Origin of the sequence: Chryseobacterium jejuense (genome assembly GCF_017877355.1) — a bacterium.
GTDB classification, from domain to species: Bacteria; Bacteroidota; Bacteroidia; order Flavobacteriales; family Weeksellaceae; genus Chryseobacterium; species Chryseobacterium jejuense_A.
In genome coordinates this window covers 57,672-115,342 of the sequence record NZ_JAGIPR010000008.1, presented here as the reverse complement: position 1 = coordinate 115,342, position 57,671 = coordinate 57,672, and the positions used below count along the sequence as shown (strand labels likewise).

50 protein-coding genes (2 of these 50 cut by a window edge) are annotated in these 57,671 nt (G+C 35.9%); 31 read left to right on the top strand and 19 right to left on the bottom strand.

Annotated features, from left to right (window positions below; all coding sequences use genetic code 11):
• Positions 1 to 88: the final stretch of a HesA/MoeB/ThiF family protein gene (locus J2772_RS16690; RefSeq protein WP_209918695.1), read on the top strand. The gene continues 623 nt to the left of window position 1, outside the view; the window shows 88 of its 711 coding nt (coding positions 624-711); the start codon falls outside the window, past its left edge; the stop codon is at positions 86 to 88.
• A gap of 172 nt (positions 89 to 260) precedes the next feature.
• Here J2772_RS16690 and J2772_RS16685 read toward each other — a convergent pair whose 3' ends face one another.
• Entirely contained in the window at positions 261 to 2,492 is a 2,232-nt protein-coding gene (locus J2772_RS16685; protein WP_209918694.1) for a TonB-dependent receptor domain-containing protein, read from the bottom strand.
• 299 nt (positions 2,493 to 2,791) lie between these two features.
• Between J2772_RS16685 and J2772_RS16680 the strand changes: the two genes are divergently transcribed.
• Both J2772_RS16680 and J2772_RS16675 read left to right on the top strand, forming a co-directional pair.
• Positions 2,792 to 3,070 (top strand): hypothetical protein, encoded by a 279-nt coding sequence (locus J2772_RS16680; protein WP_209918692.1) that lies wholly within the window; start codon positions 2,792 to 2,794, stop codon positions 3,068 to 3,070.
• Positions 3,071 to 3,127: 57 nt separating this feature from the next.
• Positions 3,128 to 3,598, top strand: a complete 471-nt coding sequence (locus J2772_RS16675; RefSeq protein WP_209918690.1) for an Hsp20/alpha crystallin family protein — start codon at positions 3,128 to 3,130, stop codon at positions 3,596 to 3,598.
• 231 nt (positions 3,599 to 3,829) lie between these two features.
• Here the strand turns inward: J2772_RS16675 and J2772_RS16670 are convergent, their stop codons facing one another.
• Positions 3,830 to 5,956, bottom strand: coding sequence for an outer membrane beta-barrel family protein (locus tag J2772_RS16670; RefSeq protein ID WP_209918689.1), 2,127 nt, complete (start codon positions 5,954 to 5,956; stop codon positions 3,830 to 3,832).
• Between the two features lie 439 nt (positions 5,957 to 6,395).
• On the opposite strand from J2772_RS16670, the gene J2772_RS16665 reads away from it, so the two are divergent.
• Both J2772_RS16665 and J2772_RS16660 read left to right on the top strand, forming a co-directional pair.
• Positions 6,396 to 7,133, top strand: coding sequence for a sensor histidine kinase (locus J2772_RS16665; protein ID WP_245365248.1), 738 nt, complete (start codon positions 6,396 to 6,398; stop codon positions 7,131 to 7,133).
• The gene (locus J2772_RS16660; RefSeq protein ID WP_209918685.1) at positions 7,126 to 7,800 is read left to right on the top strand and encodes a LytR/AlgR family response regulator transcription factor; all 675 of its coding nucleotides are present in this window, start codon (positions 7,126 to 7,128) and stop codon (positions 7,798 to 7,800) included. Before J2772_RS16665 ends, J2772_RS16660 begins: the two co-directional genes overlap by 8 nt.
• A 234-nt stretch (positions 7,801 to 8,034) precedes the next feature.
• On the opposite strand, the gene J2772_RS16655 is transcribed toward J2772_RS16660, so the two are convergent.
• A complete protein-coding gene (locus tag J2772_RS16655; RefSeq protein WP_209918682.1) occupies positions 8,035 to 10,302 on the bottom strand; it encodes an aconitate hydratase in 2,268 nt (755 codons plus the stop codon).
• 309 nt (positions 10,303 to 10,611) lie between these two features.
• Positions 10,612 to 13,395, bottom strand: coding sequence for a bifunctional aconitate hydratase 2/2-methylisocitrate dehydratase (locus J2772_RS16650; protein ID WP_209918680.1), 2,784 nt, complete (start codon positions 13,393 to 13,395; stop codon positions 10,612 to 10,614).
• Positions 13,396 to 13,685: 290 nt separating this feature from the next.
• Between J2772_RS16650 and J2772_RS16645 the strand changes: the two genes are divergently transcribed.
• From J2772_RS16645 to J2772_RS16610, 8 genes are all read left to right on the top strand, one after another.
• A complete protein-coding gene (locus J2772_RS16645) occupies positions 13,686 to 14,459 on the top strand; it encodes a WG repeat-containing protein (protein ID WP_245365247.1) in 774 nt (257 codons plus the stop codon).
• A gap of 444 nt (positions 14,460 to 14,903) precedes the next feature.
• Positions 14,904 to 17,021 (top strand): TonB-dependent receptor, encoded by a 2,118-nt coding sequence (locus tag J2772_RS16640; RefSeq protein WP_209918677.1) that lies wholly within the window; start codon positions 14,904 to 14,906, stop codon positions 17,019 to 17,021.
• Between the two features lie 180 nt (positions 17,022 to 17,201).
• Entirely contained in the window at positions 17,202 to 17,954 is a 753-nt protein-coding gene (locus J2772_RS16635; protein WP_209918668.1) for a hypothetical protein, read from the top strand.
• Positions 17,942 to 18,493, top strand: a complete 552-nt coding sequence (locus J2772_RS16630) for an acyl-CoA thioesterase (RefSeq protein ID WP_209918666.1) — start codon at positions 17,942 to 17,944, stop codon at positions 18,491 to 18,493. Before J2772_RS16635 ends, J2772_RS16630 begins: the two co-directional genes overlap by 13 nt.
• Positions 18,494 to 18,645: 152 nt before the next feature.
• The gene (locus tag J2772_RS16625) at positions 18,646 to 19,575 is read left to right on the top strand and encodes a 2-hydroxyacid dehydrogenase (RefSeq protein WP_209918664.1); all 930 of its coding nucleotides are present in this window, start codon (positions 18,646 to 18,648) and stop codon (positions 19,573 to 19,575) included.
• A 197-nt stretch (positions 19,576 to 19,772) separates the two neighbouring features.
• On the top strand, positions 19,773 to 21,035 hold the full coding sequence (locus J2772_RS16620) for a serine hydrolase domain-containing protein (RefSeq protein ID WP_209918662.1): 1,263 nt from the start codon (positions 19,773 to 19,775) through the stop codon (positions 21,033 to 21,035).
• 25 nt (positions 21,036 to 21,060) lie between these two features.
• Positions 21,061 to 22,839: an Ig-like domain-containing protein gene (locus tag J2772_RS16615; RefSeq protein WP_209918660.1), complete on the top strand. Its 1,779-nt coding sequence runs from the start codon at positions 21,061 to 21,063 to the stop codon at positions 22,837 to 22,839.
• Between the two features lie 4 nt (positions 22,840 to 22,843).
• Entirely contained in the window at positions 22,844 to 23,302 is a 459-nt protein-coding gene (locus J2772_RS16610) for a heme-binding domain-containing protein (protein ID WP_209918658.1), read from the top strand.
• Between the two features lie 196 nt (positions 23,303 to 23,498).
• On the opposite strand, the gene J2772_RS16605 is transcribed toward J2772_RS16610, so the two are convergent.
• The 5 genes from J2772_RS16605 to J2772_RS16585 all read right to left on the bottom strand — a co-directional run bounded on the left by J2772_RS16605 (position 23,499) and on the right by J2772_RS16585 (position 27,807).
• Positions 23,499 to 24,011, bottom strand: a complete 513-nt coding sequence (locus tag J2772_RS16605) for an NUDIX hydrolase (protein WP_209918656.1) — start codon at positions 24,009 to 24,011, stop codon at positions 23,499 to 23,501.
• Positions 24,012 to 24,052: 41 nt separating this feature from the next.
• Positions 24,053 to 24,967: a site-specific tyrosine recombinase XerD gene (xerD, locus tag J2772_RS16600; protein ID WP_209918655.1), complete on the bottom strand. Its 915-nt coding sequence runs from the start codon at positions 24,965 to 24,967 to the stop codon at positions 24,053 to 24,055.
• A gap of 6 nt (positions 24,968 to 24,973) precedes the next feature.
• Positions 24,974 to 25,396 carry a deoxycytidylate deaminase gene (locus J2772_RS16595; protein WP_089739109.1) on the bottom strand — a complete coding sequence of 141 codons (423 nt, stop codon included), beginning with the start codon at positions 25,394 to 25,396 and terminating at the stop codon, positions 24,974 to 24,976.
• A gap of 50 nt (positions 25,397 to 25,446) precedes the next feature.
• Positions 25,447 to 26,214: an enoyl-CoA hydratase/isomerase family protein gene (locus J2772_RS16590; RefSeq protein ID WP_209918652.1), complete on the bottom strand. Its 768-nt coding sequence runs from the start codon at positions 26,212 to 26,214 to the stop codon at positions 25,447 to 25,449.
• Between the two features lie 105 nt (positions 26,215 to 26,319).
• Positions 26,320 to 27,807 carry a catalase gene (locus J2772_RS16585; protein WP_209918650.1) on the bottom strand — a complete coding sequence of 496 codons (1,488 nt, stop codon included), beginning with the start codon at positions 27,805 to 27,807 and terminating at the stop codon, positions 26,320 to 26,322.
• Positions 27,808 to 27,940: 133 nt separating this feature from the next.
• Here J2772_RS16585 and J2772_RS16580 point away from each other — a divergent pair, with 133 nt between their 5' ends.
• The 8 genes from J2772_RS16580 (at position 27,941) to J2772_RS16545 (ending at position 35,882) form a co-directional block, all read left to right on the top strand.
• Positions 27,941 to 28,891 (top strand): LysR substrate-binding domain-containing protein, encoded by a 951-nt coding sequence (locus tag J2772_RS16580; RefSeq protein ID WP_209918648.1) that lies wholly within the window; start codon positions 27,941 to 27,943, stop codon positions 28,889 to 28,891.
• Positions 28,892 to 29,127: 236 nt separating this feature from the next.
• Complete coding sequence (gene metK / locus J2772_RS16575) at positions 29,128 to 30,408, top strand: methionine adenosyltransferase (protein ID WP_209918646.1); 1,281 nt, start codon at positions 29,128 to 29,130, stop codon at positions 30,406 to 30,408.
• 85 nt (positions 30,409 to 30,493) lie between these two features.
• The gene (locus J2772_RS16570) at positions 30,494 to 30,985 is read left to right on the top strand and encodes a hypothetical protein (protein WP_209918642.1); all 492 of its coding nucleotides are present in this window, start codon (positions 30,494 to 30,496) and stop codon (positions 30,983 to 30,985) included.
• A gap of 194 nt (positions 30,986 to 31,179) precedes the next feature.
• On the top strand, positions 31,180 to 31,770 hold the full coding sequence (locus tag J2772_RS16565; RefSeq protein WP_209918640.1) for an RNA polymerase sigma factor: 591 nt from the start codon (positions 31,180 to 31,182) through the stop codon (positions 31,768 to 31,770).
• Between the two features lie 203 nt (positions 31,771 to 31,973).
• Complete coding sequence (locus tag J2772_RS16560; protein WP_209918638.1) at positions 31,974 to 32,669, top strand: YjjG family noncanonical pyrimidine nucleotidase; 696 nt, start codon at positions 31,974 to 31,976, stop codon at positions 32,667 to 32,669.
• A 392-nt stretch (positions 32,670 to 33,061) separates the two neighbouring features.
• Entirely contained in the window at positions 33,062 to 33,511 is a 450-nt protein-coding gene (locus tag J2772_RS16555; RefSeq protein ID WP_209918636.1) for a PepSY-like domain-containing protein, read from the top strand.
• Positions 33,512 to 33,927: 416 nt separating this feature from the next.
• Complete coding sequence (locus tag J2772_RS16550; protein ID WP_209918635.1) at positions 33,928 to 34,599, top strand: response regulator transcription factor; 672 nt, start codon at positions 33,928 to 33,930, stop codon at positions 34,597 to 34,599.
• A complete protein-coding gene (locus J2772_RS16545; RefSeq protein WP_209918634.1) occupies positions 34,599 to 35,882 on the top strand; it encodes a sensor histidine kinase in 1,284 nt (427 codons plus the stop codon). Before J2772_RS16550 ends, J2772_RS16545 begins: the two co-directional genes overlap by 1 nt.
• A 75-nt stretch (positions 35,883 to 35,957) precedes the next feature.
• Here J2772_RS16545 and trpS read toward each other — a convergent pair whose 3' ends face one another.
• From trpS to ileS, 8 genes are all read right to left on the bottom strand, one after another.
• On the bottom strand, positions 35,958 to 36,926 hold the full coding sequence (gene trpS / locus J2772_RS16540; RefSeq protein WP_209918633.1) for a tryptophan--tRNA ligase: 969 nt from the start codon (positions 36,924 to 36,926) through the stop codon (positions 35,958 to 35,960).
• Positions 36,927 to 36,976: 50 nt separating this feature from the next.
• Positions 36,977 to 37,981, bottom strand: coding sequence for a hypothetical protein (locus J2772_RS16535; RefSeq protein WP_209918631.1), 1,005 nt, complete (start codon positions 37,979 to 37,981; stop codon positions 36,977 to 36,979).
• 10 nt (positions 37,982 to 37,991) lie between these two features.
• Entirely contained in the window at positions 37,992 to 38,636 is a 645-nt protein-coding gene (locus J2772_RS16530) for a vancomycin high temperature exclusion protein (RefSeq protein WP_209918630.1), read from the bottom strand.
• Positions 38,637 to 38,650: 14 nt separating this feature from the next.
• Entirely contained in the window at positions 38,651 to 39,292 is a 642-nt protein-coding gene (locus J2772_RS16525; protein ID WP_209918629.1) for a lipoprotein signal peptidase, read from the bottom strand.
• Positions 39,292 to 39,486 (bottom strand): DUF2683 family protein, encoded by a 195-nt coding sequence (locus J2772_RS16520; RefSeq protein WP_209918627.1) that lies wholly within the window; start codon positions 39,484 to 39,486, stop codon positions 39,292 to 39,294. The genes J2772_RS16525 and J2772_RS16520 overlap by 1 nt, the downstream gene beginning before the upstream one ends.
• A gap of 18 nt (positions 39,487 to 39,504) precedes the next feature.
• The gene (locus J2772_RS16515) at positions 39,505 to 39,750 is read right to left on the bottom strand and encodes a DUF6576 domain-containing protein (protein WP_123321102.1); all 246 of its coding nucleotides are present in this window, start codon (positions 39,748 to 39,750) and stop codon (positions 39,505 to 39,507) included.
• A 78-nt stretch (positions 39,751 to 39,828) separates the two neighbouring features.
• Entirely contained in the window at positions 39,829 to 40,209 is a 381-nt protein-coding gene (locus tag J2772_RS16510) for a TraR/DksA family transcriptional regulator (RefSeq protein WP_045501318.1), read from the bottom strand.
• 58 nt (positions 40,210 to 40,267) lie between these two features.
• Entirely contained in the window at positions 40,268 to 43,663 is a 3,396-nt protein-coding gene (ileS, locus tag J2772_RS16505) for an isoleucine--tRNA ligase (protein ID WP_209918626.1), read from the bottom strand.
• Positions 43,664 to 44,118: 455 nt separating this feature from the next.
• Between ileS and J2772_RS24355 the strand changes: the two genes are divergently transcribed.
• From J2772_RS24355 to J2772_RS16490, 3 genes are all read left to right on the top strand, one after another.
• Positions 44,119 to 45,807, top strand: coding sequence for a M23 family metallopeptidase (locus tag J2772_RS24355; protein ID WP_209918625.1), 1,689 nt, complete (start codon positions 44,119 to 44,121; stop codon positions 45,805 to 45,807).
• Between the two features lie 85 nt (positions 45,808 to 45,892).
• On the top strand, positions 45,893 to 47,185 hold the full coding sequence (locus J2772_RS16495; protein WP_209918624.1) for a phenylacetate--CoA ligase family protein: 1,293 nt from the start codon (positions 45,893 to 45,895) through the stop codon (positions 47,183 to 47,185).
• Positions 47,186 to 47,262: 77 nt separating this feature from the next.
• Positions 47,263 to 47,865, top strand: a complete 603-nt coding sequence (locus tag J2772_RS16490) for a hypothetical protein (RefSeq protein ID WP_209918622.1) — start codon at positions 47,263 to 47,265, stop codon at positions 47,863 to 47,865.
• A gap of 36 nt (positions 47,866 to 47,901) precedes the next feature.
• On the opposite strand, the gene J2772_RS16485 is transcribed toward J2772_RS16490, so the two are convergent.
• A complete protein-coding gene (locus J2772_RS16485; protein WP_209918620.1) occupies positions 47,902 to 49,152 on the bottom strand; it encodes an NAD(P)/FAD-dependent oxidoreductase in 1,251 nt (416 codons plus the stop codon).
• Between the two features lie 98 nt (positions 49,153 to 49,250).
• Between J2772_RS16485 and hutH the strand changes: the two genes are divergently transcribed.
• The 7 genes from hutH to J2772_RS16450 all read left to right on the top strand — a co-directional run bounded on the left by hutH (position 49,251) and on the right by J2772_RS16450 (position 57,560).
• Positions 49,251 to 50,771 (top strand): histidine ammonia-lyase, encoded by a 1,521-nt coding sequence (gene hutH, locus J2772_RS16480; protein ID WP_209918618.1) that lies wholly within the window; start codon positions 49,251 to 49,253, stop codon positions 50,769 to 50,771.
• Between the two features lie 78 nt (positions 50,772 to 50,849).
• Positions 50,850 to 51,581: a 3-oxoacyl-ACP reductase FabG gene (fabG, locus tag J2772_RS16475; protein ID WP_209918615.1), complete on the top strand. Its 732-nt coding sequence runs from the start codon at positions 50,850 to 50,852 to the stop codon at positions 51,579 to 51,581.
• 107 nt (positions 51,582 to 51,688) lie between these two features.
• On the top strand, positions 51,689 to 52,909 hold the full coding sequence (locus J2772_RS16470; RefSeq protein ID WP_209918613.1) for a beta-ketoacyl-[acyl-carrier-protein] synthase family protein: 1,221 nt from the start codon (positions 51,689 to 51,691) through the stop codon (positions 52,907 to 52,909).
• A gap of 4 nt (positions 52,910 to 52,913) precedes the next feature.
• Positions 52,914 to 53,168, top strand: coding sequence for an acyl carrier protein (locus J2772_RS16465; RefSeq protein ID WP_209918612.1), 255 nt, complete (start codon positions 52,914 to 52,916; stop codon positions 53,166 to 53,168).
• A 105-nt stretch (positions 53,169 to 53,273) separates the two neighbouring features.
• A complete protein-coding gene (locus J2772_RS16460) occupies positions 53,274 to 54,158 on the top strand; it encodes a lipid A biosynthesis acyltransferase (protein ID WP_209918610.1) in 885 nt (294 codons plus the stop codon).
• A 178-nt stretch (positions 54,159 to 54,336) separates the two neighbouring features.
• Entirely contained in the window at positions 54,337 to 55,854 is a 1,518-nt protein-coding gene (locus J2772_RS16455) for a phytoene desaturase family protein (protein ID WP_209918608.1), read from the top strand.
• Between the two features lie 11 nt (positions 55,855 to 55,865).
• Positions 55,866 to 57,560 carry a C45 family peptidase gene (locus tag J2772_RS16450; protein ID WP_209918606.1) on the top strand — a complete coding sequence of 565 codons (1,695 nt, stop codon included), beginning with the start codon at positions 55,866 to 55,868 and terminating at the stop codon, positions 57,558 to 57,560.
• 44 nt (positions 57,561 to 57,604) lie between these two features.
• On the opposite strand, the gene J2772_RS16445 is transcribed toward J2772_RS16450, so the two are convergent.
• Positions 57,605 to 57,671, bottom strand: the end of a protein-coding gene (locus J2772_RS16445; protein ID WP_209918604.1) for a DUF2062 domain-containing protein. It continues 1,106 nt past the right edge of the window; 67 of the gene's 1,173 nt are visible here — the last part of the coding sequence; its start codon lies off the right edge, out of view — the gene reads right to left on this strand; its stop codon occupies positions 57,605 to 57,607.

Below are 57,671 nucleotides of genomic sequence, written 5' to 3'. Positions count from 1 at the left end.
GAAAATAATTACGAATCTTCCTGTAAATCTCAATCAGTTAACATTGATTGATACGCTGAATTGGAGGTTTCAAACTTTAGATTTCTAAAATCTTTTAGATTTGTTTCTCGCAGATCGCAGATTTCACGGGAATGTTAGAAAAATCTGCGCTATCAGCTAAATCTGCGCGAAATATAACTACAGTATTATACAATCAATAGAAATAAAAATGAGGCAGTAATCCTATCACTGCCTCATTTTTGGTTATTAATCATTTAAATCTATTGCTGTCCTTGCTGCATAACGCCGCTGTTATCCTCTTTTTTGGTTTGATTCAGGATATTTGGATCCTCTTTTGCCAACTTGTTTCTAGTAGGAATTTTATAGTTGATAGAAATTCCGAAGTTTCTTGAATCGTATTTCGTTCTAAGCATTACACTTTCTCCTGATGGCGGATTGGAACGTACCTGCATTATCTGGCCATTGAAAATATCATTCGCAAAAACTGAGACTGTAAGGCGATTATTCATAAACTTTTTCGTCAGGGTAATATCTAAGTTATTGCTAAATGGTTTCTCTGCAGTGAAGTAAAAATACCCTGCTTTTGGCGTCAGATAGCTGTAATTCGCTGTCAGCTTAATATCTTTTGGAAGAATCAACTGGGTCATCAGGTTAAGAATCCAGAATCCTTTATTGTTGAGGTTATTGATTTCATGCTTTTGGTATCCTGCATAAATGTACATGAAATTCATTTTGTCAGGATTGAAGTTCGACTTCATAATCTCACCTATTGACTTGGTAAAAATTTGGAACGGAACCGGAAGCCCAATATTGAAATTATGAATTTTCATATTAGAGATATTAATCTGCTCATTATAAAGATTTTTACCATCTTTTTTAATGATCTGTGCCACCTGATTGCTGGCTGAGCTTACACTGTATCCGATGAATGCATAATCAAAAGCCGAAATTTTCAACTCGTAGTTATCAAAAATAGTAGGCTGAAGATTGGCATTACCTGTAATTTGAGTATTCGGACCTCCAAATGTGGTATTATTCGGGTTTAGGGCAGAAATACTTGGTAAGCTGATTTTTTTGTTGTAATTCGCAGCCACATATACCTGGTTCATCAGGTTGTACTGTATGCTGGCATTCGGAAAGAATTTAAACTTATCAAATGGAAGCAAATCATCCTGAACAAGCTTTCCATCTTTATCAAAATATCTGGTGATTCCTGAAATGTCATAATTTTCAAAACGTGATCCCAAAGTGAAATCGAACTTTTTCAATTTGGCCTGAAACTCCAGGTAAGTAGAGGCTGTCTGTCTTTGGTATTCAAGGTTTTTTAATCCTTTACTTTCCGTATCATAATCCTGTCTTTCATACAAACCTCCGGCACTCACTTTTCCTCCATCAAGAAGCTTGATGGGTTGAGAGTAATCAACCTTAAAGTTAGCAATTCTCATATCAGAATTATTACTTAACACATTTCCCAGAGCTGTTGTTGGAAGAGGTTCTTTAGGATTTTCAAAAGTCTTATCAAAGAATATATTATCCTGTCCAAATTTAGTGTAGGCCTTTGTATAACCAAACTGGAAATCTAATTTCTGAGATTTATCAGAGAACCGTTTCTGATAGGTTACCACGGCTTCCTGTCTTACTGTGTTGGTTCTGGCTACATCTGAAGATCCGAAAGTATAGTCTCTGATATAAACTTTATTAGGTGAGTTCTCATCGTAGGTTCTGTCACCTTTACCATTACTTAAAGTATAATTATCATTGTTATTGTGATAAATATCGTAATTCAGCAATAGTCTGTCCTGTCCAAGATCAAAAGTTACTCCCGCCTTAGCAAAATAAGTACGGGCAAATCGATCCGTATTACCGTTCAATAAGTCATCTTGCTGTGTATTCATCATACTTTCACGATAATTTTGTCCCACATTAAGCTGCCATCCGAAATATTTATTTCTGGCATTTAAATTCACAGAGTTTGTGGTTCTGCTTCTGTATTTATCGTAATTGGTGAAGGTATAATTTCCGGAATATGTGGCGCTTAAATATTTATTGGCGTTCTTATTAGTAATAATATTCATAATAGCACCTCCTGATGTAGCAGGAAATTCTGCTCCGGGCTGCGTAACGACTTCAATTCTCTCTACAGAATTAGCCGGCATGCTTTCAAGAAAAGAATTTAATTCATTGGAGGTAATGTTTAAAGGTCTTCCGTTAAGGTATACATCCAGCATTTTTCCCTGGTACATCATTCCGGCAATATCTGTGGCTACAAGCCCCGGAAGCTTTTTGATTCCTTCTAAAACGTTTCCGTTATTAAGCTGGGGTTGTTCAGAAAAATCAAAAATGGTACGGTCTGCTTTTTGTTCAACGGCTTTTTTAGTTTTAGTGATGACAATGCCGTCAATTTGTTTCTCTTTATTGCTGTTATTGGCTTTTTCCTGTGCAAATGCGAATACTGAGCTTACCAGCGATATCGCAAATAGAGTTTTTTTCATAATGTTTTTTACTACTATCCGGTTAGACGCTAAAAAAGAAATTTTGTTACAAAATGTTAAGATTTAGAACCTGTATTTTATTTGAAAAAAGGCTGCCAGCCATAGATTGACTAGTGAAAAATAATTCTTATAGATCTTTAACATAAAAAAAATGAAGTAAAACTAAACTTGTTTTCGTCTTGTATTATGTAAGCGGGTGAGAAGGTAAAGGACTGATGATAAAAAAGTAAATCCGGATCTTCTCCATCTTACAGTAATAAAGAAATTAATATTTAACAATGAACAAAATGAACAATAAAATGAAATTTATTCTGCCAAAATTATTAGGAGTAACGGTATTGGTAGGTATAGCAATGTTTATCTTATCAATGATTTTTAAATTATTATTTGCAGTATTGGTATTAGCCGGAATTGGAACCTTCGTAGCAAAGATGATAGGAAAAAAACGTGAAAGACAAATGGGATATGGTAACGGTAAAAGAGAATTTCTTCCTTACTATAATAACGTTCCGAAACCGCAAGAAGCAGTTTATTCACAAACTCGTAAAGAAAATTTAGCCATTATTCCGATTCAGTAATGAATAATAAAAGGAAATCCTTATTAATAAAAACAACACATATCAAATAATTAAATTATGTATACACAACACAATAATACACAAGAACCATTCGGAAAACGAAGTCAATGCGGCTCATTTGAAAGAAGTAGCTTCGGCAAAAAGTTCAAAGAGCATTTTATGGGAACTCACCATCCTCTAAAAGAAATGTTTGATAGAAAAATCTACAACTATAAACCTGTGAATATCACAGAAAATGAGGATAACTTTACCGTACAGCTCTATGCTGCAGGATTACAGAAAAACCTCTTTAAAGTGATAATTAAAGATCAGGTTCTTACTATATCTTACACTAATGAAGGAGAAAGTACAGATTCTAAGTTGATTTATCAGGAGTTTTATGCAGGCTCATTTGAGCGTCGATTTCAGCTGACTGACAAGGTTTTCGATGATCAGGTTTCTGCGCTCTATGAAAATGGTATTTTAACAGTTATATTGCCAAAGAATCCGGAAAAGAATAAGCCGGAACATAAGGTAGACATTCACTAATATTTTCTGTAAAATAAATATGGATTTAAATTGAAGCCTCGCAAATTTTGCGAGGCTTCACTGGTATTTATATTCCTCTGCAATATGAGTTTCTTTTAGAGCATCTTTTCATCTTGTAATGAAGAGAACTCTATAAAATCATACTCTACAGAAGAGATGAAAAGGGGTCTAACTTTTTGTTGCAAGTTCATATTTTATGGGTTTATTTTAATGTTTAACGAGAGAATTAAACTATTGGGCTCTGTTTTTCTCATCAAACTTTACATGGTGGTCTGTCTCTTTTACTTTTTTGTTTCCGAAGGTATACGTTACACTTAGATTAAGTCTTCGTGCATCCCAATAATGATCGATATAATGAGTAGAATTTGTATAATAAAGTGTTCCCTTGCCTTTGGACTGTCTGAATATATCGGCAACAGAGGCATTGATCAGAAGATTTTTGTCCATCAGATTAAGCTTAAATCCTGCAGTAAAATTCGCAATATAAGAGGAGCGTACATTGCTATAGTTTGAAGGCAAACTAAATAAATAATTCAGGAAAAACTGAACCGTCTTATCTTTGTTAAGGGAAAAATTATTCTGAATGTCGAAATCGGAGTTACTTCCTTTTCTGGAAGCCACATCCGTGGCAAAAACCTGTGTTTTCATATAAGCAAAATTGGCCGAATAATTGACTTCCCACAACCTGAAAAAAGTGTCGGAATAATTCAAAGAAACCCCTATGTTATTCTGGTTATACATATTCTGATAGGTACTTACACTGTTTTCCCCCTGCAGTGTTGTAAACTGTCTAAAAACATTTACTTCTCTCTGGAAATAAGCAGTAGCAGATAATTTGCCTTTATAAATGTAAGCCAGCTCGAAATTATGATTGAAAGAAGGGCTCATTAATGGATTTCCCGAAAAGTATGAATTTGCATTAGTATACCATCGGTACGGATTGATTGCTCTGAAGTCCGGCCTTTTGATCCTTTTCGAATAATTAAAACTGAACGTATTGTTTTCATTCTGCTTATAGGTGATGTACGCTGTGGGAAATAATTTTCCGTAAGAATTTTCCGTGTTCTGACCGGAAGAAACGGAATTTCCGTTCACTACAGAATATTCATAGCGGAGCCCTGCTTTTACAGACCATTTCTCTCCGAATTTTTTATCTAAACTTAGATAGGCCGCATAATTTTTTTCATTATATTCAAAAATATTACTCCTTGTAGGATCTGTCATATAATTACCATTGGTAAGATTCTGGTATTTTACATCCGAATTATTATCAAAATTGGTAAATTTTATACCTGTTTCAGTTTTTACAAACTCAAAAGGCAGGATAAGATCGGCCTGAGCGGAATATATTTTATAGTTGATCTCTGAAGGAGTTCTTACTATAGAATTGCTGCCCGAATTATCTGTGGTGGTAAAATCTATAGTATTTTTCGGAGCATCGGAAAAATAATTACCTGTAATACTGAATTTATTGTCTCGTTTTCCAAATTTAAGATCATAATAGGCGCTTATTGTCTGCTGTATACTCTCTGAACGATGTTCTGCATACGTTAAGAGGGTATTGGTGTAATTCCCATTCTGAAAATAATCAGTGGTACTATTAATGTTCATATTAGAATGTCCTGAGCCATAATCATAAATAAAACCGATAGTAGATTGTGAACTTAGACGATACTCCATACTCAGATTGGCTCCTAATCCATCACTGAAATCTTTTCGGACACTATTGCTTTTCGATCCGTCAGCTCCGGAAACCGTATAGTTTTCATAAGAGCGTTTAACAAGATTATATTGTCTTAGCTTCAGTGAAGAACTTAGTTTTTCGCTCTGATAGTTTATTGCAGTACTATTGGAAACTCCTGGATAAGTAGTCTGTCTTAAGCTTGTGGTAAGGCTTCCGCTCCAGCCGAGATTCTGATTTTTTTTCAAAACAATATTGATCAGTCCGCTGTTCCCCTGAGCCTCATATTTTGCTGGAGGAGTAGTAATAACCTCTATCTTTTCAATATTTTCGGACCGGAGGCTTTTCAGGTAATTCATAAGCTCACTTCCGGAAAGGTTCAGCATTCTTTCATTGACCATAATAGCTACCCCGCTTTTTCCTACAATGGAAATCCCTGAATTTTCATCCACCTTAATTAGTGGAGTACTGCTTAGAGCCTCAACCCCATCTACTCCTTGTGATGCTACGGAGCTGGATATATTGTAAATCAACCGGTCAACTTTTCGTTCTACAAGCAGTTTCTTTTTCCCTTCAACGGTTATGGTCTCTATCTTTTTTACTTTTAGGGTATCCTGCGCTTGGGCAAATGTAAATACATATGATAATAACGCAGTTGATATTACTATTTTTTTCATAGTGCTTTTTTTAGCGGTTCAAAGATATTTTCATTAAAAACCTTATAAAACAGCTATTTGGTAAAGCTCTTGATTCTATAGATTAAAATATTTTCATCGGATAAAATCTGGGGTTTATCGGAAACAGCTGTCTTACAGCTTATTAAATTCATATTTTTGTTGTATGAAAAGGAAAAGTCTAATTTATTTACATATCTTCTATTGGTTGATCTACTTTATCGGTTCAGTAGTTATTCCCGATTTTGTATATGAAAGTGCACCAAAATATCCAATTTTTAAGATCACCTTTTTTATCACAAGCTTCGTATGCTTTTATTTAAATTATTTATTTGTAGTCCCCAAATTTTTCGATATTCATAAGTTCTATAAATCGGTAATTGCATTTTTGCTTAGTGTAAGTTGTTTCGTAATCGTTAGATATTTTATAGAACAGTTATTTATGCCGACTTTCTTTGGATTTAGAAATTATGGTATGGGAACCAGCTTTGGGCTTTATTTTTTTGATAATATATTTCATAGCAGTACTACTATTTTTGTGAGTACTACTTTTTGGTTTTTTAACTATTTTGTAAATGCAGAAAAAGAAAACGCAGAACTGATTGAGACTAAAAAAAGCGCTGAGCTTCAGGCTTTAAAAACACAGATCAATCCTCATTTTATCTTTAACTCTTTAAATAATATTTACTCATTAGTATACCAAAAATCTGATAAGGCATTGCCTGCCATTGAGGAACTCGGGCAATTATTGAGGTACAGTACAAAAGACCTGGAAGAAGATTTTATTTCCTTGGATAAAGAGATTGGGTATATCGACAGTTTAGTTGAGCTGGAAAAACTGAGACTCAGAAATCCGGAATTGATTCTTGTTGAAAAAAATATTCAGCATCCTCATCTGAATATTTCACCGATGCTTTTGGTGCCATTTGTTGAAAATGCTTTTAAACATGGGGATCTTCGAGGTAAAGGATTTGAACTGCAAATTTCTGAGGAGAATAAGATATTGCATTTTTATCTTTTAAACTTTAAAAAAGATAAGATGAAAGATTTAGGTTCAGGAATTGGTATTCAGAATGTGAAAAAAAGACTGGAAATATTATATCCTAAACATGAGTTGAGTATAAAAGACTCCGAAACAGAATTTGTTGTAGATTTAAAAATTGATTTGAAGGATGAATAAAATCAAATGTATCATCGTTGATGACGAGCCTCTGGCCATTTCACTTCTTGAACAGTATGTACAGAAAATTCCTTTTCTTGAGCTTGTTTTTTCCACAGAAAACCCCATTGAGGCACTGGAGTATATTCAGAATAATGATTCAGACCTGATTTTTCTGGACATTCAGATGCCGGAGCTTACCGGAATCAATTTTATGAAAATTGTAGGCGCTAAGCAAAAGTATATTCTAACAACGGCTTATTCAGAATATGCATTGGAAGGATATGAACATAATATTGTTGATTATCTCCTGAAACCAGTATCCTTTGAAAGATTTCTGAAAAGTGCCATGAAGGCTCAGGAACGATTTTCTTTTCAGGAAGAAGATACTCATTTCTTCGTTAAGTCTTCAGGGCAGCAGCATCGCATCAACTTTAATGAGATCCTTTATATTGAAAGTATTAAAGATTATGTGAATATCCGAACTGCCGGAGAAGAATATATCGTTCTGGATACGCTTAAATCTATGGAAAATCAGCTTTCTGATAGGTTTGTAAGGATTCATAAGTCTTTTATCATTAATCTGGATAAAATCAAAAGTATTGGAGCTAAAAAGCTGATGTTATTAGAACAGGAAATTCCAATCGGAGATAGTTATAGATCTAATCTACTAGAGAGATTGAAATAGAATAGGATAGCTATTCAAACCTATAAGGTTTAGAACTAATTCTTCATCCACGATCTGTGTAATCAGCAAAATCAGCATGAGATTTTAAAAAGTTTATTCTCACGATTTTGGAGATTGAGCAGATTTTTTAGGTTTTGATTAAAGCCATTAGAATACAGATTAGGAATTATAAAACATAAAAGCCGGCTTCCATAGAAGCCGGCTTTTATAATTAATCGATCTAACAATTAATTCTTATTTCTCTTGTTGTTTAATCAGGTTCAATGCAGAACCAGCCTTAAACCAATCAATTTGTTGGTCGTTATAAGTATGGTTGGCCATGATGATGTCTTTAGTTCCGTCTTTGTGAACAAATTCTAAAGTCAATTGTTTTCCTGGAGCAAACTGGTCAAGGTCTAAGAAGTTAACCGTGTCATCTTCCAGGATTTTATCATAATCAGCCTCATTAGCGAAAGTAATTCCCAACATCCCTTGTTTTTTAAGGTTTGTTTCGTGAATTCTTGCGAATGATTTTACCAATACAGCTTTTACACCAAGGTGTCTAGGTTCCATGGCAGCGTGCTCTCTTGAAGAACCTTCACCATAGTTTTGGTCTCCTACAACAATGGTTGGAACACCTGCAGCCTTGTAAGCTCTTTGTACAGCAGGAACTTCTCCATATTCACCCGTTAATTCATTTTTAACGTGGTTGGTTTCCATGTTGTAAGCATTTACAGCACCAATCAGCATATTGTTTGAAATATTGTCTAAGTGACCTCTGTATTTCAACCATGGTCCAGCCATAGAAATGTGGTCAGTAGTACATTTTCCGAAGGCTTTGATTAATACTTTCGCTCCTGTAATATTTTTACCATCCCAAGCCGGGAATTCCTCTAATAGCTGAAGTCTGTCTGAAGTAGGGCTTACATTAACCACAACACCGGATCCATCTGCAGATGGTGCCTGGTAGCCATTGTCATCTACAGCAAAACCTTTTGCAGGAAGTTCGAAACCATTAGGTTCGTTAAGTTTTACCTGCTCACCAGCTTCGTTAGTTAAAGTATCAGTAATCGGGTTGAAGTCTAATCTACCTGAGATTGCCACAGCCGCTACCATTTCAGGAGAAGCTACAAATGCATGGGTATTGGGGTTACCATCAGCTCTTTTTGCAAAGTTTCTGTTGAAAGAGTGAATAATCGAGTTTTTCTCTCCTTTTTCAGCACCTTCTCTGTCCCATTGTCCAATACATGGTCCACAAGCGTTGGTAAAGATTCTTGCGTTTTCAAATTTTCTGAATGAATCTAAGAAGCCATCTCTTTCCGCAGTGAATTTCACCTGCTCAGAACCTGGGTTAATCCCTAAAATTGCTTTAGGTTTTACTCCTTTGGATACAGCATCTTCTACGATGGAAGCCGCTCTTGATAAATCTTCATAAGAAGAGTTGGTACAAGAACCGATAAGCGCCCATTCAACTTCCAATGGCCATCCGTTAGCCTCAGCTTTAGCTTTGAATTCAGCAACTGGAGTTGCCAAGTCCGGAGTGAAAGGTCCGTTTAAGTGTGGAGTAAGTTCAGAAAGGTTAATTTCAATTAATTGATCGAAATATTGTTCCGGGTTTGCGTATACTTCAGCATCCCCTGTTAAATGTTCAGCAATTTTATCTGCTGCATCTACCACATCTTGTCTTCCTGTAGCAGAAAGATATCTTCTCATAGAGTCATCATATCCGAAAGTAGACGTTGTAGCTCCGATTTCAGCCCCCATATTACAAATGGTACCTTTACCCGTTGCAGAAAGAGATTCTGCCCCTTCACCGAAATATTCTACGATACATCCTGTACCTCCTTTTACGGTAAGAATTCCCGCTACTTTTAAGATGACATCTTTAGCAGAAGTCCATCCATTCATTTTACCGGTTAATTTAACCCCGATAAGTTTAGGCATTTTAAGCTCCCACGCCATTCCTGCCATTACATCTACTGCATCAGCACCACCTACACCAATAGCAACCATTCCTAGTCCGCCGGCGTTTACGGTGTGAGAGTCGGTTCCAATCATCATTCCTCCGGGGAAAGCATAATTTTCCAATACAACCTGGTGGATGATACCTGCTCCAGGCTTCCAGAATCCGATTCCATATTTATCACATACAGAACTTAAGAAGTTGAACACCTCGGAGTTTTTGTTGATACCTTCCTGTAAATCTTTATCAGCACCTACTTTCGCCTGGATCAGGTGATCTGCGTGAGCTGTTGAAGGAACAGCTACTTTAGTTTTTCCAGCTTGCATGAACTGTAAAAGCGCCATTTGTGCTGTTGCATCCTGCATGGCTACTCTGTCTGGTGCAAAATCTACATAAGAGTTTCCTCTTTCATATGCTTGTGTAGCATTTCCTTCCCAAAGGTGGGTGTAAAGAATTTTTTCTGAAAGGGTAAGAGGTTTTCCCACGATTTGTCTTGCCGCAGCAATTCTCTCAGGGTAACGCTCGTACACTTTTTTGATCATATCAATATCAAAAGTCATATCGTATTTAGTTTTGTTCGTTAATGTTTCTTTCTCTTATATTTTGAAAGAGAAAAATCGTTTTTTATACATCAAAAAATGTTCCTATAATCCATAAATAGGGTAGTTTTGATTCTAAAATCAAAAGATTTTATAACTTTCAATTTAAGAAAAAATAGATTCTATTTTCCCGGTTTTCTCAGAAAAAAATCGTATTTAAGTTAAAATAGAACGATTCTAAACAAAAAATGGAAGATTTTAGATCCAAAAGGACTAAAATCTTCCACTGATATGATTTTCAATAGTCTTGCGACTTATTGGCTAATGCTGTTAGTGAGCACTTGTACTTGTTAATTCCTTAATAGAAGGGACAAAAGTAGTAAGGTCAATACCTTCAACAGCTGCTTTATATTCTTCAATACTTGGAATTCTTCCGATGATGGCAGAAAGAACAACAACCGGAGTTGAAGCCAATAAAGATTCTCCTTTTTTACGTTCAGAATCTTCTACCACTCTTCCTTGGAATAGACGTGTTGAAGTAGCCAATACGGTATCTCCTTTAGCTGCTTTTTCCTGATTACCCATACAAAGGTTACATCCAGGACGCTCAAGGTACATTACATTTTCATATTCTGTACGAGCTTCACCTTTTGGAGCATTGTCATTAAATTCAAAACCTGAATATTTCTCTAATAATTCCCAGTCGCCTTCAGCTTTTAACTCATCAATGATGTTGTAAGTAGGAGCTGCTACTACCAGTGGAGCATTGAATTCTACTTTACCTTTTTGTTTCTCTAGGTTTCTCAACATCTGAGAAACGATCTTAAGATCTCCTTTGTGAACCATACAAGATCCAACGAAACCAAGATCTACTTTTTTCTCACCACCATAGTAAGAAAGATCTCTGATGGTATCATGAGTATATCTCTTAGAAACATCGTCATTGTTTACATCCGGATCAGCAATCATAGGTTCTACGATTACATCAAGATCTACAACAACTTCAGCGTAATATTTAGCGTTTGAATCTGGAGTAAGAGCTGGTTTTTCACCTGATCTGATCTCTTCAATTCTCTTATTAGCTTTGTCAATTAATCCCTGAAGAACTTTGTTATGGTTATCCATTCCTTTGTCAATCATAATCTGGATTCTGCCCTTAGCAATTTCCAATGATTCGATTAGGGTATTGTCTTCAGAAATGTTGATAGACGCTTTTGCCTTCATTTCAGCAGTCCAGTCTGTAAATGTGAATGCCTGGTCAGCAGGAAGTGTTCCGATGTGAACCTCAATGATTCTTCCCTGGAATACGTTTTCTCCACCGAATTGCTTTAACATCTGAGCCTGAGTAGCATGTACCACATCACGGAAATCCATGTGAGGCTTCATTTCACCTTTAAAAGTTACTTTTACTGATTCAGGAATTGGCATGGATGCTTCACCAGTAGCTAATGCAAGAGCAACAGTTCCTGAGTCAGCTCCGAAAGCAACTCCTTTAGACATTCTTGTATGAGAGTCACCTCCAATGATGATCGCCCACTCGTCTACAGTGATATCGTTAAGAACTTTGTGAATAACGTCAGTCATAGAGTGGTATTCACCTTTCGGGTCACGAGCTGTGATTAATCCGAAATCATTCATGAATTTCATTAGCTTAGGAATGTTAGCCTGAGCTTTTTTATCCCAAACTGAAGCGGTGTGACAACCTGATTGGTAAGCCCCGTCAACAACTGGAGAAATTACAGTAGCAGCCATTGATTCAAGCTCCTGAGAAGTCATAAGACCTGTCGTATCCTGAGATCCAACGATGTTTACCTGTACACGAACATCAGAACCAGCATGTAATACTTTTCCTGGTGTAGTTCCTACAGCATTTCTGTTGAAGATTTTTTCAACTGCCGTAAGACCTTGTCCTTCGTGAGAAATTTCTTTTGATGGAGCAAAAACAACCGGAGCCTCAACACCTAAAACCTGAGCAGCAAATGTTTGTAATTTCTTACCGAATACGATTGCATAAGATCCTCCAGCCTTGATGAATTCCATCTTTTGTGGCGTGAAAGACTTCGCAAGGTCAATAAGTTCCTGATCTCCGTTATATAATTTCTTTTCTTTTGTATTAATAGTTAAAACAGTTCCTGTAGCTACTGAATAAGCTTCTTCAAGAACAATATCACCATTTTCGTTACGAATAGGGTTTCCGTTTTCGTCTACTTTCTTCACCCAATTCTTAAGGTCAACACCAATACCTCCGGTAACATCAACTGTAGTAAGGAAGATTGGAGAAATACCGTTTGTTCCTCCTACGATTGGAGCGATATTTACGAATGGTACATAAGGGCTGGCTTGTTTACCAGTCCATAAAGCCACATTGTTTACTCCTGACATTCTGGATGAACCTACACCCATTGTTCCTTTTTCGGCGATAAGCATAACGCTTGCATCAGGATGTTGTGCCTGTAATGCTTTGATTTCTTCCTGAGCTTCAGGAGTAATCATACATTTACCGTGAAGTTCACGGTCTGATCTTGAGTGTGCCTGGTTACCCGGAGAAAGTAAATCGGTAGAGATGTCTCCTTCACCAGCGATATAAGTAACTACTTTGATTTCTTCAGCCACTTCAGGTAGCTTAGTGAAGAATTCAGCTTGTGCATAACTTTCTAAAATTTCTTTAGCAATTGCATTTCCGCTGTTGTATGCCTCTTTTAAACGGTTAGTGTCCGCTTCATAAAGAAAAACCTGAGTTTTAAGAACGTCTGCAGCTTGTTGAGCAATCGCAGCATCGTTACCTAAAGCTAGGTCTAATAATACTTCGATGGATTTACCTCCTTTCATGTGAGATAATAATTCGAAAGCAAAAGTCTGAGAGATTTCTTCTACTACGGATTCACCCAGAATGATCTCTTTTAAAAATTTAGCTTTTACAGCAGCTGCACTTGTAGTTCCCGGTAGGGTGTTGTAGATGAAAAATTTAAGAGAGTCCGTTCGATCTGCATTATCTGAATCTTTGATTTGTGCGATGATTTCGCTTAGTAATTCAGCACCATCAATTGGCTTTGGATGAAGCCCCTGGTTTTTTCTTTCTTCAATCTCTTTGATGTAATCCTTATAAATATTCATAATAGAAGGTCTTTCAATATTAAAGGTAGAGTATTTCGCTGCTTCTTTACTGGTCTGTATAATACAGTTAATGACATTTTGAGATCTCGCATGTGATGCAACATTAACCAAAGAAGGTCAGCATAATCTACGTTTTTTTAAAAAGTTTTTTAAATTATTAAACAATTCAAAATGTTCCCCAAAATTACGAAATTTTACGATTTTATGAGAATGAAATTATTTAGATTCTTTATAAATATGAATTTGATATTTTCTATTTTTGGCCGTAATATTGCAGACAAATGATGAATATGAAAAATATCCTGAATGTTTTGTGCGTTTTTATTTCGATTTCTGTTTTCTCTCAGACCAAATCTGTGAAGAAACCTGTGATTAAAAATGTTACGAAAACTACCGTGAAAAAAGAGAGAAATGCCGTAGTCAGGCATAATCCGGATCTGGTAGTGGTCAACAAAGATCTCCCACTTCTGATTCCCAAAAAGAAAGGAGATAGTTTCGGGTATGTCAATCAAAACGGAAAATACATTATTCAGCCGGAGTATCATATTGCCGTATTCTTCTATGAAGATTGTAACCTTCTTAATTCTCCGAATGAAAAAGTGAGAAAATATGGGACAAAAAATTATGCAACAGTAGAAAAGAACATGATTTCTTACCGTGTAGACCATTCAGGGAAAAGAGTATATCAGTTTAAAGATTCCGATCTTGGAAAATGTAAGTTTGAAGAATATAAACAACAGCTTTTTCAGGCTTATGTTTTAAATGGTTTCTACGGAATCATCGAAAAATCAAAATTCGTCAACGCTGCAGATTATCGTCAATACCAGATCTACCCGCAATATCAGTATCTCTACATTATGGAAGGTGATGATGTTGCTGATCCGATGATAGTTGCTTCAAACAACGATAAATTTGGGGTTATTGATGTCAATAATAAAGTTATTATTCCTTTTGAATATTCAAATATTAAAAGAAACTTCAGCTGGAAGCTTGGAAAAATGTTTGAAGTGACCAAAGATGGGAAAAACTATTATTATATTGACGCGAATAATAAGACATACTAAAATTATAAGTGATGATTGATGATTGCTCATTACTCATGAAGGTTTTATAACTCCTATTGAGTCATCAACAACTTTGTATTAATCTTAACAAGTTGTTTATTCTGTTCTGTCATTCTGAATACAGACTGAAGGTCTGCGAACGTAGCTCAGAAGTGAAATGAAGAATCTCATTTATAATAGAGATTCCTCCTTCGTCGGAATGACAAGGAATACCGTAATCTGATTTATTTTACATTTTATATTTCACATTTCGTACATCACTTCATCTCATATATTTTTCGTAATTTTGCAGCTGAAATAAAGGGGTGCTTTAATAGGCTGAGATTATACCCACCGAACCTGGAACAGGTAATGCTGTTTAGGGACATCAACTCTACAGAGGGTTGAATTTGTATAATATCTTATCGATCCCCTTTTATTCATTAAATGTTAAAGATTTATAGAATGAAAGGATTATTTTTTTTAGGGCTTACTGTAGGCTCTGTAGCCTTTATTCAGGCTCAAAACACGGATTCTCTGAAGGTCAGAGAAATAGAAGCGGTTAGCTTTACGAAAAGACTTCCTGTTGCTAAGGAAATTATCAATGTTCAGAAAGATTTAGATGGTAAAAATTTAGGACAGGATCTTCCTGTCCTCTTGAAAAATCAAACTTCAATCATTTCCACTTCAGATGCCGGAAATGGTGTAGGATATACAGGTTTTAGAATTCGTGGAGTTTCCGGAACAGCCATCAATGTTATGATGAACGGGGTTCCTTATAATGATTCTGAAAGCCAGGGTACCTTTTTTGTAAATGTTCCGGATTTAACAAGTTCTGCTTCACAGATTGTTATTCAGAGAGGAGTAGGGACTTCCAATAATGGAGTATCTGCCTTTGGAGCAAGCATCAATGTGATTTCAAGAGAGCCGGAAGAGAAATTTTACTTTAAAACCGATGATAGCTATGGTTCTTTTAATACCTATAAATATTCAGCTGAGGTAGGTTCCGGAAAATTCTGGAAAAACCGTCTTTCTGTAATGGGGAGATATACGAATATTCATTCTGACGGATACATAGACAGAGCTTCTTCTGATTTGCATTCTTACAACTTTACAGCCTTGTTTGAAGAAGGGAAAACCAAATTGCGTTTAATGGCTTTTGGTGGAAAAGAAAAGACATATCAGGCATGGAACGGGATCAGCAGAGAAATGTGGGAGACCAATCCAAGATTCAACAGCTCGGGTAAAATTAAGGATGCCAATGGAAACATTGTAGGGTTCTATGATAACGAAACAGATAATTACAGACAGAACCATTATCAGTTGCTTTGGGAGCAAAAATTCAATGACCGTTGGAACCTTGAAACTACTTTCCATTACACCAAAGGAAAAGGATACTACGAAAACTATAAACAGGCGAGTTCTTTCTCGAAATACCATCTCCCTGACATTATTGAAGGCGGACAAACCATTACCAAATCAGATTTTATCAGAAAGAAATGGTTGGATAATGATTTCTACGGAATCGTTTCTACATTGTATGGTAAGTTTGAAAATCTTGATTTAAACTTTGGGGCTGTTGCCAATCAGTACTACGGAAAACATTACGGAAACGTTACCGGTGTATTCTATCCGCAGATCAATGAAAGTGAATATTATAGAAACCGTTCAATAAAGAATGAAGTCTCTGGGTTTGCAAAGGCTTTATACAGAATGGATAATTTTGAATTCTTTGGTGATCTACAGCTTAGAAGCATCAATTACAATACAAAGATCATCATGGCAGGAGATGATGATGGTGCTGATCTGGACAAAAACTGGCTGTTCTTTAATCCAAAAGCGGGTGTGAATTATAAAATCAATGACGGGAAAATATTCCTGTCTTATGCACATGCTCAAAGAGAACCCAACAGAGCAGATATCATGGCAAATAATGATGTAAAGCCTGAAAAACTTCATGACTTTGAAGCTGGTTTTGAGAAACAGTTTGGATTTTTATCTTTAACGGCGAATGTTTATTACATGTATTATGTGAATCAACTGGTTCTGAATGGTCAGCTTAACAGTGTTGGAGCATTTATCAGAACCAATTCAGGGAAAAGTTACAGACGTGGGGTAGAGGTTGGAGCTTTGGCAAAACTTTCAAAACAATGGGAAGTTTCCGGAAACCTGACTGTAAGCCAGAACAGAAATCAGGATTTTAATATAGAAGTTGGGACATCACCGGTAAGCCTTGGGAATACTCAAATCTCGTTTTCTCCAAATATGATTGCTAATGTAGGAGTAAGGTTTAATCCAAATAAAAATTTCCAGTTTGCTTTAATGAATCAATATGTTGGAAAACAGTATCTGGATAACACGGAAGATAAAAATTTAGAGCTTAAAGACTACTTACTGACAGATTTTAATGCACAGTATCAGTTCAAGATCGGTCGCAATGATATTGCTTTAAAACTATTGGTGAATAATCTGTTCAATAAAAAATACGTGAATAATGGCTCTGTTAATGAAGATGGCAGTCCATTATACTTTGCCCAAGCAGGAACCAACTTTATGTTTGGGATCAGCTGGAAAATTCAATAGCTGGAAAGAAAGTAAAGGCTGTAAATAAGTGAATTGCCAATTTATCTTAAAAGAGATTAGGGATAATGAACAGTGAACCTATTTTAATATGAAATACTCAAAAGGCTGCTTTGGCAGTCTTTTTTTATATGCGTTAAATATCTTCAAAAAGTCATGAAAAAGTTATAAATTTGCCACCAAATGAATATTTCAGCATACATTTTAGAATATTTAAAACAATTTGGAACTGTCATAGTTCCAGGCTTTGGGGTGTTTTCTCTGAAAAATTCTAAGGCAATTATCAATTCGGAAAACGGAAGTATCCTGCCTCCTGCAAGTCAGATTGAATTTACAATTGACTATGAAGTACAGGCTGAAGACCTTACCGTTTTTATTGCTAAAGAAAAACAGATGTCTGTAGAGGCTTCCAGAAGTGATCTGAAGATACAGACTGATTTTTGGAAGAAAAAGCTTCAGGCAGAACAGGTTCTTGAAATTCAAAATCTGGGAACGATCTTTACTGAAGAAGGACATACTCATTTCAAAGGGAAAAGAGTAGAGGCAGGACGTCCGGATTTTTTCGGATTAGAAGAGATCAGATTCTCCGATATTAATAATGGCGAAAAAGTAAGCACTTCAGAGAACAGTGAAAAAGATTATAAATTCAAGAAGACCATTCTTTGGTTCTTCCTGTTGATTATTCCGATTCTCGGTATTGTATACTTTGCATTTACCCAAAAGGAACTGCTCTTTGGAAAGAAATCCTTTAATAAAGTGTCTGTACAGACTTCTACCCACCGAATTGTAAAAGACACGGTGAAAGTAATGGTACATGCTCCTCAAACAGCTGTTTCAGATTCCCTGAAGAAAGATTCATTGGTAAAAACTTCCGGAAAAACTATTAAAACAGTTCCGGTTGCTCCAAAAAACACTAAGAATAAATGGCAAAAATAAAAACAGCGTCAGAATCTCTGACTATTATGACCAATATCGTTCTTCCGAACGAAACAAACTCTCTAAGAAACCTTTTTGGTGGTGAACTTTTAGCAAAAATGGACAGATGTGCTTCCATTTCTGCAGCAAGACACTGTGAAAGAAGAGTTGTAACAGCCTCTGTAAACCACGTTTCATTCAATCATCCGATTCCTGAAGGAGGAGTTGTAGTACTAGAATCTAAAGTCTCCAGAGCATTCTCAACTTCTATGGAGGTTTATGTGGATGTATGGTCTGATGATCCGATTAATCAGAAAAAAATTCATACCAATTCAGGGATTTATACCTTCGTTGCAGTAGATGAATTTAACCGTCCGATTCCAATCCCAGATATGGTTCCGGAAACAGAAGATGAAAAAGAAAGATATGCAGCTGCATTCCGTAGAAAAGAACTTTCATTAATTCTTTCCGGAAGAATGAAACCTTTGGAATCTGTAGAGCTTAAGAAATTATTCCAGGAACCAGAGGAGCCACAAGCTTCTAAGAAGGATAAAAAATAAAAACTTTGAAATGCTTTTAATACTGGAACTCCCAAATTAAAAGCATTTTATTTTTATATGTGTTTAGTAAAATTACAATTGCTTTTGTCTGAAAAATGATAATGGTGTTATTTGTGAAATCAATTCGTGTCATTTGTGTTTAAACCCGATCTATGAAAATTCTCCTTTTAGATAAAAATCATCCCCTTATCACTGAGCAGCTTTTAGCTAAAAACTTTATTTTGGAAGAAGATTTTACTTCCACTTATGATGAGGTTTGTGATAAAATCAACAACTATGATGGTATCATCATCAGAAGCCGTATTCCCTTGGATAAAAACTTTCTTGAACAGGCACAAAACCTGAAGTTTATAGCCAGGGTAGGGGCGGGGATGGAAAATATTGATATTCCTGTGGCTGAAAAACTTGGTATTCAATTAATCAATTCTCCGGAGGGAAACAGAGATTCAGTAGCTGAACATGTTGTTGGGATGCTGTTGGTGCTGATGAACAGGCTTTTCATTGCTTCTCAGGAAGTGAAGAACGGTATATGGAAGCGTGAAGAAAACAGGGGTGATGAATTGCTGGGAAAAACTGTTGGTTTGATAGGCTATGGAAATATGGGGAAAGCTACAGCTAAAAGACTTTCAGGTTTTGGATGTAAAGTGATCTTCCATGATATTCTTCCCAGCCTTTCTGATGAATGTGCCACTCAGGTTACATTGGATGAACTGAAAAAGTCTGCAGAAGTATTGAGCCTGCATATTCCTCTAACTTCTGAAACCCATTATCTTATTGATGGAGAATTCATTTCTGAGATGAAAAACGACTTTTATTTTGTGAATACAGCAAGAGGGAAAAATGTAGAAACTAAAAGTTTAGTAGAAGCATTGAAATCCGGAAAAGTAAAAGGAGCTTGTCTCGATGTATTGGAATACGAAAAGTCCTCTTTTGAACATCTTGAAACGGAGAATGAAGACCTGAAATATCTATTAGAATCCGAAAAAGCAATGGTAACTCCGCATATTGCAGGCTGGACGCACCAGAGTAAAGAAAAATTAGCGCAGTTTATTGTAGATAAGATTGTTGCCTCACATGGTTAAGCAATAAGTAAAAGAGATAACAAAGAAGGCTGAGGAAGTAATGATATAGAAGATACTTTCTCAGCTTTTTTGTTTTATCCGTTTTCATGATTTTCTTTTTTTGTTTTTCTCTCATTATGTTAAATTATTCATAATGTGTCCTCATATTTACAATTTATTTTCGACTTTTATTAAATTGCCGCTCATTTTTGAATCTTATGAAGATGCGTAATTTAGTACTTACTGTAACTGTTGTTTTATCCCTTTTTTCTTGTAAAAATAAATCTGAATCCAAAGCAGTTTCAGCTGAAAATACCACCAACCTTCCCAATTATGGAAGTGTGGACTTAAGCCATGTTTTTACCAAAGAAGACGGACTGCTTTCTAATAAAGAATCTATAACAGGTTATATAGATCAGTACTATAAAAAAATATGGGAAGGCGGAGATCTTAGTGGCGGAATTTTAGTGGCTAAAGGGGACGAAATTTTATACGAAAACTACAGAGGTTTTGGTAGAGAAGGCAATCAGATGCCAATTGATAAAAATACACCATTACACGTAGCTTCGGTTTCAAAAACATTAACGGCAATGGCCATGATGAAGCTTATAGAAGCCGGAAAAATAAAACTTACCGACCATCTTACCCAATTCTTTCCGGGATTTCCTTATCCGAATGTAACCGTTCAGACTTTATTGGATCAAAGAAGCGGACTGCCGAAATACGAATACTTTATTACCAAAATACAACCTGCCCCGGCAGAACTGTCGAAGCCGTTTATTACGAATCAGGATGTATTGAATATGATTATCAAATATAAACCGGACCTGGCAAGAGATACCGATACCGGATTTATGTATTGCAATACAAACTTTGCCCTGTTGGCTTTGCTGATTGAAAAAGTAACCAAAACTCCTTTTCCGCAGGCAATGAAAGAAATGGTTTTTACACCATTGAAAATGACTAATACTTACATTTTTCAGGAAAAAGATATCCCAACAGCTTCACAGTCTTTCTATTACGGCGCTAATAAGTTATATCCTTTAGACCGTCTGGATTTAATTTATGGAGATAAAAACGTTTATACTACACCAAGAGATTTATATAACTTCTCAAAAGCAATGTTCTCAAAAGATTTCCTGAAGCCGGAACTGATGCAGATGGTATTTACGCCGTACAGCAATGAAAAAGCGGGAATGAATAATTATGGTCTTGGCTTTAGAATGAAAATCTTCGATAACGGTGAAAAACTAACCTATCACAACGGATGGTGGCACGGAACCAACTCTGTATTTGCCCATCTTTTAAAATCTAAAGTGACTATTGTAGCCATCGGAAACAAATATTCAGGCAAAGTTTATACAGCACTTGCATTGTCCGGATTATTTGAAAATTTCCCTTTACAGCAGGAAAAACTTCAGACCGTAATGAACGATAGTAAAGATAGTTTGAATAGCGGACATGAAGTTTTTGGAGAATAATGTTTACTTTTGCTTAAACATTTTCATGAAAAGGTTTCTTTTATTATTCGTTATCTGTTTTCTTGTACACTCTTGTGCAAGGGTAGGATCTCCTGTTGGAGGTCCAAAAGATACACTGGCCCCAAAATTTTTAAGTTCAAATATTGATACAACAAGGATCAACGTCAAAAGAGATATCCGGGAACTCCGTCTGGATTTTGATGAATATGTGACCTTAAAGGATATCAATAAAAATCTTATCATTTCTCCGCCTATCAAGAATATCAAGCGAATTCTTCCATCGAATATTGCGAATAAATTTGTTCTTATCCAATGGACGGATACACTTCAGGCCAATACTACTTATAATTTCAATTTTGGAAATTCCATTGCGGATAATAATGAGTCTAATATTCTTCGTTATTTTAATTTCGCGTTCTCTACAGGAGATAAGCTGGATGATCTGTACGTTAGTGGTGAAGTAAAAGATGCCATGCAGATTAAGAAGAAAACCGGTACTAATGAAAATAAATTGGTGGTTGGATTGTATCAGGTAAAAGATACCATGAATTACAAGCAAAAGCCATATTATATTACCAAGGTAGATGATGACGGATATTATGAGCTTAATTACCTTTCTCTGGGAAAATATAAAGTTATTGCTTTCGAAGATGAAAACGGAAACTCTGTGTATGATCCTGGAAAAGAAAAGATAGGATTTAAAAAAGAAGTAATTGATGTTGAAAAATCAATTTCGGGCTTAAATTTAAGTGTTTATCCATCAAAGAAGCCTTTGAAATATTTAGAAATGAAGGAGATTACCGGTGGGGTTCTTATGACATTTGAAGGCCATCCGGATGAGGTGAAAGTTCAGTCGCTCAATGATAAGCTTAAAGATATTAAAGTAACACACACACCGAAATCAGACTCCGTTAGAATCTGGTTTGATGCAGTGAAGAATAATATAGGACAGGAAACCAATGAAAAATTGTTGTTTAGCCATAATATTGGGCCCAAAAAAGATACGGTGTATTCAGCTTCTCTATTCTATAAATACAACAAGAAAAATGCAATGGATGTCTCCAGTGATAATGGAGGTGGTTCATTAGCTCCGAAATCCGATTTTAAAATTTCATCCAATTACCTTATAGATAAAATTGATGCTTCAAAGTGGAAACTAGCTGTTAAAGGAGATTCTTTGAATACTCTGCCATTTACGGCTAAAATTTCAGAGACCAATCCTTACCAGATTCAGGTGAATTCTGACTTTATCAGTGGGAAAGATTATCAGCTTACAATTCCTAAAGAAACAGTTTCTTCTTTCTATGCAAAGAACTCCCAATCTAAACGTTTTGACTTTACTGTTGAGAAAATAGATCAGATTGGAAGCCTGGAATTTACGTTGTCCAATGCACCTGTATCTAACTATTGGATTCAGTTGCTGGATTCTTCAGATAAAGTAGTGTATCAAAAATATACAAAAGGAGATAAAGTAAAATTTGATTTCCTGAAACCTGAGGAATATGTTGTTAGAATATTAGTGGATAATAATAACGATAAGTATTGGGGGGAAGCGGACTTCTCCACTGAAACCTTCGCAGAGGATGCCTATGTTTTCTATAAAAAAGCTTTGATAAAGGCATTATGGGAAACAAGAGAAGAATGGGATCTTAAAGATACCAGAACACTAGATAATCCTAGAGGAGCAACAGCGCCAACAGTACCGGTTACACCTCCGGCTTCTGAAGAAAAAGAGAAAGCTGTAGTACAGGAAAGTAAAAAAGAGCTAAAATCTGAGAATGCAGTGATAACCCCAGTAAAATAGATTGATGAAGACGGCAAAGAAAATAATCTTATGGACTCTGGTAACGTTTGCTCTTATCCAATTATTTCCAATTGATAGAGTAAACAAACCGATTGATTCCAAAGTGAATTTTGTTCAGATGAAGCAAGCTCCAGAAAAGGTAAGCACACTTCTTAAGAATGCCTGCTATGACTGTCATTCCAATGAAACAATATATCCTAAGTATGCGTATGTAGCACCTATTTCCTGGTCTGTAAAAAGCCATGTGAATGACGGGCGCCAGCGTCTTAATTTTTCTGTTTGGGGAACTTATAATAAGGAATTAAAAGAGAATATGCTCGATAGGTCTATTGAAGCTCTTAAACATAAGACAATGCCATTGCCTGGTTATATTGTTTATCATAATGAAGCTCAACTTACAGAAGCTGAAAGAACTCTGCTTATTCAGTATTTTGATGAAATGCTGAAATCAAAAACGTACTAATTTAAAATATAATAATTCCCACAGATTCCACAAATAATTGCAGTGCTTATATAAAATGCATCTTTGTAATTTGAAATCTGTGGAAAAATTGTTTTTCATCATAAAAAAACTCTCGCAGATTTTACAAATTAGCAGCTGGATAAAATCCATTGGCCTGCTGCATTTGCAAAATCTGCGAGAGTGTATATTACAAAAATTATTTCTTCAGATAACCCTCGAAGAATATCTTTTGAGAGTCAAAAGCAATCTCATCAAGGTTGAGTTCCTGTAAAGGAATCCATACCGCTTCAGAGATCTCTGAAAGTTCAAGATTTACCTCAAACTTCTCCGAAATAGTATACTCATAAAAAAGATCAATTGTATTGTAATCGATTTCTTTATACTGATAAATGTTCGGAAGGCTGGTAAGGTATTTCAGGTTAGAAATATCAATATCAAGCTGAAGTTCTTCAAAAAGCTCTCTTTTACAGGTTTCCTCTGCACTTTCCTTAGGGTCAACAAAACCTCCGGCCAGATCCAGTTTTCCTTTTTTAGGATCCCTGTTTCTTCGGGTAAGATAAATTTCGTTACCGCATCTGATAACAACCGCTACAGCGCCTGCTACATTATTGTACAGTGTAAAACCACATTCAGGACAACTCCATTTTTTTTCATTATCCCAATGTAAGGTCTCTTTGCCACAGCTCGGGCAATATTTCAATACTTTCATCCGTCTATAATTATTTTTCAAAGGTCAGATAGACCTTAGCTTCACTGAGCAATATTAATATTTCTTGGGTGATAGCTTAAGATAACATCCCTTAGCTCTTCTGTCTTCAAATGAGTATAAATCTCTGTTGTGGTAATGCTGGAGTGCCCCAACATTTCCTGGATATAACGGAGATCAGCTCCATTCTGCAGTAAATGTGTTGCAAAAGAATGTCTGAATGTGTGTGGAGAAATTTTCTTATTAACTCCAGCTTTATCCGTAAGTTCTTTAATAATAAGAAATACGATAACTCTTGACATAGAAGTACCACGGCTGTTCAAAAACAGCGTATCCTCATATTTCTTATTGATTTTTCCTTTAGAGCGTACCTCTTTGATGTAACTTTCCAGTAATTCAGCCGTATAATCAGCTAAAGGCACAAAACGGGTTTTATTTCCCTTTCCATGTACCTTGATATATTGCTCCTTGAAGTTGATATTGGAGATCTTCAGATCAATCAGTTCAGATACACGGAGTCCACAACCATAAAGTACCTCTATGATACATTGGTTTCTTTTTCCGAGATCTGTATTGACCTCAATGGCAGCAATAATTTTATTAATATCTGTCAGGCTTAAAGTGTCCGGCAGATAGAGTCCCAGTTTAGGACCTTCAAGTAACGCTGCAGGGTTGTCTTCACGATATTCATCTTCCAATAGAAATTTGAAGAAGGCTTTAATGGATGATATCCACCTTGCCTGTGATCTCTCACTGAATTTCTGTTTAGAAAGATTGAAAATGTATTCCTGCAGGTTTTCGTAACCGATAGAATCTGGACCGACGTTTGCCAGATCTTCTTCTGCGTAATCTTTTAGTTTTTTAATGTCCCGAACATAGGCGTCGAGTGTGTTGTCTGAAAAATTTCTTTCGAAGCGAAGAAATATTTCAAAATCTTTGATCTTTTCATCCCAAGTCATTTGTGCTTATTTTTTTAGTTCACAGTCCGATATTTGTTCTATTTCAATGTTATGGTTTCTCAAAAACGATATTCCATCGTCATCCGAATACTCATTAATATACACCAGTCTTGCAATACCTGCCTGTAGGATCAGCTTACTGCATTCCTTGCAGGGTGACAATGTTAAATATAACGTTGCTCCTTTAGCAGATTGTGTAGAAGCTGCCAGCTTTAATATAGCGTTGGCTTCTGCATGCAATACATACCAGTGCGTTTTCCCCCCATCATCTTCACAACAGTTTTCGAATCCCATAGGAGTCCCATTGTAACCATCTGAAATAATCATCCTATCTTTCACGATAAGAGCTCCCACCTGTTTTCTCTTACAGTAGGAGAGTTTTGCCCATTCCTGAGCCATTTTTAGATAAGCTTTGTCAAACTTATTCATACCGCATCATTAGTTTTTTCGAAATAATTGGATTAAAATCTTTTGAAAGATTAGAAGTTCGGCTTTCTTTTCTCAAGGAAAGCAGCTACTCCTTCTTTCTTATCTTCCATTTCGAAAAGTTCCCCGAAATATTTAATTTCAGTTTCAAAACCTTTCTCCGTGTCAGATAAATTGACGGCGTTAATAGCCTTTGATATTGCCATTGGTGAATTATGGGCAATAGTGTTCGCTAATTCTTTCGTTTTGGTTAATAATTCTTCAATAGGGTATACTTCATTAACCAGTCCGATCTCTTTTGCTTTTTGGGCAGGGATCATTTTGGCAGAGAAGATCATTTCGTTGGCAATACCTTTTCCGACAAGTTTGGGAAGCCTTTGAGTTCCTCCGTATCCTGGAATTAATCCCAGCGTTACTTCAGGAAGCCCTAATCTGGCGTTTTCCGATGCATATCTGATGTGGCATGCCATGGCAAGCTCTAAACCTCCTCCTAATGCAAAACCGTTTACAGCTGCAATGACAGGTTTGGATAGGTTTTCAATTTTGTTGAACAATGTATTTTGTCCATTTTTTGCAAGTTCCTCAGCTTTTTCTTGTCCGAAGTCACTGAATTCCTTGATGTCAGCTCCAGCTACAAAGGACTTTTCTCCACTACCTGTAAGGATAATTATCCTGCAGGAAGGGTCAGAATTAAGCTCATCCAATGCTGTACTGATCTCCTGAATTGTCTTTGCATTCAATGCATTTAAACTTTCAGGTCTGTTTATGGTAATGATAGATAATTTATCTTCCTTTTTTAATAATATATTTTCGTAACTCATTTTTCCACTTTAAAATATCATCCTTCGCAAATTATGAATTTTTTGCAAAAAAAAGGAAAAAATATTATTTTTTTTTCCTTTTTTTTGATTTATTGTTCAATATGATTATTTGGAGTGATTCATCATATTTGCATCAATATTGATGTTTAGTTGTGAAGCTACTTTCATGCCAAGCTCAATATTAGCGCGGAAAAAGTGACATAATTGTCTATTAATAATTTCCTCTCTTTTCGGCCCGGTAATTCCTTTCATACTTCCTATAATATTTTGGATCAGATTATTCCTGTCTTCAGCATTCATCGCTTTTGAATAAAGAAGCCCCGGTTGAGTATAGTGATCGCTGTCATTGTCGTTTCTGTTATAATTGGAAACATGAGCACTATCTAATTCATATTCATAGTTTTTATAAGAAACATCCGGTTTAATATCATCAAAACTGTTAGGATAATAGTTTGGTTTATCCTGATATTGGCTGGAATCAGCCATATAGCCGTCTCTTTGATAATTATTAACAGCAAAAGGACATCTGTTCACTTCCAATTGGTGAGCATTTACACCCACTCTGTATCGGTGTGCATCCGGATATGAGAATAATCTTCCCTGAAGCATTTTATCTGGAGAGAAACTGATTCCGTTGATAAGGCTGCTTGGTGAGAAGGTAGATTGCTCCACATGTGCAAAATAGTTGACAGGAACTTCATTCAATTCCATTTCTCCCACTTCAATCAATGGGAAATCATCGTGGAACCATACTTTTGTTACATCAAAAGGATTCCATCTGAAATCTTTTGCCTGCTCTTCTGTCATCACCTGGATGTACATGGTCCATTTAGGGAAATCTCCGTTTTCAATAGCATTGCAAAGATCTTCCTGTGCAAAGTCAGGATTTTCTCCTGCCATTTTTACGGCTTCTTCATCGGTGAAGTTTTTTACTCCCTGTTTTGTTTTGAAGTGGAATTTCACCCATACTCTTTCATTTTGATCATTAATCATGGAGAAAGTATGAGATCCAAAGCCATGCATATGTCTGTAGCCATAAGGCGTTCCCCTGTCTGACATTAATATAAGAACCTGATGAAGAGATTCCGGGTTTAAGCTCCAGAAATCCCACATCATAGTGGCACTTTTCAAATTGGTTCTTGGAAGTCTTTTTTGGGTATGAATAAAATCCGGGAATTTCTTAGCATCTTTTATAAAGAATACCGGAGTGTTATTTCCTACTAGATCCCAGTTCCCATCTTCAGTATAGAATTTTAACGCAAATCCTCTTGGGTCTCTTGCGGTATCTGCACTCCCTTTTTCTCCGCCTACTGTAGAAAAACGGGCAAACATTCTGCAGGAGTTGCCTACTTTTGAAAATAATTTAGCCTTTGTGTATTGGCTGATGTCATGCGTTACGGTAAAAGTTCCGTACGCTCCACTTCCTTTGGCGTGTACAATTCTTTCAGGAATCCTTTCCCTAACGAAGTGTGCAAGATTTTCCTGAAGGACAAAGTCTTGCAGCAATACCGGGCCTCTTGGTCCTACCGTCTGGGAATCCTGATGCTCAAAATAAGGTGCGCCGTTGCTTAACGTTAATTTTTTAGAATCCATATATTGATGATTTGAATAATTGTTCTCGTATTTTCTAAATCCAACTGTAAAGGTACTAATTATCAAATTTACTTGAATTTTTAATTGCTAATAACAAAAACGTTATATCTTTGTAATAGATAATATTAATCAAATGAATATTCAGCAACTGGAGTATCTTATCGCTGTTGATAAGTATAAACATTTTGGTAAAGCAGCTCAGGCGTGCTTCATTACCCAACCTACCTTAAGTGCCATGATACAAAAATTTGAGGATGAATTGGATGTGAAGGTTTTCGACAGAACTACACACCCGATCCGTACCACAGATGTAGGGCTTCAGATCATCGATCAGGCGAAAGTAATTATAGAATCTGTCAATGAGCTGAAAAACAAAGCCAACCTGTTGAATAACATTTTAGGAGGAACCATTAATCTTGGAATTATTCCTACAGTTTCTTCATTTATTTTACCTACGGAGATCTTCAAATTCCTTGAAGCCAATCCAAAGATACAGATGAATGTAAAGGAAATGACTACGGATAATATTATTAAAGCATTGAAGGCAGGAGAACTGGATGCGGGGATTATCTCTACTCCTTATGATACCGCTGATGAGTTTTACCAGGATTTCCTTTTCAATGAAGAGCTGATGATCTACAGTTCTAATACTGAAGCAAACAAAAAGAATTCTTACATTATTCCTGAGGATCTGAATGTAGAAAAAGTATGGTTGCTTGAAGAAGGAAACTGTTTGAGAAACCAGTTCGAAAATATCTGTCATCTGAAAGAAAATACACTGAAACCTAAGAATTTAGATTTCTTAGCTTCCAATATCCAAACTTTGGTACACATGGTAGATAAAGTAGGGGGAATAAGTATTCTTCCGGAATTGGCATTGAGCCAGCTTTCTGAAGAGCAGAAAAAGAATGTATTCAGGTTCAAGAAGCCTTTCCCATACAGAGAGATCAGTATTATTTACTATAAGCCGACCTTTAAGCAAAAAATTATTGATGAATTATCACATTCCATCAAAAATTCTTTGGAACTTAAGTTGAATTACCACGAAAACCCAAAAGAATTTGTAAGCATAAAGCCTCAGTAATTAAGAGGCTTTACAATGATATAAATCATTAATTTAAAGAAAATTATAATTAGTAAACAAAAATTTTGAGTATTACAAAAATAGTGCTTAAATTTGCTGACGTTTACGAACGAGGAAAAATTTGACCTGATTGCAACCTCTATAAAAAAATGCTAAAACAGTATTCTTTTTTCTAGGCAATTGTTATTCTTATTTTTCTTCATAGCTATTTTTTAATCTAAAAAACAAAGAATAATATGTCTTATTTATTTACATCTGAATCAGTTTCAGAAGGACATCCGGACAAAATTGCCGACCAAATTTCCGATGCATTAATCGATCATTTCTTAGCATACGATAAAAGTTCAAAAGTAGCATGTGAAACTCTTGTAACTACCGGACAGGTAGTATTGGCAGGAGAAGTAAAATCTGATGCTTACCTTGATGTTCAGACGATTGCCAGAGAAGTAATCAACGGAATTGGCTATACAAAAGGTGAATACATGTTCAATGGAGATTCTTGTGGAGTAATTTCTGCAATCCACGAACAGTCTCCTGATATTAACCAGGGTGTGGACAGAGCGGTAAATGATGAGTCATTTGAAGCTAAAGCAAACGCTCAGGGAGCTGGTGACCAGGGAATGATGTTTGGGTATGCTACCAACGAGACTGCTAACTATATGCCTCTTGCTTTGGATTTAGCGCACACTATCCTTAAAGAACTTTCTGCGATCAGAAGAGAAAATAAAGAGATTACTTACTTACGTCCTGATGCAAAAAGCCAGGTAACGATTGAATATTCTGACGATCATAAACCAATCAGAATTGATTCTATTGTAGTTTCTACCCAGCACGATGACTTCGGAGCAGAAGAAGAAATGTTGAACAAGATCCGTGAAGATATCAAGAATATCCTTGTTCCAAGAGTAGTTGCTCAGCAGACTGAAGAGATCAAAGCTTTATTCAACGATCAGATCAAATATCACATCAATCCTACAGGTAAATTCGTAATTGGTGGTCCTCACGGAGATACAGGTCTTACAGGTAGAAAAATTATCGTTGATACTTATGGTGGTAAAGGTGCTCACGGTGGTGGTGCTTTCTCTGGAAAAGACCCATCAAAAGTGGATAGAAGTGCTGCGTATGCAACAAGACACATTGCTAAAAATCTTGTAGCAGCTGGTGTTGCTGACGAAGTTTTGGTACAGGTTTCTTATGCAATTGGAGTAGCTGAACCTTGTGGTTTATACATCAATACTTACGGAACTGCAAAAGTTGATCTTCACGATGGGGAAATCGCTAAAAAAGTGTCTGCGATCTTTGATTTAAGACCTTATGCTATTGAGCAGAACTTAAAATTAAGAAACCCTATCTATCAGGAAACGGCTTCTTACGGACACATGGGTAAAGAGCACTATGTAGCTGATAAAACATTCAACAGAGGTCACAAGAATGAGCTTACATTGGAGGGCCTTGAGTTCTTTACTTGGGAAAAACTAGATAAAGTAGACGAAATTAAAGCCGCTTTTGGTATTTAATTTTTTCTCCGGACTAAATATTATGAACTGCTTTACCTTCCGGTATGGCAGTTTTTTTTAATTTTACACCTTAATAAATTGAGAGATGATGAATTTTCGAACTGCAGCTGCCATTCTATCCCTGTTTTTGCTGAGTACATTGGTAAAAGCCCAATACACCATGCATAAAATGATTAGTGTAGGATATACCTATCAGAATCAAAGTTTTGGAGAAGTTGGCGGGAAGCTGCTTTTTCTTAAAAATGATGATGTAATTTACAGATTGGGTGGTTCTGCCTTAATGGGCACAGCAGACTCGAAATTTGCCATCATGCCGAAGCTGCAGGCAGATGTTTTACTTAATTTTGAAAAGAATGTGGATTTCTATCACTCCTATTACTTTTTAGTGGGAGCAGAAGGAACCAATAAATATATTGCCCCAAAAATAGGTGTTACCTTATTTGGGATGCTTGATCTTACCGGAGGCTATGCTTTCCCTATTGGAGATACCCGAATAAACGGAAAAGAAATGAAAGGGTTGAATATTAATTTTACACTAAATATCCCTACTGTATTCATTCATGATATGTTTAAATGATTTTTTTTAAATTTTATAGCGAAAATTTAATAATTGCTTAACAGTTATTAAAAAATCATTATATTTACGCCATAATATAATTGTACCACCTATCGACGAGACTCTACTCTGAAGAACTGTTTTGTATATACAGCAAAAACCAGATAATGTATCTGGGCGATAGCTGGGCTGCAAATATTATATTGAGAAGAGTTATGAAATCAAAATCGGATAGTTTACTAATTTCGCTTTACCAGAAAGGTGACGAGGGCGCATTGTCAACCCTTATTCATCGCCATCAGAGAGAACTGTTTACATTCATTTTTTACAAAATTAATGATGAAGATTTAGCCAATGATATCTTTCAGGATACATTCATGAAAATCATTGTAATGCTAAAAGAAGGACGTTACAACGAAGAGGGTAAATTTATCCTTTGGGCCAAAAGAATCTCCCACAACCTTATCATCGATCATTTCAGATCAAAATCTAAGAATATCAAAGTTTCAGAGACTACTTTTGAAACCGATGAATATTCTATTTTTGATTTGATCAGAGAGCCATCTGAAAATATTGAAGATCAGTTGGTGACTAATCAGATTCAGGAAGATCTGTTGAGAATGCTGCAATTTCTTCCATTGAACCAGCAGGAAGTAATCAAATTAAGATTCTTTGACGGATTAAGCTTTAAGGAGATTGCTGATCATACCGATATGAGTATTAATACCACATTAGGAAGAGTAAGATACGCGTTAATAAACCTGAGAAAAATCATGGATGAAAATAATATAATATTAACCAGATAAATAATATTTTGTAGAATTTCACGTTTTTAAGGAAAACATACTTCGCTTATGAAAAAAAATGACTCCTTAAAAGTGAAAACTTTGAAACCTAAAAAACAAACCATCGATTTTCTGCTCAATTTTTCTAAAAGCCTTGAAATTGTGAAAAGCAAGAGCAAAAATTATCCTATTACAAAAAATTAAAATTATTAACTTTGTGCTGTATGAAAATGCAGCATGTTTTTTTTGACCTGGACAATACGCTCTGGGATCATCGCAGAAATGCCTATCTAACCATCAAAGAACTTTTCGAAAAGCAGGAAATTAATTCGAAGTATAACATCGACTTTGAAGAGTTTCATGCGGTTTACCATGATATTAATGAAGAATTATGGGAAAAAATCAGAGATGGAATTATAGGCAAAGAGTATTTGAGAGAACACCGTTTTTATGACTCCTTCATGCATTTTGGAGTAGACAATAAAGAACTATCCCTTTATTTTGAAGAGAACTTCTTAGATAATATTGTAAGTCATAATGAATTGGTGGAAGGGGCTGAAGATGTTCTTGAATATCTGAAGTCGAAGAATTATAAACTTCATATTATTTCTAATGGCTTCCAGGAAGTCACAGAAAGAAAATGTACCTTATCCGGAATTGCACCTTATTTTGAAACCATTACCAGTGCAGATGCGGTGGGAGTAAGAAAACCGAATCCTAAGATTTTTGAATATTCTCTTGGGCTTTCTGAAGCGAAGAAAGAAGAAAGTATCATGATTGGTGATGACTGGATCGCTGATGCTATAGGAGGAAGAGATTTCGGAATGGATACCATCTTCTTTGATGTTTACAAGGAAGACAAAAAAGAAACCGGATTAAAATCAATTACCCATCTTCAACAGATTAAAGAATACTTATAATCTTTGGTAAGTTTATACAATTTAAAATTAGGATACTATATTCTGTCATTCTGAATGTAACGTAGTGAAATGAAGAATCTAAGTTATATGTTGAGATTCTTCCTTCGTCAGAATGACAATAGTTTAAAATTGTATGTAAGTATCTAATATTTTATTGAACCATTAAGGCTATTGAAGCTATTAAGACGATCAAGACAACTGTCATTGCGAGCCGAAGGCGAAGCAATCTCAACAGACCCCACTTAATTCTCTTAATAACTTATCTCTATCTTAATGGTTTATTTTTACTCATTATTTACTTCCTTGATCTTTACTATTTTAAGTTTTTCCTAATTCTTTCCCAAATTGATTGGGAACTTTGCTTCATAATAATAACAGAAAAATTTAATATTATGAAAAATGTAAAGAAAATCACAGGTGTATTTATTTTAATTTTCTTATTGATTGGAGGCCTGGTTTCAGCACAGGACAGAGCGATTAGTCCTAATCATTTACCTAAGGCTGCTAAAACTTTTCTTGCAGGCCATTTTAAAGGAATCCCAGTTTCATCTGCTATTGAAGACAGAGAAATCTATGGTGTTGATGAATATAAAGTGTACTTGAATAACGGTATGAAGGCAGAATTTGATAGCAATGGAAACTGGAAAGAAATAGATGGTAATCATCAAAAAATTCCTTACGGTTTTATTCCTGCCTCAATTAAAAATTACAGCAGCAGAAACTTCCCGAATACATATATCGTTAAGATCGAAAAGAAAAGATGGTCTTATAAAGCAGAACTTTCCAACGGATTGGAACTAGAGTTCGACCGAAATGGGAATTTTAAAAAAATTGATGACTAAACCTAATTAAGATTAACAATAAAGTTTTATGATTAGGGTCAACTGGAGTTTAATAAACAGTAACGGAAGAAAAGCTTCTTCTGCTAAGATTAGAAAGAATATTGTGTCTTTTATGACCAAGCACCATCCGTGCAAGTGTGATTGATTCTATGGAGAAAAAGTATAATACCTATAAGATTCACCTGATGAATGGTCTATGTTTGATCTTTGATGAAGATGGGCGGTACGTAAAAAAGAATTAATTTTTAAAGTAAGTAAGCCGGGAGTGGGAAGTTGTATAGGACGATTTTGAAATTGTTTGCCACTTAGAGACGGATAGTTGTAGGTGGTGCAAAAGTAACTTCCAGCCTCCCTCTTCCAGCTTCCAACCTTATAATTTCATATATTTGATATAAGATATCCAAGCAGAACACCCTATGAAGATTTTAATAGTAGAAGATGAACCGGACCTAAGGGATACTGTGCAGAAATTTCTGGAAGCAGAGCACTTCATTGTAGAATATGCAGAAAATTACAGTGACGGACTGGAAAAGATTATTTCCTATGAATATGACTGTATTCTTCTGGATATTATGCTGCCGGACGGCAATGGTATAGATCTGTTGAGGGAAATCAAGCAAATGCATAAAAAAGATCCTGTAATTATCCTTTCGGCCAAGGATTCAGTGGATGATAAGGTAACAGGGCTGGAAATAGGAGCTGATGATTATCTGGCGAAGCCATTTCACCTTGCAGAACTGATGGCGAGAATCAGATCTGTGATAAGAAGAAAGAATCAGGATGGAGAGAATGTCATCAGGTATAAAAATATCAGTATTGATCCTGAAAACAGAAATGTAAAAGTGGGAAATGAGGAATTGGTACTTAACCGTAAGGAATATGATCTTTTGTACTACTTTGTTATTCATCCGGAAAAAACTTTGCAGAAAACAACATTGGCAGAAGCTATCTGGGGAGATTATATCGATCAGGCAGACAGTCTTGATTTTATTTATTCACAAATTAAAAATCTTCGTAAAAAACTGAAAACACTTCATGCTGAGGCAGATTTTCAGGCTGTTTACGGGATAGGATATAAATTCGTCTGATGAAGGTTTCATTAAAATATTATACGATAAAATACCTTATCATGATCCTGTTGCTGATTATAGCAGTCTGGGCCGGGCTCTTCTATGCCTATATTCTAGATGAGGTGCACGATAATGTAGATGATGGATTGAAGGATAGAAAGATACAGATTATCAAAGCGGTATATCTTAATCCGCAGCTGCTAAAGAACAATGATTTTGGATTCAACGAATTTAAGATTATGCCGATAACTGCTGCAGAATACAAGAACAAAAGCAGACTCTATAATAAGATGTATTATATGGAGTATGACGATAAAGACCAGCCTTACCGTGTATTGGAAGCCGATTTTATCGATCAGTATAAAAGTCATCAGAGGCTTGTCATCAGGACTTCAACGGTAGAAGAAGATGAACTGATTTATGATCTTACAACGGCTTTAATTGTTCTTTATATTCTTTTGGTGGTAAGTATTGTTGCTGTTAACAGTTATCTGCTGAATAAAGCAATGCGCCCGTTCTATTTAATTCTGGATAAATTGAAGAAATACCAGTTTGGAATTCCTTTTTCTCAGGCAGAACAGAACTATTCCATCAAAGAATTTGAGGAACTGAATGTGGAAATCAATGAGATGATTGATCGTAATGAACTTGTATTCTACCAGCAGAAACAGTTTATCGAAAATGCTTCTCATGAGCTTCAGACACCACTGGCAATCGTTATTAATAAAATAGATCTTCTGATTCAGAATGATAATCTTGATAAAAAGAATCTGACCTTTCTCACGGAAGTTAAAAACGATCTGAGAAGAATGGTAGGATTAAATAAATCTCTGTTAATGCTTTCTAAGATTGAGAACAGTCAGTTTAATGCAATATCAGATGTTGATTTTAATGTGATGGTCAATAAGCTCGTAGAGAATTATGAAGACTTTATCGCCTTTAAAAATGTAGAAGTTAATATTATTGAGAAAGGAGTATTTAAAGCAAACGTTAATCAGGATCTTGCAGATATTTTATTGTCTAACCTGCTTAAAAATGCCGTTAAATACAATAACGAGGAAGGAACTTTAAATATTTTTATTGAGAACAACAGGATTATTTTTCAAAATAGTGGAAGGCAGGTTCCGCTGGATAAATCCAGAATTTTTAACCGTTTTTATAAACAGGGCTCTGACCATACCTCTACCGGTTTAGGATTATCTATTATTAAAACGATCATCAAGCAATATCCGGGTTGGGATATTACGTATGAGTTTGAAGATCAAATGCACTATTTCATTCTTACAAAAAATAAAATTTAAAATATTTAACCTATTAAAAAATAATTGGCTGCCTCAATTTTGAGACAGCCAATTTCTTATATCTAAAGTTTAGAATTAATATCCCAAGCTTGTTCTTACTCTTTTCAGCGTTGCCAGAGCAATTGGTTTTGTTTTTGCCGCACCTTCCTGAAGCTTAGCCTCCAATTCATCAAGATTGTTCATATAATAATTGAACGTTTCTCTTTCCTTCTCAAAACGAGTTAAAATAAGCTCTAATAGCTCTTTTTTCGCGTGACCATATCCAAAGTTACCCGCTAAATATTTAGCTCTTAATTCCTCAGTCTGCTCAGGCTTAGCAATAAGCTCATAAATCTGGAATGTTTTATCTGTTGCAGGATCCTTAGGTTCTTCTAAAGATTTAGAATCAGACTCAATACTCATTACCTGTTTCTTCAATTCTTTTTCGGGTAAGAAGATGTTGATGATATTTCCCATGGATTTAGACATTTTACGACCATCAGTTCCCGGAACATATTTCGTGTCTTCCTGAAGTTCAGATTGCGGCAGTACAAAAACCTCACCCATCTGATTGTTGAATCTTGAAGCGACATCTCTTGCGATTTCCAAATGCTGAAGCTGATCTTTTCCAACAGGAACAATCTCTGCATCATATAATAAAATATCAGCAGCCATCAAAATAGGGTAGGTAAACAGCCCAGCATTTACATCCTGAAGCCTGTCAGCTTTATCCTTAAAAGAATGCGCTAATGTTAATCTTTGATAAGGAAAAAAACATGATAAATGCCAAGATAGTTCACAGGTTTCAGCGATATCACTTTGTCTGTAGAAAAATGTTTTTTCGGTATCTAATCCACAAGCAAGCCAAGCCGCAGCAATCTCGTAGGTATTTTGTCTTAAAGTCTGCGCATCTTTAATCTGCGTAAGCGTATGAAGATTCGCAATAAATAAAAATGATTCATTTCCTTCCTGCTTAGAAAGTTCAATAGCAGGAATAATGGCCCCTAATAAATTTCCAAGATGGGGTGTTCCGGTGGCTTGAATGCCGGTAAGAATTCTTGACATTTGTTTAAAATTTATATTTAAAAATTAATGAATTGCAAATTTACGCAAAATTACTTTCTAATTGCGTTATAGTAATGAATTCCGATTCTTTTCATCCATGTAAGCGGAATCATTTTTGATTGTTTTTTGTGAATATCGGTAACCACGGCACCTGCTACATAAATAAAATAAGTATACTTTCCATCATTAATGATAAGAGAATAGGATGGAGGAACTCCAAAACTGATCAAACTTTGTGTGCTTTTAACTTGAGAATCAGACATTCTGTAATGGTGGTCTTTATAATAATCTAGACGATTTTGGATGGTCTTGGCAGCAATGGGTGATAATATCTTGATCGAATCTTCCTTATGGGTATATATGGAATTATCATTTTCTAAAATGCTTTGGATGCTGAAAGGTTCCTTGCATACACCGTTCCTGCTAAAGGTTTGGAATATTTTAATGGCGTCTGGAAAAGATAGAAAATTTAAATTGTAATGTCTTCTGTCCAGATGGTTGATCTTAAACTTTGACAGAAACTCTACTGCATGTTCGTTTATTTTGGAACTGTCAGAAGGAATGACTGCTGATGCATAGATAACAAGATAATCCTCAGGGATTTCAGCATTAGGATTTTTACTCAAAATACTTCCCATATTGATCAGCTTTTTCATTCCCACCATGTTGAGGTCATATCGGTCAAACTTAGGGGTTTTAAATGTGCTGTAGAATTTTACCACTTTTGCGGTTTTATTATCTACCACTATTATTTTTTCCCTTACCCATTCATCAAAAAGAGCCTTGTCTTTTGGAATGGAATTATCTTTTGAAGCTATCTCGAAGACTTTCGTTCTTATAGTATCCAGATTTGTTTGATAAGAAACAGAATCAAGGGTGGTGTGAATTTTTAAATTCTTTTTCTTGGGATCAATATTCAGTTTTTTTAATTCCGTATCAATAAAGCGAATGACGGTACTGTCTTTAATTTCTTTATTGTTGGCGTAATAATAAATATTTTCTTTCTTGCAGGAAACAAGAGTACAGATTAATATAAAAAACTGAATGGCTTTCATACCACTTAAGTTAAGGAATTATTATCTTCTCTCCCCCAAATTTTGGTTCTACTCCAAATAGCAAGTCCCAATACACTTTGGCCTTGGCAAGATATTCCCGCATATTCGTCTTTAAGCCTGCGTATTTATTCACATCTTCTGCATTGTACCCAAAAGCCTGTATTCCGTCTTTCTGAGCAAGAAAGACGGCTCTTTCATTATGGAACTTCTGAGAGATAATGGTCAGTTTGGTTTGTCCAAAAATATCTTTAGCCCTCACCACTGAATCCAAAGTCCGGAATCCTGCATGATCCAGAATGATTTTGTCCTGTGGAATGCCTTGCTGTACCAAAGCCAACTGCATATCTTCCGGCTCATTATAGTCTTTGCTGCTGTTGTCTCCACTTACAATGATGTATTGAACTTTTCCGCTTTTATACAAATCTGTAGCTGCTTTGATCCTGTTGTAGAAATATGCATTTGGCATTCCATTGCTTAAGGTTTTTCCTGTTCCTAGCAATAATGCAGTTTTTGCCTCGGGAACATCTTTAATGTTATAAGACACAAGTGGTGCACTTTCATTTTTGATGCTATAGTTGGCCCAGGCAATAAAAATAATTCCTGCAACCAGAAGAAGCAGGAAAAATTTAAAAATATTTTTGATTGTTTTTCTCATTTGAAATACATCTGTTAGAATTCAAGTCCGTTAGGGAATGCTTTTTTTCTGAAGATTAATAGGAAAGCAGCTCCTACAGTAATCGCTGAATCGGCAACATTGAAAATATATTTAAAGAATTCAATATGCTTTCCACCAATGATAGGCCAGCTATCCGGAACATACCAGTCTACTACCGGGAAATGCAGCATATCTACAACACATCCTTTCATAAAAGTGGAATATCCTTGTCCAAAAGGAACAAACTTTGAAACGCCACCATAACCAATCCATCGGTCAGTGCTTGCATCATAAACTGTTCCGCTGTCGAAGATCATTCCGTAGAACATTCCGTCAATAAGGTTTCCGATAGCTCCGGCAAAGATGATGGCCATTGGAATTAAAAGGTAGTTGGAAGCTCCTTCTTTCAACCACTTTTTAAACATATAAACCATTCCTCCAATCAAGAAAATCCTTAGGATAACAAGAAAATATTTTCCGATAATGCCCCCAAAATGAAAGCCATAAGCCATTCCCGGATTTTCAACAAAAGTTTTATTAAAGAAGCCTTCTATAACAGGAATGCTCTCATTCAGTTCAAAATGGGTTTTAATATAAATTTTTGAAGCCTGGTCTATCAATAATACCAAAAAGGTGATAGCTAAGATCTTTTTCATTACTCTCCTTTAGGTTTTGACGGTTTTGAAGCAGGTCTTGCGTTTTTATTATCGCTTGCTTTCTTAACCACTTTTTGTCCGTTATATGAACTTTTTACATGAGCTTTCTCAAACTTAATGTTCATTTCTTTTAAAACACCTTTCAGTGCGCTCAGCTCCATTGCATTTTTTGGATGTACTATGATTGATTCCATTTCTTAGTATTTAATTTTTTACATTTTGGACAACTCATCAAGCCTTTTCCGGTCTTTTTCGGAAAGATCATTGATTCCGTTTTTGCCCATTTTACTTAAAAGTCTGTCTATTTCTTTCTCCCGGTCGCGTTTATCAGAATTAAACTGGTCATCAATAGTGTAGTAAGTGTGCTTCTTGGGAGAAAATCTGTTTCTGATCCATTCTCTGTTGAAAAAAGCCAGCACTGCTGCCACAATGATTACCAAAATCAATACTTCGCTCATGGGTATACATTAAAAATTAGGTTTATAAAGTATCCGTGAATACAATATAAACCCAATATTATTTTACAAACCTTACGGTTATTTTTGCATGTTTTTCGCTTCGATGCTTAAGGTAGCATGAGGAACGGCTAAAAGTCTTTCCTTAGGAATTAATTTCCCTGTTACTCTACAAACACCGTAAGTCTTGTTTTCGATTCTGATTAAAGCATTTTTCAGATCACGAACGAATTTTTCCTGTCTTCCTGCAAGAATAGAGTTCTGCTCTTTGCTCAAAGTTTCTGCACCTTCCTCAAATGCTTTGAATGTAGGTGAAGTATCATCAGTCCCATTATTCTGGTCATTGATGAAGCTTTCTCTGATGAGCTGAAGATCTTTCTCTGCCTTTTCTATTTTTTCTTTTATGATCGCTCTAAATTCCTGTAAATCAGCATCGCTGTATCTAACTCTTTCGTCTGACATATTCTTTCTCTTTTTTAATAAAATTATGAAATGGAATTTGAAATACAATAATTACATGTTAATTTTTTTCGATATTTATCTTAAAATTAACCTCATCTATTTCGATTTCGTTAAAATTTGAAAGTGAAGATACAATTTCTATTTTATTTGACAAGACTTCAGAAGAAATATATTCCTCATTTTTCTTAATATCTTCAAGGAATGGTGAGTTTTCTTCAATGGAGATATTAATTCTATCTGTCAGTTCAAAATCGTTTTCTTTTCTCAGGTTTTGAATTCTGTTGATGAACTCCCTTGCGATTCCTTCAGATTTTAACTCATCGGTTAACGTCAAATCTAATGCCACAGTAGTTTTGCCATCGGAAGTTACTGTCCATCCAGGGATATCTTTAGTAGAGATTTCCACATCATCAAGTGTGATCTCATAGCCCTGAACATCAAGTTTTCCTTCTTTTTCAAGAGCGGCAATCTGTTCTGTGGTAAGATTTGTAATCTCTGCACCAACCACCTTCATGTCTTTTCCTAATTTAGGACCAAGAGCTTTGAAGTTTGGTTTTATCTGTTTTACAATTAAGTGTGATGCTTCTTCAGCATTAATTAACTGTAATTCTTTTACGTTTACTTCCTGCTTGATAAGGTCTGCAACAGCAAGAATCTGCTCTTCTGTTTTAGCATCCAATACAGGGATCAATACTTTTTGTAACGGCTGACGAACTTTTACGTTTTCTTTCTTTCTTAAAGAGAAAACCATACTCGTAATGTTCTGAGCTAAATGTGTTTTTTCAACCAGATCCTGATCAATTAAACTTTCATCAGCAACCGGGAAGTCTGTTAAGTGTACAGACTCACAGTTTTCTTTTCCTGTTACTTTATTCAGATCCTGATACAACTGATCCATGAAGAATGGAGCAATAGGAGCAGATAATTTTGCTACTACTTCAAGACAAGTATATAAAGTCTGGTAAGCAGAGATCTTATCATCAGAATAATCTCCTTTCCAGAAACGTCTTCTGCATAATCTTACATACCAGTTACTCAAGTTATCGTTTACGAATGTATTGATCGCTCTTGCTACTCTTGTAGGTTCGTAATCTTCGTAGAATGCTTTTACATCTTTTATCAATAAGTTCAGTTCAGAAAGGATCCATCTATCGATTTCAGGACGGTTTTCCACTTCTTTTTCTGAATAGTTGAATCCGTCAACATTCGCATATAATGAAAAGAATGAATAGGTATTGTAAAGAGTTCCGAAGAACTTTCTTCTTACTTCATCAATTCCTTCGATATCAAACTTCAGGTTTTCCCAAGGGTTTGCATTGGAGATCATGTACCAACGGGTAGCATCCGGTCCGTAAACAGAAAGTGTTTCAAACGGATCTACGGCATTTCCTAAACGTTTTGACATTTTTTGTCCGTTTTTATCCAAAACAAGACCGTTACTCATTACATTTTTATAGGCAACAGAGTCAAAAACAGCAGTTCCAATCGCATGGAGTGTATAAAACCAACCACGGGTCTGGTCAACACCTTCTGCAATGAAGTCAGCAGGGAATGCCTTGTTGCTGTCAATCATTTCTTTGTTTTCGAAAGGATAGTGCAATTGAGCATATGGCATAGAGCCTGAGTCGAACCAAACGTCGATCAAGTCACTTTCACGCTTCATTGCTTTTCCGGAATCAGAAACCAATACAACTTTATCTACTACATTTTTGTGAAGATCAACCAGTTCATAGTTTGATTCGGACATATTTCCTACTTCAAAACCTTTGAATGGATTTTCAGTCATTACTCCTGTAGCAATAGATTTTTCAATCTCGTTGTAAAGTTCCTCTACAGAACCAATGATTTTTTCTTCTTTCAGATCCTCTGTTCTCCAGATTGGCAACGGAATACCCCAGTATCTTGAACGGGATAAGTTCCAGTCGTTTACATTTTCTAACCAGTTGGCGAAACGTCCTTCTCCCGTAGCTTTTGGTTTCCAGTTGATTTCTTTGTTCAGATTAACCAATCTATCTTTTACAGCAGTCATCTTCACAAACCATGAATCCAACGGATAGTATAATACTGGCTTATCAGTTCTCCAGCAGTGTGGGTAAGAGTGAACATATTTCTCTACTTTGAAGGCTTTGTTCTCTGTTTTCAGTAAGATTGCCAGTTCTACATCCCAAGATTTCTCAGGAGCAGTTCCTTCATCGTAATATTCATTCTTAATATATTTTCCGGAGAATACTTCAGGAACATTCTCTCCCTGGATAAATTTACCCTGTAAATCTACCAGTGGAACAAGATTATCATTGTCATCCTTTACCAACATTGGTGGGATCTCAGGCTGAGCCATTTTAGCTACTCTCGCATCATCAGCACCAAAAGTAGGAGCTGTGTGTACGATACCTGTACCGTCCTCAGTTGTTACGAAATCTCCTAAGATTACTCTGAAAGCATTTTCAGGGTTGTCATTTGGGGTAAACCAAGGAACTAATTGCTCATATCTTGTATCAACAAGTTTTTCTCCGGTAAATTCTTTTAAAATTCTGAATGGAATTACTTTAGTTTCCGGAGTATAGTTCGCAAAATCCTCATCGGTACCTTCAGCATATTTCTTACCGAGTACTTTAGGTAAAAGAACGCTGGATAATACCACGGTTACCGGCTCAAATGTATATTGGTTGAATGTTTTAACTACAACATACTCAATATCTCTACCTACTGTAAGTGCGGTGTTGGATGGCAACGTCCAAGGAGTCGTCGTCCATGCAAGGATATGTACATCTCCATCAACATCGTTGAATAAAGCAGATGAATCTTTCTTAACTTTAAACTGAGCTACAACCGTTGTATCTGAAACATCACGATACGTTCCAGGCTGGTTCAGTTCGTGTGAAGAAAGTCCTGTTCCTGCTTTCGGAGAGTAAGGCTGGATCGTATATCCTTTATACAACAAACTTTTGTCATATAATTGCTTCAACAGCCACCAAACAGTTTCCATATATTTAGACTTGTACGTAATGTACGGATCATCAAGGTCTACCCAATATCCGATTTTTTCTGTAAGGTTATTCCATACATCGGTATAACGCATTACAGCTTCACGACAAGCTTTATTATAATCTTCAATAGAGATCTTTTTGCCAATATCTTCTTTTGTAATCCCTAATTCTTTTTCTACACCCAGTTCCACAGGAAGACCATGCGTATCCCAGCCTGCTTTACGGAAAACCTGCTTTCCGTTTTGAGTCTGGTAACGGCAGAAAATATCCTTCAATGCTCTTGCCATTACGTGGTGAATTCCAGGCATACCGTTTGCTGAAGGCGGACCTTCATAAAAAACAAACTCAGGATTTCCCTGACGAATCTCAACACTCTTATTGAAAGTTTTATTTTGTTTCCAAAATTCCGCTACATTCTCTGCTACGTCAATAAGGTTGAGGTTTTTGTATTCTTTAAATTGGCTCATTGTAAATATCTCAATATTCGTTGATTAATTAAGTCTGCAAATTTAGTGAATTTTGTCGGTTTATAAGATATGTTTTATTTAGGTAATTTCTATTAAAAACTTCAATTTCAGAAATATAAATAAAAAGAGGGGTGAAATGGGAATAGTAAACCGTACATGAGTAAGTATTTTAGACCCTTTTAGATGAATTCCTGTTAATTTTTTTATGCCTTTTCAGTCAGAATAAAATTTAATAGAAGCCCGCTAAAGCCCACTTGAAAAATAAAAACCAATCCATTGGCTTTAGCTTAAACCTAAATAATCTCTCGCGGATATGACAGATTTATCCATAATCATCTGTGAAAATCCGTGTCATCCGTGGTTAAATAAAAGAATCCCTCAACCGGCAGAACCAAAATAGCACGATCATTGCTTGAAATCTCGTATATTTAAGTAGAACTAAACCCAAATGCTGTATGAAAATCTTCTCCAAACTGATGGTTGCTATTTGTTTTATCCATACAATCATCACACAAGCTCAAAACAACTATCCCCAAAACTATTTCCGTAATCCACTGAATATCCCCATGCAGTTGGCTGCCAATTTTGGAGCAGTAAGAACCAATCATTTTCATATGGGATTGGATTTGAGGACGAACAGTCAGGAGAACCTGTCTGTATTGGCCGCCGCAGATGGCTATGTAAGCAGAATAAAAGTAGAGCGATACGGCTTCGGAAATGCGGTGTACATTACTCATCCGAATGGTTTTACGACAGTCTATGCCCATTTGAATAAATATTTCGATAAGCTTGATGAATATATAAAGGAGAAGCAGTATAAAGACGAAAAATGGGAACAGGATATCACATTTCAGTCTGGACAGTTTCCGGTTACAAAAGGGCAGCTCATTGCTTTGAGTGGAAATACCGGAGGTTCAGCAGGTCCGCATTTGCATTTTGAGATACGAGATACCCAAACAGAAGAATGTCTTAATCCTTTGTTGTTTGGTTTTGCTATTCCGGATTCTGTAGCTCCTATTGTAAGCGGATTGTATTGGTATGACCGCAGATTCAGTACGTATGAACCGGGAGCTAACGGGATTGCTGTCAAAAAAGCGGGAAATGCTTATACTGCTGATGTTGTCAAAGTTAATTCTCCCATGATAAGTTTTGGAATTAAAGCGGTGGATAAAGCCAACCAGGGATTTAATCTTGGGATTTATAAGGCTGAAATATGGATGGATGGAAAGCTGGTTTACGGCTTTAGTATTGATAAGGTGAGTTATGATGATACCCGTTATCTGAATGGCTGTATAGATTATACCAAATTCAGCAGGGATAAAGTAGGAATTCAGCATCTGTCTGCATTGCCGGGCATGAAACTGCAAAACTACAGTATACCTAATTTGTCAGGAATTATCAATCTTCAGGATGAAAACATTCACAATATTGAAATTGTTTTAAAAGATGTAAAAGGCAATACCAGCAGGTTAACGACAAAAGTTCAACTGAGTAATGGCGGAAGTGGGATTACGTCTTCAGGAAAGACAATTTTACCTAATGAAGGAAAGACACTCACTACTGAAAATGCAGAGATCAGTTTAAGTAAAAATGCAGTGTATGATGCTGTGGATTTTAATATGTACGAAAAAAACAGTTCAGATGGGAATACCGTTTCCAATACCATTGTCTTACAGAACCCATATCTTCCGGTTCATGATTATTATACCTTGAAAATAAAACCCAACAGGAAACTTTCCAAAGAAGAAAAAGACAGAGTAGTGGTTTTGTTTAATTATGGAAGTGATAAAGATGCCGTAAAAGCAAAATGGAATGGTGATCAGGCAGAAGCTCAGTTTAATAGACTGGGTACCGTTGATTTGATAGTGGATAACAGTATGCCATCAGTTTCTTCAGGCTGGAAAGAAGGAGCAGTGGTAAGTGGTGGCTCTTTACGATTAAAAGGAAGCACAAAAGTGGGTGATATTGTATCATTCCGTGCTGAGCTGGATGGAAAATGGCTTCGATTTGCTCGTGTAAAAAATGATTTTGTCTATTTTTTTGATGAAAAGTGTCCAAGAGATTCAGGTTTGCATACTTTAAAAGTGACCATCATTAATAGTGCAGGAAATATCAATACACAGACATTTACATTTCAAAGATAAACGATTGTTAAGACATAATCTTTTGACCTTTTACTGTTTCAATCTTCTAATTTTAAATAAATTTGTCTTTTAAAAATTAAAATCATTGGAATTTCATCCGAACATCGAAAAATCAGGCACTCAGGAAATAAAGGCATTTCAGGAAGAAAAACTTCAGCAGCTTCTGTCTTATCTTGAAGAGAATTCACCCTTCTATCAAAGGTTGTTTAAAGAAAATAACATCAATGTGGAAGAGATCTGTACACTGGAAGATCTGCAGAAGATTCCTACCACCATAAAGAATGATCTGCAGCAGTATAATCATGACTTTTTTTGTATTTCACCAGATAAAATTGTGGATTATAGTACAACCTCCGGAACTTTAGGAGATCCGGTAACCTTTGGTTTATCTGATGGAGACCTTGAAAGGCTGGCCTACAATGAAGCTATATCTTTTGCATGTGCCGGAATTCAGAAGGGTGATGTGGTACAGATGATTACTACCATTGATAAACGTTTCATGGCAGGACTCGCTTATTTTTTAGGATTAAGAAAAATGGGCGCGAGTGTTGTCAGAATGGGACCGGGAATTCCTGAATTACAATGGGATTCTATTTTCAGATACAAACCGAAATACCTGATTACCGTGCCATCATTTTTACTGAAGATGATCGATTATGCTGAAAAACATAATCTGGATTATAAAAACTCCAGTGTTTATGGAGCGGTATGTATCGGTGAGAGCATCAAAAATCAGGATTTTACAGATAATATTCTTTCGCAGAAGATTAAAGAAAAGTGGAACATAAAGCTTTTTTCCACGTATGCCTCTACGGAAATGAGTACTGCTTTTACAGAGTGCAAGTTTCAGATCGGAGGGCATCATCACCCTGAGCTGATTATTACAGAAATTCTGGACGATGAAGGAAATACTGTAAAAGAAGGTGAAAGCGGAGAACTTACCATTACTACTTTAGGAGTTGAAGCGATCCCTTTATTGAGGTTTAAAACCGGGGATATTGTAAAAGCGTACTACGAACCATGTGAATGTGGAAGAAATACAATGCGATTGGGACCTGTGATTGGAAGGAAACAGCAGATGATAAAATATAAAGGAACAACACTGTATCCGCCTGCAATGAATGATATTCTGAATGATTTTAACAATATTCTGTGCTACCAGATCGTGATTCAGGCCAATGAAATTGGATTGGATGAAATTATCATTAAGTTAAGCACAGATCAGGAAAATGAAAACTTTGTGAATGAAGTAAGAGACCATTTCCGTGCAAAATTAAGAGTAAGCCCAAAAATTGAGATCATTGATTTTGATATTCTTTCTAAAACGGTTTTTAACCCGAATAGCAGAAAACCAATTACCTTTATTGATTTAAGATAAAATTAAAAATAAAGAGTGGATAAGGATTTCTTTTTTATAATATCTTCGCGCTCTTAAATATAAAACTAAATAAAAAAATGAGAAAATTATTATTGTTACTCTTCGTAATAATTGGTGTGGTAGTCTTTGGACAAGATCAAATGAATATTGAATCCGGAAATTTTGACTTTTTAAAGGATCAGACAGAAGTAAATGTTCAGGTGAAATTTGAAAATGTTGCTTTTCAGGTAGAGAATTATACTGAAACTCAATATCTGGAAAAAAGAAAGACAGAAACTGTAGCCAAAAAGGGGGAAGAGGCCTGGGGAAAATGGATTGGAGAATGGGATAAGTTTAAAAGCACAGAATATTTAGATTATCTTCTGAAAGGAATTAACAGAAAGTCTAAAAAAATTGTTTTCAAAAAAGATACTCATGCTAAGTATACCCTAATTGTTGATGCGAAATGGATCTATGCGGGATGGCATGGTGGACTGATAGGACAGGAGGCTAAATTAACCTCAGATCTGACTTTCGTAGAAACAGACAACCCGTCAAATGTGGTGATGAAACTTAAAGGAGATAAAATTCTTGGAAAACCACAGAATAAGGATTTCGTTATGGAATATGGAAGGATTGCAGGAGCCTATGAACAAACGGGGAAATATTTAGGAAAAAAAATCAAAGAAGTTATAAAGTAATAAAACAAAAAACGGTCTGAAATTCAGACCGTTTTTTTATTCTTGAGTTTGTTCTTTCTCTAGTTTGATGAGGTTGGCAAGATTCTTAATTACCGTATCATGCTTTTTGACAAAAGGATTGTCTTTGTTCCAGACATATCCGGCTAGGACTGCACAAATCTTTTTCTTTACATCCGGGTTTTCCGGTTGGTGGAAGAATAATTCCTGAAGATTTCCGGTGTACCATTCTTTTACATAAGTGGTAAAAACGTCTACACCATATAAAATATAATCGGAGTATTCCGTTTGCCAGTCAATTTTCTCACCATTCAGCTGTCTTAATGCTAATTTAGCAGCAAGCATTCCTGATTCTGTAGCGAAAGCCATTCCTGATGAAAATACAGGATCAAGGAATTCAGAAGCGTTACCGGTTAAGGCAAATCCGTCACCAAATAATTTCTTTACAGAACACGAATAGTCTTTAAGATGTCTGGGTTCAAAAAGAAAGTCCACATCACCAAAACGTTTTACATAATAATCTGAAAGGGAAATTGCTTTTCTTAAAGCTTCAGCAGTATCTCCGTTTTCAGATAGTTTTTCAATATATTCAGTAGGGCCTACAATGCCTAAACTTGTATTTCCGTTGGAAAAAGGGATTACCCAAAGCCATACTTCAGTTTCAATAATATCAAAAGAAATCAAAGTTCCTTCTTCTCCAGGTTCTCTATTAATATCATTTACATGAGAAAATATTGCAGAATGAGGGGAAAGTTTGGACGGCTTTTCAAGGTCAAGTAAACGGGGTAAAACTCTTCCGTACCCACTAGAATCGATCACAAACTTTGCGTGGATATCTTTCGTTTCTCCATCTTTGGTTCTTACCGTTGTGATAGAATCTGTTCCGTCAAATTTGATGTCGATAACTTCCGTTTCAAATTCAAGGTCTACTCCTTTATTAATGACTTCCTGAGCCAAGGTATTATCAAAGTCAGCTCTAGGAACCTGCCAGGTCCAGTCCCAGCCTTCCCCGAATTTATTGCTGAAATCAAAAATGCAGACTTCGTCACCACGAAGGAAACGGGCACCCAGTTTTTTTTCAAAGCCTATTTTATCCAATGCAGGAAAAAGTCCCGCCTCGTCAAAGTGGTCCATTACCCTTGGAATTAAGCTTTCACCAACTACCAGTCTTGGGAATTTTGTCTTTTCGACAACTTTTACGCTGACGTTATTCCTCTTTAAGTATGATGAAGAAACGCATCCGGAAGGTCCTGCTCCGATTACAAGAACGTCAACAAATTCTTTGCTCATCTTTGATTTTTTATTTTAATAATAACTTTTATCTTTGCCGCAAAATTAGTGACAAATAATTAATATTTTACAAAATTATCAACTATTACTTTTAATTGATGAAAATAAATAACTTTTTAGAACTGAAAGACTTTCAAAAAATTATCATTGAAAATGAAAAAATAGAACTGGATGAATCACTTTTATCAAGAGTGAATACAAGTTTTCAGTTTTTAAAGGAATTTTCAAAAAATAAAGTAATATATGGTGTGAATACCGGTTTTGGGCCAATGGCTCAATTCAAAATCAGTGATGAAGATACACACCAGCTTCAGTATAACCTGATAAGAAGCCATTCTTCCGGTATCGGAAATCCTTTGCCTGCTCAGGAAGTGAAAGCTTGTATGCTGGCAAGATTGAACACCTTATCATTAGGAAATTCAGGAGTGCATGAGTCGGTTATTTACCTTCTTCAGGAACTTATTAATAGAGATATTACACCATTAATTTTTGAACATGGAGGAGTAGGAGCAAGTGGTGACCTTGTTCAGTTGGCTCATCTTGCTTTGGTACTAATAGGAGAAGGAGAAGTTTTCTATAAAGGAGAAAGAAAATCTACCAAAGACGTTTTTGAAATAGAAGAACTACAACCAATACAGGTTGAGATTCGTGAGGGATTAGCTTTAATGAACGGAACTTCTGTAATGTCAGGAATTGGTATTGTCAATGCTTATAAGGCAAATCAGTTAACAGATATTTCCATTAAGCTTTCCTGTGCCATTAACGAAATTGTTCAGGCTTATGACGATCATTTATCAGAAGCTTTAAACGGAACAAAAAGACACTACGGTCAGCAGAAAGTAGCAGAAAGAATGCGTGTGCACCTTGCTGACAGTAAACTAATCAGAAAAAGAGCAGACCATCTGTATACCCACTTTGAAGAACAGGAAAAAGTATTCAAAGAAAAAGTACAGGAATATTATTCTTTACGATGTGTGCCACAGATTTTAGGCCCGGTATTAGATACATTAGAATATACAGAGAAAGTTCTTGAAAATGAGATCAACTCTGCCAATGATAACCCGATCATCAATGTTGAGGATCAGCATGTTTATCATGGGGGAAATTTCCACGGAGACTATATCTCTCTGGAAATGGACAAGCTGAAAATAGTGGTAACCAAGCTTACGATGTTGGCTGAGAGACAGCTGAACTATCTTTTAAATGCTAAAATAAACGAAATTTTGCCTCCTTTTGTAAATTTAGGTAAATTAGGTTTCAATTTCGGAATGCAGGGTGTACAGTTTACAGCAACTTCCACTACGGCAGAAAGCCAGATGTTATCTAATCCTATGTATGTTCACAGTATTCCGAATAATAATGATAATCAGGATATTGTAAGCATGGGAACCAATGCGGCGGTAATTTGCAGAAAGGTGATTGAAAATGCCTTTGAAGTATTAGCAATTGAAGCCATTACTATTATTCAGGCTATTGAATATCTAGGCTTCCAGAATGAAGTTTCATCGTCTACAAAAGAATTGTACGATGCGATTAGAAAAATAATTCCTGCATTCTCAGATGATATGGTGATGTATCCGTATCTGGAGGAAGTGAAGAAATATTTAAAGGCAATGTAATTATTATCTGTAATCAATTGTCTTTAAAAAAGAAAAACAAGGTAACTAAAAAAACTAAAACAAAATAAACACTAACGCATGAAATGTGCAATTGTAACAGGAGGCTCCAGAGGAATCGGGCGGGCAATCTGTATAAAACTGGCGGAAGAGAAGAACTACCATATATTGATTAACTACACTTCCAATGAAGCTGCAGCAAAGGAAACTTTGGCGAAAGTAGAAGAATTGGGTGCTACAGGAGAAATTCTTAAGTTTGATGTAGGAAATACTGAAGAAGTGCAGCAGGTATTAACAGCATGGCAGGAGAGTAATCCTGAAGCTGTGGTAGAAGTTATTGTTAATAATGCCGGAATTACGAGAGACGGTCTGTTTATGTGGATGCAGAAAGAAGACTGGAATAGCGTAATCAACACCAGTTTAGATGGTTTCTTCAATGTTACTAATTTCTTTATTCAAAAACTGCTTCGTAATAAATACGGAAGAATCATCAATATGGTTTCAGTATCCGGAGTAAAAGGAACAGCCGGTCAAACGAACTATTCAGCAGCTAAGGGAGCACTGGTAGGTGCTACAAAAGCCCTTGCACAGGAAGTTGCCAAAAGGAATGTTACTGTAAATGCTGTAGCACCGGGGTTTATTAAAACCGATATGACTCAGGATTTTAACGAGGATGAACTGAAAGCAATGATTCCTGCCAACAGATTTGGTGAAGCAGAGGAAGTTGCAGATCTTGTAGCGTTTTTAGCTTCCAGAAAATCTTCATACATTACAGGAGAAATCATTAATATTAACGGAGGAATTTACTCATAAATAATCTAACAATATACCAATGTACCAGCGTACCAATGTTGATTGAATATCAATAAAAATATTGTTACATTGCTAGACTGATACATTGTTAAATTCAATATGAACAAATGGAAAATAGGGTTGTAATTACCGGAATGGGAATTTATTCCTGCATCGGGACGTCTTTAGAAGAGGTCAGGGAATCCCTATATCAAGGAAAATCCGGTATTGTCTTAGATCAGGACAGAAAAGAATTCGGTTTCAGGTCAGGACTTACAGGAACAGTTCCAAAACCTGATTTAAAGAACCTTTTGAACAGACGCCAGCGCGTAAGCATGGGAGAAGAAAGTGAATACGCTTATCTTGCGACCATTGATGCCCTGAAACAGGCCAATCTAGATGAAGCCTTTTTAGATACCCATGAAGTTGGGATTTTATATGGAAACGACAGTGTTTCTCAGGCAGTGGTAGAATCTATCGATATTGCTAGAGAAAAGAAAGATACTACATTGATGGGATCGGGCGCGATTTTTAAATCAATGAATTCAACAGTAACCATGAACCTTTCTACGATTTTTAAACTGAAAGGAATTAATCTTACTATCAGTGCAGCTTGCGCAAGCGGTTCACATTCCTTAGGGCTTGCTTATATGATGATTAAGAACGGTTTTCAGGATATGATCATCTGTGGTGGCGCTCAGGAAACCAACAAATATTCTATGGCGAGCTTTGACGGATTAGGCGTTTTTTCGGCAAAAGAAGACGAGCCTACAAAAGCGTCAAGACCTTTTGATGTAGACAGAGATGGCTTAATTCCAAGTGGTGGAGCGGCTTCTTTAATTGTTGAAAGCCTTGAATCTGCCCAAAGAAGAGGAGCTCCTATCATTGCTGAAATCATAGGATATGGCTTTTCATCAAACGGAGGTCATATTTCGACACCTAATGTTGACGGACCAGCCTTAGCAATGGACAGAGCCTTGAAACAGTCAGGGTTAAAAGCTTCAGATATCGATTATATCAACGCTCACGCAACTTCCACTCCCATTGGTGATGCCAATGAAGCAAAAGCCATTTATGAGATTTTTGGAAGTGAAGTTCCGGTAAGTTCTACGAAATCTATGACAGGACACGAGTGCTGGATGGCTGGTGCAAGTGAAGTTATTTACTCAATCCTGATGATGCAGAATGATTTTGTAGCTCCGAACATTAATCTGGAAAATCCTGATAGTGAGGCACAAAAGATAAATTTAGTCTCCAAAACAAAAAATCAAAAAATTGATGTATTTTTGTCGAATTCTTTTGGGTTCGGGGGAACCAATTCTGCACTAATAGTTAAAAAATTTGATTAAAAACATGGAAAGGGAAAAAATTGTTGCTATTGTTAATGATTTTCTGATTAACGAATTTGAAGTTGACGGAGATGAAATCAGTAATGATGCCAACCTTAAAAATACACTGGGACTAGACAGCTTAGATTATATTGACATGGTCGTAGTGATTGAATCCAATTTCGGAGTGAAATTAGGAGAAGCAGACTTCAAGAAAATGGTGACATTTGATGATTTCTACACTACGATTGAAAATAAGATCGCTGAAAAAAAAGCATAGTTATTAAGTAATCTATATTCCTTATAAGGTACCAATGTAATAATAGAAGAGGATACTCAGAGATATTGTTACATTGGTACTCTGTTATATTAGCAAACTGTATTTATGAACAAGTGGAAAGGTAAATCTAAAGGGACGGTTCTGGGCTACAGAATATTTGTCTGGTGTATTAGAAATATCGGAATCAGAAGTTCATATTTTGTATTGTACTTTGTGGCTGCTTATTATGTTCTGTTTCAGAAAAAAAGCAACCAATACATTCTCTATTACTTCCAGAAAAGACTTCATCTCGGCTATTGGAAAGCCAAATGCTCCATTTTTAAAAGTTACTTCACATTCGGGCAGGTTTTAATTGATAAAACGGCTATTTCTGCCGGATTGAGAGAGAAATATACTTACGAATTCGATGGCATTGAAAACCTCAGAAATCTTTTAGCCGCCAAGAAAGGAGGAGTTCTTATCAGTGCTCACATCGGTAATTTTGAAGTCGCAGAACATTTCTTTGCAGATATTGATTTTGACTGTCAGATCAATCTGGTTACTACAGATCAGGAAGTTACTGTTATCAAGGAATACCTGGAAAGTGTTTCTGTAAAAAAGAGCAATATCAAATTCATTTATGTCAAAGAAGATATGTCGCATATCTTTGAGATCAATCAGGCTTTGTCCAATAATGAATTGATCTGTTTTACCGGTGATCGTTATTTTGAAGGCTCAAAATTCCTGGAAGCGGATCTGTTGGGAAAAAGTGCCAAATTTCCGGCAGGGCCATTTCTTATTGCATCCCGTTTAGGAGTACCCGTGATATATGTCTACGTGATGAAAGAAAAAAATCTTCATTATCATTTGTATGCAAGGGTAGCTCAGAATATCAAGAACAGGGATTCTCAGGGACTTTTACAGTCTTATGTTCAGAATCTTGAAACCATGGTGAAAAAATATCCGCTTCAATGGTTTAATTATTTCGACTTTTGGGATGATGTTGATTAATTTTTCTATTTTTATTCCCTGAAAACTAATAATAAAACTCAAAATCACTAAGGAATATTGAGAGACTGAATTTTAAAAATGATATTGTTCAAATAGGACTTTCCTGTATAGTAATCACAAAATAATATCCAAATTTCTTAAATTCCCAATCTCTTAATTAAAAAAAGCACACCCTCTTTTGAAAAAAGAATATGACATACTTGTAATCGGCAGTGGATTGGGAGGTCTTGTTTCGGCTCTTGTTTTGGCGAAAGAAGGCCTGAAGGTTTGCGTGCTGGAAAAAAATAACCAGTATGGCGGAAATTTGCAGACTTTTTCAAGGGATAAACTTATTTTTGATACCGGAGTTCATTATTTGGGCGGGCTTTCAAAAGGGCAGAATCTGAACCGTTTCTTCTCCTATCTTGAGATTATGGAGGAACTGGAACTTCAAAAGATGGATGAAGACGGATATGACAGAATTTCCTTTGGAGATGATACGATCCAATATCCACATGCTCAGGGCTATGAGAATTTTGTAGAACAGCTATCCACCTATTTTCCTGAAGAAAAAGAAAACCTTGAAAACTATTGTGAAGAACTTCAGTATGTATGCAGCCAGTTTCCGAGATATCATGTGGTAGGGAAGGACAACTACAATGAAGAAATTCTGCATTTAAATACAAAAAGATTTATAGAATCTGTAACTCAGAATAAAACACTTCAGGCAGTTTTATTAGGGTCTAATTTCCTGTATGCAGGGGATTCTGAGAATGTTCCTTTTTATGTTCATGCTTTAACGGTGAATTCTTACATACAAAGTGCTTATAAATGCTTAAAAGGAGGAAGTCAGATCTCCAAATTGATGATCCGAAAGCTTCGTCAGTATGGAGCTGAAGTTCACAAACATTCAGAAGTTTCCGAATTTATTTTTAATGAAAATAACACCCTGACTTCCGTAAAAACAAAGTCAGGGAAAGAATATGCCGCTAAGCAGTTTATTTCCAATATTGAAATACGTTCCACCATTAAGCTGATTGGAGAAGAAAGACTGAAAAAATCTTTTCTGAACAGGGTTTTAAGCTGGCAGCCGATTTCATCCTGTTTCAGTGTTTATCTTGTTTTAAAGCCTCATTATTTACCCAATTTTAATTACAATATCTACCATTATTCCTCTGAAAAACAGGTTTGGAATGCATACCGCTACAATAAGGAAGACTGGCCGGAGACTTATATGCTTTCATCTACACCTTCAAAGCATCATCCTGAGTTTGCGGAAAGCCTCACCGCTATTTCTTATATGGATTTTGATGAGGTGAAACAATGGGAAAGTACAGTGAATACAGCTGCGGATGAACATGAAAGAGGAGAACAGTATGAAAGATTCAAACTGGAAAAGACTGAAAAAATGATTGATGCTCTGGAAAAGAAGATTCCCGGTTTAAGGCATGCTATTCAACAGATATATACGTCTTCTCCTTTATCTTACAGAGACTATATCGGAAGCTTTGACGGAAATATGTACGGTTATATGAAAAACTCAGATAATCCTCTGAAAACCATGGTTTCTCCCCGTACAAAAATTGATAATCTGTTTCTGACAGGCCAATCCGTGAATATGCACGGAATTTTGGGGGTTACCATAGGCGCATTCAATACCTGTGCTGAAATCCTGGGAAAAGATACTATCAACAGCCGTTTGGGCCCAATGACCTAATAGAAACAACCGTGAAAAAAACTAATATCCAATACCTGTCACATAAAAGACTCTTTATATACTTCCTTTTTTTCTTTCTCCTGAGTGCATGCGGGGTGTCTAAATCTGTTCATCATCTTCCTGATGTAAAACAATATACTCTGGAAGTTCCGAAGGTTAATAAGATCAATGACAGTACATTCAGTTATAAACAGAATTTTCTCACCAAAAATAAACAACAGCTTTGGGAGCTTTATATTAAAGGAAATCCTTTACAATTAGGGTATAATAACGGAGCATTAACTCAGGATCTGATGCAGAAACAAGAGGGAATATTCTTCTCCAAAGTGGAAGGTTTTGTTCCTTCAAAGTTTAAACAGAAACTTTTAAATACCTTCTTGAAATGGTACAACCGTAAAATGTATCTGAATGTAAGAGAGGATTATCAGGCAGAATTGTATGGCTTGTCACAGTATTCTTCAGATCAATATGATTTTATTGCACCAAGATATCTGAGGAATTTATATTTACATGGGGCTCATGATATTGGGCATGCGATGCAGGATCTGGCAATGGTAGGCTGTACTTCCCTGGCGGTCTGGAACGAAAACACAGAAGACGGTGATATACTGATTGGGAGAAATTTCGATTTCTATGTAGGAGATGAGTTTGCCCAAAATAAACTGGTTGAATTTGTGCAACCGGAAGATGGAATTCCTTATATGTCTGTAAGCTGGCCGGGAATGATAGGCGTGGTTTCAGGAATGAATAAAGAAGGAATAACAGTAACCATCAATGCCGGGAAATCAAGGATTCCTCTTACTGCGAAAACACCTATTTCTCTGGTAACAAGGGAAATTTTGCAATATGCTAAAACCATCGAAGAGGCCATTGCTATCGCTAAAAAAAGGAATGTTTTTGTTTCAGAATCAATCTTAGTGGGAAGCGCTCATGATAGAAATGCTGTAATTATTGAAGTTTCCCCGAAAAATTTCGGAGTGTACAGGGTTCAGAATACAAGCAAGGTGCTTTGTACCAATCATTTTCAATCTGATGCTTATAAAGATGATAAAAGAAATCAGAAACAGATCAAAGAAAGTCACTCGGAATATCGCTACGAAAAGCTTCAGGAGCTTTTACAGGATGAAAAAAAGTTGACTCCCGGGAAAATGGCTTCCCTTTTAAGGAACCGGTCCGGTTTAAAAGATAAAAGTATAGGCTATGGAAATGAGAAAGCTTTAAATCAGCTTTTAGCCCATCATGCTATTATATTTTCACCTGAAAAGAAATTAGTTTGGGTATCTTCCAATCCTTATCAGTTAGGAGAATTTGTATGTTATGATCTCAATGAAATATTTTCAGGTAAAGCATTACAACCTGATAACTTTTCAAAATCACAATTGAATATTCCACGTGATCCTTTTGCAGATTCTGAAGAATTTGAAAATTATGAAATATCCAGAATGTTGAGCAAAGAAATCAGTGATGCTACAGACAATAAGGATATTGCATTAACAGATGATGCCATTTCTTATTATCAGTCTTTGAATCCTGATTTCTGGAAAGTATATTTTCTAGCCGGGAAATATTATTATCACAAAAAAGAATATTCAAAAGCAAAGACAGAGTTTGAAAAGGCCCTTACCAAGGAAATAACTACGGTTCCGGATCAGAAAATGATTAAAAAATATCTTGATAAAACCAATAAGAAGATTAATAAACAATAAAAATAAATAAGCCTCAGAGTATTTTCGGGGCTTATTCTTTTATTCTAATTATTCTCAGGATTCAGTTTATTCAAAAAAAGAAAAGTACTTATTCCGGCAACGGCAGACAGT

Coding starts and splice junctions, on each gene's coding strand:
- J2772_RS16685 (WP_209918694.1), bottom strand. CDS start 2,492: ATGAAAAAAACTCTATTTGCGATATCGCTGGTAAGCTCAGTATTCGCA.
- J2772_RS16680 (WP_209918692.1), top strand. CDS start 2,792: ATGAAATTTATTCTGCCAAAATTATTAGGAGTAACGGTATTGGTAGGT.
- J2772_RS16675 (WP_209918690.1), top strand. CDS start 3,128: ATGTATACACAACACAATAATACACAAGAACCATTCGGAAAACGAAGT.
- J2772_RS16670 (WP_209918689.1), bottom strand. CDS start 5,956: ATGAAAAAAATAGTAATATCAACTGCGTTATTATCATATGTATTTACA.
- J2772_RS16665 (WP_245365248.1), top strand. CDS start 6,396: ATGCCGACTTTCTTTGGATTTAGAAATTATGGTATGGGAACCAGCTTT.
- J2772_RS16660 (WP_209918685.1), top strand. CDS start 7,126: ATGAATAAAATCAAATGTATCATCGTTGATGACGAGCCTCTGGCCATT.
- J2772_RS16655 (WP_209918682.1), bottom strand. CDS start 10,302: ATGACTTTTGATATTGATATGATCAAAAAAGTGTACGAGCGTTACCCT.
- J2772_RS16650 (WP_209918680.1), bottom strand. CDS start 13,395: ATGAATATTTATAAGGATTACATCAAAGAGATTGAAGAAAGAAAAAAC.
- J2772_RS16645 (WP_245365247.1), top strand. CDS start 13,686: ATGAAAAATATCCTGAATGTTTTGTGCGTTTTTATTTCGATTTCTGTT.
- J2772_RS16640 (WP_209918677.1), top strand. CDS start 14,904: ATGAAAGGATTATTTTTTTTAGGGCTTACTGTAGGCTCTGTAGCCTTT.
- J2772_RS16635 (WP_209918668.1), top strand. CDS start 17,202: ATGAATATTTCAGCATACATTTTAGAATATTTAAAACAATTTGGAACT.
- J2772_RS16630 (WP_209918666.1), top strand. CDS start 17,942: ATGGCAAAAATAAAAACAGCGTCAGAATCTCTGACTATTATGACCAAT.
- J2772_RS16625 (WP_209918664.1), top strand. CDS start 18,646: ATGAAAATTCTCCTTTTAGATAAAAATCATCCCCTTATCACTGAGCAG.
- J2772_RS16620 (WP_209918662.1), top strand. CDS start 19,773: ATGAAGATGCGTAATTTAGTACTTACTGTAACTGTTGTTTTATCCCTT.
- J2772_RS16615 (WP_209918660.1), top strand. CDS start 21,061: ATGAAAAGGTTTCTTTTATTATTCGTTATCTGTTTTCTTGTACACTCT.
- J2772_RS16610 (WP_209918658.1), top strand. CDS start 22,844: ATGAAGACGGCAAAGAAAATAATCTTATGGACTCTGGTAACGTTTGCT.
- J2772_RS16605 (WP_209918656.1), bottom strand. CDS start 24,011: ATGAAAGTATTGAAATATTGCCCGAGCTGTGGCAAAGAGACCTTACAT.
- xerD (WP_209918655.1), bottom strand. CDS start 24,967: ATGACTTGGGATGAAAAGATCAAAGATTTTGAAATATTTCTTCGCTTC.
- J2772_RS16595 (WP_089739109.1), bottom strand. CDS start 25,396: ATGAATAAGTTTGACAAAGCTTATCTAAAAATGGCTCAGGAATGGGCA.
- J2772_RS16590 (WP_209918652.1), bottom strand. CDS start 26,214: ATGAGTTACGAAAATATATTATTAAAAAAGGAAGATAAATTATCTATC.
- J2772_RS16585 (WP_209918650.1), bottom strand. CDS start 27,807: ATGGATTCTAAAAAATTAACGTTAAGCAACGGCGCACCTTATTTTGAG.
- J2772_RS16580 (WP_209918648.1), top strand. CDS start 27,941: ATGAATATTCAGCAACTGGAGTATCTTATCGCTGTTGATAAGTATAAA.
- metK (WP_209918646.1), top strand. CDS start 29,128: ATGTCTTATTTATTTACATCTGAATCAGTTTCAGAAGGACATCCGGAC.
- J2772_RS16570 (WP_209918642.1), top strand. CDS start 30,494: ATGATGAATTTTCGAACTGCAGCTGCCATTCTATCCCTGTTTTTGCTG.
- J2772_RS16565 (WP_209918640.1), top strand. CDS start 31,180: ATGAAATCAAAATCGGATAGTTTACTAATTTCGCTTTACCAGAAAGGT.
- J2772_RS16560 (WP_209918638.1), top strand. CDS start 31,974: ATGAAAATGCAGCATGTTTTTTTTGACCTGGACAATACGCTCTGGGAT.
- J2772_RS16555 (WP_209918636.1), top strand. CDS start 33,062: ATGAAAAATGTAAAGAAAATCACAGGTGTATTTATTTTAATTTTCTTA.
- J2772_RS16550 (WP_209918635.1), top strand. CDS start 33,928: ATGAAGATTTTAATAGTAGAAGATGAACCGGACCTAAGGGATACTGTG.
- J2772_RS16545 (WP_209918634.1), top strand. CDS start 34,599: ATGAAGGTTTCATTAAAATATTATACGATAAAATACCTTATCATGATC.
- trpS (WP_209918633.1), bottom strand. CDS start 36,926: ATGTCAAGAATTCTTACCGGCATTCAAGCCACCGGAACACCCCATCTT.
- J2772_RS16535 (WP_209918631.1), bottom strand. CDS start 37,981: ATGAAAGCCATTCAGTTTTTTATATTAATCTGTACTCTTGTTTCCTGC.
- J2772_RS16530 (WP_209918630.1), bottom strand. CDS start 38,636: ATGAGAAAAACAATCAAAAATATTTTTAAATTTTTCCTGCTTCTTCTG.
- J2772_RS16525 (WP_209918629.1), bottom strand. CDS start 39,292: ATGAAAAAGATCTTAGCTATCACCTTTTTGGTATTATTGATAGACCAG.
- J2772_RS16520 (WP_209918627.1), bottom strand. CDS start 39,486: ATGGAATCAATCATAGTACATCCAAAAAATGCAATGGAGCTGAGCGCA.
- J2772_RS16515 (WP_123321102.1), bottom strand. CDS start 39,750: ATGAGCGAAGTATTGATTTTGGTAATCATTGTGGCAGCAGTGCTGGCT.
- J2772_RS16510 (WP_045501318.1), bottom strand. CDS start 40,209: ATGTCAGACGAAAGAGTTAGATACAGCGATGCTGATTTACAGGAATTT.
- ileS (WP_209918626.1), bottom strand. CDS start 43,663: ATGAGCCAATTTAAAGAATACAAAAACCTCAACCTTATTGACGTAGCA.
- J2772_RS24355 (WP_209918625.1), top strand. CDS start 44,119: ATGAAAATCTTCTCCAAACTGATGGTTGCTATTTGTTTTATCCATACA.
- J2772_RS16490 (WP_209918622.1), top strand. CDS start 47,263: ATGAGAAAATTATTATTGTTACTCTTCGTAATAATTGGTGTGGTAGTC.
- J2772_RS16485 (WP_209918620.1), bottom strand. CDS start 49,152: ATGAGCAAAGAATTTGTTGACGTTCTTGTAATCGGAGCAGGACCTTCC.
- hutH (WP_209918618.1), top strand. CDS start 49,251: ATGAAAATAAATAACTTTTTAGAACTGAAAGACTTTCAAAAAATTATC.
- fabG (WP_209918615.1), top strand. CDS start 50,850: ATGAAATGTGCAATTGTAACAGGAGGCTCCAGAGGAATCGGGCGGGCA.
- J2772_RS16470 (WP_209918613.1), top strand. CDS start 51,689: ATGGAAAATAGGGTTGTAATTACCGGAATGGGAATTTATTCCTGCATC.
- J2772_RS16465 (WP_209918612.1), top strand. CDS start 52,914: ATGGAAAGGGAAAAAATTGTTGCTATTGTTAATGATTTTCTGATTAAC.
- J2772_RS16460 (WP_209918610.1), top strand. CDS start 53,274: ATGAACAAGTGGAAAGGTAAATCTAAAGGGACGGTTCTGGGCTACAGA.